This window comes from Pseudomonas syringae group sp. J254-4 (assembly GCF_032586855.1).
Taxonomy (GTDB): Bacteria; Pseudomonadota; Gammaproteobacteria; order Pseudomonadales; family Pseudomonadaceae; genus Aquipseudomonas; species Aquipseudomonas amygdali.
The window spans coordinates 148,689-204,111 of the sequence record NZ_JAWHOO010000006.1 but is presented as its reverse complement, the minus strand read 5'-3'; the positions used below and the strand labels follow the sequence as shown (position 1 = coordinate 204,111).

Annotated in this window: 61 protein-coding genes (1 of these 61 running past the window's edge); 23 read left to right on the top strand and 38 right to left on the bottom strand. The window is 58.9% G+C overall.

Features of this window, described 5'->3' with window-relative positions; all coding sequences use genetic code 11:
- On the top strand, positions 1-256 hold the end of the coding sequence (locus RYB09_RS10330; RefSeq protein WP_058408626.1) for a hypothetical protein. Its footprint begins 380 nt before the window's first position; 256 of the gene's 636 nt are visible here — the last part of the coding sequence; the start codon falls outside the window, past its left edge; its stop codon occupies positions 254-256.
- A gap of 42 nt (positions 257-298) precedes the next feature.
- Here the strand turns inward: RYB09_RS10330 and RYB09_RS10325 are convergent, their stop codons facing one another.
- The 3 genes from RYB09_RS10325 to RYB09_RS10315 form a co-directional block, all read right to left on the bottom strand.
- Positions 299-850, bottom strand: a complete 552-nt coding sequence (locus RYB09_RS10325) for a hypothetical protein (protein WP_058408627.1) — start codon at positions 848-850, stop codon at positions 299-301.
- 82 nt (positions 851-932) lie between these two features.
- Positions 933-1,172 carry a hypothetical protein gene (locus RYB09_RS10320; RefSeq protein WP_003317071.1) on the bottom strand — a complete coding sequence of 80 codons (240 nt, stop codon included), beginning with the start codon at positions 1,170-1,172 and terminating at the stop codon, positions 933-935.
- Between the two features lie 231 nt (positions 1,173-1,403).
- Complete coding sequence (locus tag RYB09_RS10315; RefSeq protein WP_058408628.1) at positions 1,404-3,710, bottom strand: TonB-dependent receptor; 2,307 nt, start codon at positions 3,708-3,710, stop codon at positions 1,404-1,406.
- A gap of 412 nt (positions 3,711-4,122) precedes the next feature.
- On the opposite strand from RYB09_RS10315, the gene RYB09_RS10310 reads away from it, so the two are divergent.
- Positions 4,123-4,971, top strand: a complete 849-nt coding sequence (locus RYB09_RS10310; RefSeq protein ID WP_058408629.1) for an ureidoglycolate lyase — start codon at positions 4,123-4,125, stop codon at positions 4,969-4,971.
- A 49-nt stretch (positions 4,972-5,020) separates the two neighbouring features.
- Here the strand turns inward: RYB09_RS10310 and RYB09_RS10305 are convergent, their stop codons facing one another.
- The gene (locus RYB09_RS10305) at positions 5,021-5,839 is read right to left on the bottom strand and encodes an alpha/beta fold hydrolase (protein ID WP_058408713.1); all 819 of its coding nucleotides are present in this window, start codon (positions 5,837-5,839) and stop codon (positions 5,021-5,023) included.
- 277 nt (positions 5,840-6,116) lie between these two features.
- On the opposite strand from RYB09_RS10305, the gene RYB09_RS10300 reads away from it, so the two are divergent.
- The 3 genes from RYB09_RS10300 (at position 6,117) to RYB09_RS10290 (ending at position 10,398) form a co-directional block, all read left to right on the top strand.
- Positions 6,117-8,438: a mechanosensitive ion channel family protein gene (locus RYB09_RS10300; protein WP_316888220.1), complete on the top strand. Its 2,322-nt coding sequence runs from the start codon at positions 6,117-6,119 to the stop codon at positions 8,436-8,438.
- Positions 8,439-8,591: 153 nt separating this feature from the next.
- Positions 8,592-9,476 (top strand): sugar nucleotide-binding protein, encoded by an 885-nt coding sequence (locus RYB09_RS10295; RefSeq protein WP_058402671.1) that lies wholly within the window; start codon positions 8,592-8,594, stop codon positions 9,474-9,476.
- Positions 9,469-10,398, top strand: a complete 930-nt coding sequence (locus RYB09_RS10290; RefSeq protein WP_058402670.1) for an NAD-dependent epimerase/dehydratase family protein — start codon at positions 9,469-9,471, stop codon at positions 10,396-10,398. Before RYB09_RS10295 ends, RYB09_RS10290 begins: the two co-directional genes overlap by 8 nt.
- Positions 10,399-10,683: 285 nt before the next feature.
- Here the strand turns inward: RYB09_RS10290 and RYB09_RS10285 are convergent, their stop codons facing one another.
- The 5 genes from RYB09_RS10285 to RYB09_RS10265 all read right to left on the bottom strand — a co-directional run bounded on the left by RYB09_RS10285 (position 10,684) and on the right by RYB09_RS10265 (position 14,641).
- Complete coding sequence (locus RYB09_RS10285; protein ID WP_058402669.1) at positions 10,684-11,370, bottom strand: OmpW/AlkL family protein; 687 nt, start codon at positions 11,368-11,370, stop codon at positions 10,684-10,686.
- Between the two features lie 103 nt (positions 11,371-11,473).
- On the bottom strand, positions 11,474-11,998 hold the full coding sequence (locus RYB09_RS10280; protein ID WP_058402703.1) for a DUF3299 domain-containing protein: 525 nt from the start codon (positions 11,996-11,998) through the stop codon (positions 11,474-11,476).
- An 8-nt stretch (positions 11,999-12,006) separates the two neighbouring features.
- Complete coding sequence (locus RYB09_RS10275) at positions 12,007-13,272, bottom strand: ABC transporter permease (protein WP_004666332.1); 1,266 nt, start codon at positions 13,270-13,272, stop codon at positions 12,007-12,009.
- Between the two features lies 1 nt (position 13,273).
- A complete protein-coding gene (locus tag RYB09_RS10270; protein ID WP_058402668.1) occupies positions 13,274-13,984 on the bottom strand; it encodes an ABC transporter ATP-binding protein in 711 nt (236 codons plus the stop codon).
- A 69-nt stretch (positions 13,985-14,053) separates the two neighbouring features.
- Complete coding sequence (locus RYB09_RS10265) at positions 14,054-14,641, bottom strand: DUF2796 domain-containing protein (RefSeq protein WP_058402667.1); 588 nt, start codon at positions 14,639-14,641, stop codon at positions 14,054-14,056.
- A gap of 281 nt (positions 14,642-14,922) precedes the next feature.
- Between RYB09_RS10265 and RYB09_RS10260 the strand changes: the two genes are divergently transcribed.
- Together RYB09_RS10260 and RYB09_RS10255 are read left to right on the top strand one after the other, a co-directional pair.
- Positions 14,923-15,345: a nuclear transport factor 2 family protein gene (locus tag RYB09_RS10260; RefSeq protein ID WP_122281245.1), complete on the top strand. Its 423-nt coding sequence runs from the start codon at positions 14,923-14,925 to the stop codon at positions 15,343-15,345.
- A gap of 61 nt (positions 15,346-15,406) precedes the next feature.
- Positions 15,407-15,760 carry a hypothetical protein gene (locus RYB09_RS10255; protein WP_058402665.1) on the top strand — a complete coding sequence of 118 codons (354 nt, stop codon included), beginning with the start codon at positions 15,407-15,409 and terminating at the stop codon, positions 15,758-15,760.
- A 54-nt stretch (positions 15,761-15,814) separates the two neighbouring features.
- Here RYB09_RS10255 and trxA read toward each other — a convergent pair whose 3' ends face one another.
- The 3 genes from trxA to RYB09_RS10240 all read right to left on the bottom strand — a co-directional run bounded on the left by trxA (position 15,815) and on the right by RYB09_RS10240 (position 18,060).
- Positions 15,815-16,687: a thioredoxin gene (gene trxA / locus RYB09_RS10250; RefSeq protein ID WP_316888215.1), complete on the bottom strand. Its 873-nt coding sequence runs from the start codon at positions 16,685-16,687 to the stop codon at positions 15,815-15,817.
- A gap of 273 nt (positions 16,688-16,960) precedes the next feature.
- Positions 16,961-17,614: a class I SAM-dependent methyltransferase gene (locus tag RYB09_RS10245; protein WP_316888212.1), complete on the bottom strand. Its 654-nt coding sequence runs from the start codon at positions 17,612-17,614 to the stop codon at positions 16,961-16,963.
- Positions 17,611-18,060, bottom strand: coding sequence for a hypothetical protein (locus RYB09_RS10240; protein ID WP_002555432.1), 450 nt, complete (start codon positions 18,058-18,060; stop codon positions 17,611-17,613). The genes RYB09_RS10245 and RYB09_RS10240 overlap by 4 nt, the downstream gene beginning before the upstream one ends.
- 176 nt (positions 18,061-18,236) lie before the next feature.
- Here RYB09_RS10240 and nrdR point away from each other — a divergent pair, with 176 nt between their 5' ends.
- From nrdR to RYB09_RS10195, 9 genes are all read left to right on the top strand, one after another.
- Complete coding sequence (nrdR, locus tag RYB09_RS10235) at positions 18,237-18,701, top strand: transcriptional regulator NrdR (protein ID WP_316888254.1); 465 nt, start codon at positions 18,237-18,239, stop codon at positions 18,699-18,701.
- Positions 18,702-18,742: 41 nt separating this feature from the next.
- The gene (gene ribD / locus RYB09_RS10230) at positions 18,743-19,843 is read left to right on the top strand and encodes a bifunctional diaminohydroxyphosphoribosylaminopyrimidine deaminase/5-amino-6-(5-phosphoribosylamino)uracil reductase RibD (RefSeq protein ID WP_316888253.1); all 1,101 of its coding nucleotides are present in this window, start codon (positions 18,743-18,745) and stop codon (positions 19,841-19,843) included.
- A gap of 47 nt (positions 19,844-19,890) precedes the next feature.
- A complete protein-coding gene (locus RYB09_RS10225) occupies positions 19,891-20,553 on the top strand; it encodes a riboflavin synthase (protein ID WP_058402661.1) in 663 nt (220 codons plus the stop codon).
- A 16-nt stretch (positions 20,554-20,569) separates the two neighbouring features.
- Entirely contained in the window at positions 20,570-21,661 is a 1,092-nt protein-coding gene (gene ribBA / locus RYB09_RS10220; RefSeq protein WP_316888209.1) for a bifunctional 3,4-dihydroxy-2-butanone-4-phosphate synthase/GTP cyclohydrolase II, read from the top strand.
- 130 nt (positions 21,662-21,791) lie between these two features.
- Entirely contained in the window at positions 21,792-22,268 is a 477-nt protein-coding gene (ribE, locus tag RYB09_RS10215) for a 6,7-dimethyl-8-ribityllumazine synthase (protein ID WP_002555427.1), read from the top strand.
- Positions 22,265-22,762, top strand: coding sequence for a transcription antitermination factor NusB (nusB, locus tag RYB09_RS10210; RefSeq protein WP_002555426.1), 498 nt, complete (start codon positions 22,265-22,267; stop codon positions 22,760-22,762). The genes ribE and nusB overlap by 4 nt, the downstream gene beginning before the upstream one ends.
- A 16-nt stretch (positions 22,763-22,778) precedes the next feature.
- Positions 22,779-23,744 carry a thiamine-phosphate kinase gene (thiL, locus tag RYB09_RS10205; protein WP_316888208.1) on the top strand — a complete coding sequence of 322 codons (966 nt, stop codon included), beginning with the start codon at positions 22,779-22,781 and terminating at the stop codon, positions 23,742-23,744.
- 134 nt (positions 23,745-23,878) lie between these two features.
- Positions 23,879-24,496 carry a GTP cyclohydrolase II gene (gene ribA / locus RYB09_RS10200; RefSeq protein WP_024675310.1) on the top strand — a complete coding sequence of 206 codons (618 nt, stop codon included), beginning with the start codon at positions 23,879-23,881 and terminating at the stop codon, positions 24,494-24,496.
- Positions 24,493-24,912: an MFS transporter gene (locus tag RYB09_RS10195; protein ID WP_122259627.1), complete on the top strand. Its 420-nt coding sequence runs from the start codon at positions 24,493-24,495 to the stop codon at positions 24,910-24,912. The genes ribA and RYB09_RS10195 overlap by 4 nt, the downstream gene beginning before the upstream one ends.
- Before the next feature lie 54 nt (positions 24,913-24,966).
- On the opposite strand, the gene RYB09_RS10190 is transcribed toward RYB09_RS10195, so the two are convergent.
- From RYB09_RS10190 to RYB09_RS10170, 5 genes are all read right to left on the bottom strand, one after another.
- Complete coding sequence (locus RYB09_RS10190) at positions 24,967-25,539, bottom strand: HupE/UreJ family protein (RefSeq protein ID WP_058402657.1); 573 nt, start codon at positions 25,537-25,539, stop codon at positions 24,967-24,969.
- A gap of 25 nt (positions 25,540-25,564) precedes the next feature.
- On the bottom strand, positions 25,565-26,182 hold the full coding sequence (gene ureG / locus RYB09_RS10185; protein ID WP_003368915.1) for an urease accessory protein UreG: 618 nt from the start codon (positions 26,180-26,182) through the stop codon (positions 25,565-25,567).
- 21 nt (positions 26,183-26,203) lie between these two features.
- Positions 26,204-26,878, bottom strand: coding sequence for an urease accessory protein UreF (locus RYB09_RS10180; RefSeq protein WP_316888203.1), 675 nt, complete (start codon positions 26,876-26,878; stop codon positions 26,204-26,206).
- Positions 26,875-27,375 (bottom strand): urease accessory protein UreE, encoded by a 501-nt coding sequence (gene ureE / locus RYB09_RS10175; protein ID WP_002555419.1) that lies wholly within the window; start codon positions 27,373-27,375, stop codon positions 26,875-26,877. Before ureE ends, RYB09_RS10180 begins: the two co-directional genes overlap by 4 nt.
- Positions 27,376-27,561: 186 nt before the next feature.
- Complete coding sequence (locus RYB09_RS10170; protein WP_002555418.1) at positions 27,562-28,194, bottom strand: TetR family transcriptional regulator; 633 nt, start codon at positions 28,192-28,194, stop codon at positions 27,562-27,564.
- A gap of 223 nt (positions 28,195-28,417) precedes the next feature.
- On the opposite strand from RYB09_RS10170, the gene RYB09_RS10165 reads away from it, so the two are divergent.
- Positions 28,418-30,484: an AsmA family protein gene (locus RYB09_RS10165; protein WP_219170316.1), complete on the top strand. Its 2,067-nt coding sequence runs from the start codon at positions 28,418-28,420 to the stop codon at positions 30,482-30,484.
- A 317-nt stretch (positions 30,485-30,801) separates the two neighbouring features.
- On the opposite strand, the gene RYB09_RS10160 is transcribed toward RYB09_RS10165, so the two are convergent.
- From RYB09_RS10160 to osmE, 6 genes are all read right to left on the bottom strand, one after another.
- Positions 30,802-31,341 (bottom strand): bacterioferritin, encoded by a 540-nt coding sequence (locus tag RYB09_RS10160; RefSeq protein WP_004655820.1) that lies wholly within the window; start codon positions 31,339-31,341, stop codon positions 30,802-30,804.
- 397 nt (positions 31,342-31,738) lie between these two features.
- Entirely contained in the window at positions 31,739-32,110 is a 372-nt protein-coding gene (locus RYB09_RS10155) for a hypothetical protein (RefSeq protein WP_005730426.1), read from the bottom strand.
- Positions 32,111-32,516: 406 nt separating this feature from the next.
- Positions 32,517-32,894, bottom strand: coding sequence for a hypothetical protein (locus RYB09_RS10150; protein WP_004666324.1), 378 nt, complete (start codon positions 32,892-32,894; stop codon positions 32,517-32,519).
- Positions 32,891-33,865, bottom strand: a complete 975-nt coding sequence (locus RYB09_RS10145; protein ID WP_316888198.1) for a hypothetical protein — start codon at positions 33,863-33,865, stop codon at positions 32,891-32,893. The genes RYB09_RS10150 and RYB09_RS10145 overlap by 4 nt, the downstream gene beginning before the upstream one ends.
- A 9-nt stretch (positions 33,866-33,874) precedes the next feature.
- Positions 33,875-34,363, bottom strand: coding sequence for a type VI secretion system tube protein Hcp (locus RYB09_RS10140; RefSeq protein WP_316888197.1), 489 nt, complete (start codon positions 34,361-34,363; stop codon positions 33,875-33,877).
- A gap of 193 nt (positions 34,364-34,556) precedes the next feature.
- A complete protein-coding gene (gene osmE / locus RYB09_RS10135) occupies positions 34,557-34,895 on the bottom strand; it encodes an osmotically-inducible lipoprotein OsmE (protein ID WP_002555413.1) in 339 nt (112 codons plus the stop codon).
- Between the two features lie 282 nt (positions 34,896-35,177).
- Between osmE and RYB09_RS10130 the strand changes: the two genes are divergently transcribed.
- Positions 35,178-35,411 carry a hypothetical protein gene (locus RYB09_RS10130; protein ID WP_002555412.1) on the top strand — a complete coding sequence of 78 codons (234 nt, stop codon included), beginning with the start codon at positions 35,178-35,180 and terminating at the stop codon, positions 35,409-35,411.
- Here the strand turns inward: RYB09_RS10130 and RYB09_RS10125 are convergent.
- On the bottom strand, positions 35,408-36,289 hold the full coding sequence (locus RYB09_RS10125; protein WP_058402651.1) for a DMT family transporter: 882 nt from the start codon (positions 36,287-36,289) through the stop codon (positions 35,408-35,410). The two genes, RYB09_RS10130 and RYB09_RS10125, sit on opposite strands and share 4 nt — an antisense overlap.
- Positions 36,290-36,441: 152 nt before the next feature.
- Between RYB09_RS10125 and RYB09_RS10120 the strand changes: the two genes are divergently transcribed.
- Together RYB09_RS10120 and RYB09_RS10115 are read left to right on the top strand one after the other, a co-directional pair.
- Positions 36,442-36,732: a PsiF family protein gene (locus tag RYB09_RS10120; protein ID WP_316888194.1), complete on the top strand. Its 291-nt coding sequence runs from the start codon at positions 36,442-36,444 to the stop codon at positions 36,730-36,732.
- A gap of 188 nt (positions 36,733-36,920) precedes the next feature.
- The gene (locus RYB09_RS10115) at positions 36,921-37,931 is read left to right on the top strand and encodes an AI-2E family transporter (RefSeq protein WP_002555409.1); all 1,011 of its coding nucleotides are present in this window, start codon (positions 36,921-36,923) and stop codon (positions 37,929-37,931) included.
- Between the two features lie 139 nt (positions 37,932-38,070).
- Here the strand turns inward: RYB09_RS10115 and RYB09_RS10110 are convergent, their stop codons facing one another.
- Entirely contained in the window at positions 38,071-39,336 is a 1,266-nt protein-coding gene (locus tag RYB09_RS10110; protein WP_316888192.1) for an Hsp70 family protein, read from the bottom strand.
- Between the two features lie 326 nt (positions 39,337-39,662).
- On the opposite strand from RYB09_RS10110, the gene cbpA reads away from it, so the two are divergent.
- The gene (gene cbpA / locus RYB09_RS10105) at positions 39,663-40,607 is read left to right on the top strand and encodes a curved DNA-binding protein (protein WP_002555407.1); all 945 of its coding nucleotides are present in this window, start codon (positions 39,663-39,665) and stop codon (positions 40,605-40,607) included.
- A gap of 34 nt (positions 40,608-40,641) precedes the next feature.
- On the opposite strand, the gene RYB09_RS10100 is transcribed toward cbpA, so the two are convergent.
- Positions 40,642-41,772 (bottom strand): HAMP domain-containing sensor histidine kinase, encoded by a 1,131-nt coding sequence (locus RYB09_RS10100; protein WP_316888191.1) that lies wholly within the window; start codon positions 41,770-41,772, stop codon positions 40,642-40,644.
- 160 nt (positions 41,773-41,932) lie between these two features.
- Between RYB09_RS10100 and RYB09_RS10095 the strand changes: the two genes are divergently transcribed.
- Both RYB09_RS10095 and RYB09_RS10090 read left to right on the top strand, forming a co-directional pair.
- Entirely contained in the window at positions 41,933-42,316 is a 384-nt protein-coding gene (locus tag RYB09_RS10095) for a thioredoxin family protein (RefSeq protein ID WP_316888189.1), read from the top strand.
- Positions 42,317-42,329: 13 nt separating this feature from the next.
- Complete coding sequence (locus RYB09_RS10090) at positions 42,330-42,584, top strand: hypothetical protein (RefSeq protein ID WP_058402648.1); 255 nt, start codon at positions 42,330-42,332, stop codon at positions 42,582-42,584.
- Between the two features lie 68 nt (positions 42,585-42,652).
- Here the strand turns inward: RYB09_RS10090 and ureC are convergent, their stop codons facing one another.
- The 12 genes from ureC to RYB09_RS10030 form a co-directional block, all read right to left on the bottom strand.
- The gene (ureC, locus tag RYB09_RS10085; protein ID WP_058408647.1) at positions 42,653-44,353 is read right to left on the bottom strand and encodes an urease subunit alpha; all 1,701 of its coding nucleotides are present in this window, start codon (positions 44,351-44,353) and stop codon (positions 42,653-42,655) included.
- Positions 44,354-44,488: 135 nt separating this feature from the next.
- A complete protein-coding gene (locus RYB09_RS10080; protein WP_122259635.1) occupies positions 44,489-44,797 on the bottom strand; it encodes an urease subunit beta in 309 nt (102 codons plus the stop codon).
- Positions 44,794-45,327, bottom strand: coding sequence for a tabtoxinine-beta-lactam acetyltransferase Ttr (ttr, locus tag RYB09_RS10075; protein ID WP_058408648.1), 534 nt, complete (start codon positions 45,325-45,327; stop codon positions 44,794-44,796). The genes RYB09_RS10080 and ttr overlap by 4 nt, the downstream gene beginning before the upstream one ends.
- A gap of 10 nt (positions 45,328-45,337) precedes the next feature.
- Positions 45,338-45,880, bottom strand: coding sequence for an N-acetyltransferase family protein (locus tag RYB09_RS10070; protein ID WP_316888184.1), 543 nt, complete (start codon positions 45,878-45,880; stop codon positions 45,338-45,340).
- A gap of 10 nt (positions 45,881-45,890) precedes the next feature.
- Positions 45,891-46,193: an urease subunit gamma gene (gene ureA / locus RYB09_RS10065; RefSeq protein WP_002555400.1), complete on the bottom strand. Its 303-nt coding sequence runs from the start codon at positions 46,191-46,193 to the stop codon at positions 45,891-45,893.
- 302 nt (positions 46,194-46,495) lie between these two features.
- Positions 46,496-47,341: an urease accessory protein UreD gene (locus RYB09_RS10060; protein WP_122259638.1), complete on the bottom strand. Its 846-nt coding sequence runs from the start codon at positions 47,339-47,341 to the stop codon at positions 46,496-46,498.
- 52 nt (positions 47,342-47,393) lie between these two features.
- Positions 47,394-48,092, bottom strand: coding sequence for an urea ABC transporter ATP-binding subunit UrtE (gene urtE, locus RYB09_RS10055; RefSeq protein WP_003368879.1), 699 nt, complete (start codon positions 48,090-48,092; stop codon positions 47,394-47,396).
- 96 nt (positions 48,093-48,188) lie between these two features.
- On the bottom strand, positions 48,189-49,049 hold the full coding sequence (urtD, locus tag RYB09_RS10050) for an urea ABC transporter ATP-binding protein UrtD (RefSeq protein ID WP_058402643.1): 861 nt from the start codon (positions 49,047-49,049) through the stop codon (positions 48,189-48,191).
- A complete protein-coding gene (urtC, locus tag RYB09_RS10045; protein WP_058402642.1) occupies positions 49,046-50,125 on the bottom strand; it encodes an urea ABC transporter permease subunit UrtC in 1,080 nt (359 codons plus the stop codon). Before urtC ends, urtD begins: the two co-directional genes overlap by 4 nt.
- Complete coding sequence (gene urtB / locus RYB09_RS10040; protein ID WP_058402641.1) at positions 50,125-51,714, bottom strand: urea ABC transporter permease subunit UrtB; 1,590 nt, start codon at positions 51,712-51,714, stop codon at positions 50,125-50,127. Before urtB ends, urtC begins: the two co-directional genes overlap by 1 nt.
- A gap of 209 nt (positions 51,715-51,923) precedes the next feature.
- On the bottom strand, positions 51,924-53,189 hold the full coding sequence (urtA, locus tag RYB09_RS10035; RefSeq protein WP_002555394.1) for an urea ABC transporter substrate-binding protein: 1,266 nt from the start codon (positions 53,187-53,189) through the stop codon (positions 51,924-51,926).
- A gap of 741 nt (positions 53,190-53,930) precedes the next feature.
- On the bottom strand, positions 53,931-55,304 hold the full coding sequence (locus RYB09_RS10030) for a PepSY-associated TM helix domain-containing protein (protein ID WP_058402701.1): 1,374 nt from the start codon (positions 55,302-55,304) through the stop codon (positions 53,931-53,933).
- Positions 55,305-55,423 lie beyond the last annotated feature (119 nt).

The window sequence follows — 55,423 nt, the reverse complement described above, 5'->3', positions numbered from 1 at the left end:
TCCGACGATGGCTACCGATCAGTACAGCATGAGCCTGGACGCGCAGGATTCCCAGGGTAAGGTGCTGAGAACACTCAGTAACCATGATGCAATCAATACCTGGATGGGTATCTGGTTTGTGCCGATGATGGCCAATACACCGCAGAAGGCTGTGACCGATACATTTACGCGCCAGGTCAATTCACTGCTCAAGCAGTTGGTGGATAGCCAGAATCTGAAGTATTCAATGCTGAAGGGTACTGGTCCACAGGCGTAATGAACTCACGCCCAAAAAAAAGAGCCCATATGGGCTCTTTTTTTATTTGTGATTCAGCGCTTGAGTAAACAGTGGGTCGCTGTATAAAGCCTTGAGCAAATCACGTACTAACGGGTTGTAGGCGTTTGCAGCATTGGGGATAGCGATCGCACCTAAAAAGCTGCTGTTCCATTGACTGCTGACCTGCTTGGTGGCGTCATATTCAACTTTCTCGCCGTCAAGCAGGGTGAAGCGCGCGGCGATTATGCCGGAGCCTGTACCCATGCCGGCGGTCAGTTCATTCTGCGTAACCAGCACATTTAGCTGGCGCGGCGATTGCGGGTCGATGAGACCTGCGCGGTCCAGTTCACCAGTCAGGGCATCCTGGATGTGTTGCGTGATGCTGCCGCTAGGGGATGTGACAGGATTACCCCGCACTTGCAGTGAATTCTGACCTGCCGCGGCGCTGACTTGAGTCTGACGGATCGGTAAAAGGGGAGGTGTTTGCTTGAGCTTCTGGACGTTATTGAAGCTGGGCTCGTAACGCGTCATGGTCACGCCACAGCCTTGCATCAACAGTGCAAGCAACGCCACCAATACTAGATTTCCCTTCACTGCATTTCCTTGCCTGAGTTATGTGAGGGCGTGATTATCAGGAACCTCAGATTCAAGGGCAATGCTTGATGGCCTGCGGGCCCTACATCCTCAGCGCTATAGCCTCTGCCACAAGGCACTCCAGTGCGAACTGCTCGGTATAGGTCATCTGAATCGGCGTGGTCTCGCCTTTGACGGTCCTTTCCCCATCGAGGATGTAGCGAATGCGTTTGTCGGTCACACCGATGCGCTTGGCGATCCATGAAGGGGTTTGGCCGATGCGCGAGATCAGCTTGTCGGCGTATTCGGTGGACGGGTTATAGAGTTCTGCGTTGGGTGTCATGGGGTGTCCGGATGAAGGTCAGGCGCTATAGGTGCGTGGGAGTATGCAGCACGGTGCGCTATTCGTCGCCATTGGGGTTGGCAACCCACGCTGCTGTGCAGAGACATGTAGATTGCCTTCGCGAACAAACTCGCTCCCACTGGGATACATCTCCCTGGCGTAAGTTACGCGGCGTCATTCAATATGATTGGCGATCGGGGCGATCCTTCGCCCGCTTTCAGTCAGCATCAATCAAAGCTTCACGCCCAGTGTCACAAACGCACTGCGTGGCGTGCCCACCTGCAGAATCTGCAAATTGCCCGCAGGGTCGGTCGCTGCGCTGGCGTCGGTGTTGAGGGTGGAGATGTAACGCTTGTCGAACAGGTTGACCATGTTCAGCGAGACGGTGGTGTCTTTGACGGCACCGAGTTTGCCGAAGTCGTAGCCGAGGTTGGCGTTCGCTACCCAGTAGCCGCTGACACTGGAGTCGTTGGTGTAAGTGTAATAGCGCTTGCTGATGTAGTTGCCCTGCATGCCGGCATTCCAGTGCTCCCAATTCCAGTCCAGGTTGCTGGAATACATCAGCTTGGGCGTATCGACGACGGTTTTGCCTTTCACATGAACGGTGCTGCCGCCGCTGGCGTAGTCGTCGTCATAAGTGCTGTGGTTGTAGGACATGGAGTTGGACCAGCGCCAGTGCTCGTCGGGCGTCAGGCCGAATGACAGTTCCAGGCCCCGACTGGTGACGGAGCCGACGTTGGCGACGCCGTTCTGGCAGATGACGATGCCGGTGCAGTTGGTGATGGCCACCAGGCGATTGTCGAATTTGGTGTTGTAGACCGCCGCGGATGCCGAGTACAGCTTTGTGCTGCGGCGCACGCCCAGTTCAACGGTTTTCGATGTTTCGGGTTTGAGGTCCTTGAAGCCGTTCTGCGCATCCACTGCAGTCTGCGTGGTGAAGAACGGGCTGTAACCGCCACTCGGAAAGGCCGCCATGTTTTCCGAATAAGACGTAAACACTTCATCGCTGTCATTGAGTTTGTAGGTCGCGCCCACTTGCGGCAAAAACCTGTCCCGTGCTTCCAGCGAGCCGCTGGCATAACCGCCGCCTTTCCCTTCGGCAGTGGAGGTGGTGACGGTATTCTTTGCGCCGAACTCAAGCTTGAGGCGGTCATCGAGCAGGGTGTAGGTGTCGCGCAGGTAGAACTGCCGGGTCAGGTCGTTGTAGCTCTGGTCCAGTACCGTAGCCGCTTGCCTCAGGCCATTGGTTTTGACGATGTGGTTTTGCGGCGTCGCATTGGTGGTATCGAACAGGTAACGGGCGATGTCGTTCTTGTTCGATTGAATCCAGAACCCGCCCTGAATTTCATGCTGGCCCAGGAAGTACGTCAGCGAACTCTGGAAGCCGGTTCGATCAATGCCATACACCGTGCTGCGAATCGAGTTGCTGGGGACAGTGGTCGAGCCGCTGGTAAAGATGAACGGATAATACGAATTGCCCCGGCCCGAGTCATGGTGGTGATAGGCCGTGGCGTCCAGCACCAGATCATCGGTCAGCGAGAAATTGCCGCTGAGGATGTCCAGTTCGTCGTCGCGCAGGCTGCTGGCGTTGTAGGTCGCATCGCTTGCGCTGGTTACGCCGCCGGTGTAGATGCCGTTGGCTGCATTGACCGCGCGGGTCCAGTCTGGCGTGTAGTAACTCCAGTTGTAGCCCAGACGCTGGATGATGCTCTTCGACAGACTGGGCAGATTGGCCTCGTCGTGAGACGAGGTGCTGTGGAAAAAGCTCACGCGGTTTTCGCCGAAGTTGTAATTGACCTTGGCGTTCACAGCGTCGGATTTTTGCGGGTTGTCGTGGCCTTTCCAGGCATCGGCGTCGTACTTTTCTCCCGACACATAAGCGGACAGACCGTTGTATTCGCCCGTGTCGACGCGCATGAAAGTACGCGAGGTGTCGTAACTGCCCAGGGTCTGTGACAGTCGCGCGCCGAACTCCTTGTCCGGATTGGAACTGGTGAACTGGATGGTGCCGCCCAGATCGCTGTTCGATGCCGTGCCCAGCGACCCGATGCCTGGAGCCACTTCGCTGGCAGCGATGTTTTCCGCGATGATCGCCCGGGTGATGCTCAGGCCGTTGAAGTTGCCGAAGCTCATGTTGCCAAGCGTGACGCCGTCCAGCGTGTAGCCCAGGTGGTGCATGTCAAAACCGCGCAGGCTGATGCGCTGGCTGCCTTCTTCACGACCCAGCGGGTCGCCGGACTGGAAGTTGACCCCCGGTAGCCGTTGCAGAACTTTCAACGGGCTGGTACCTGCGGAATAAGCGCTTACGTCCTTTTGCGTGACGCGTTGCACCTGCCGGGTTTCGCCCTGGCCAATCACCGACACCGTGCCCAGTGTCACGGCAGCGGTGTCGTCGCTGGCGGGCGCCGTCACTGAGGTGGGCACATCGTCGTCGGCCTGAATGAACGGGCTGATCAGGCACAGTGAATTCAATGAAACCAGCAGCGCAAGGCGCGTTATCGGGAATCGAGAAGCACGCGGTATCGATCGATTGTTCATGAAAAGGTTTTCCTGGGGCGTCAGGGCGCCGCGCTTGCGACGGGGAATCTGCAGGACGTATTAGCGTTGACATGAGTTCAGCCGGCCCTTGAAGGCGTACGAGTCCGTCGTGTTTTCGAGGGGCGCTCGTTTCAACGAAAGGGCTCGTTTGAACTGGGGGTGATATTAATACTCACTGTGTGTATTAATTATGACCAGTGGCGTGTTATCCCGATTTTTCTGCCACTCAATGCCAACCGGCGTGCTGGGCAGTTGGTCGTAAATTTCATTAGGCAAGGCGTCCGTTGCGATGCTATCTGTCCAGATTCAGTGGGTTCAGCCCGATCGTGAATACGTATTTCCGAAGGCCGGGCAACAGGGCGTTACCCTCTGAATCCGCGGTTTGCACCTTGGACAGAAACGGGAGAACTCGATGAAATTGCTTCGTTACGGTGAAAAGGGCCAGGAAAAGCCAGGCCTGCTTGATGCTGCCTACCAGATCCGCGATCTGTCCGCACATGTCACGGACATCGCTGGCGAGGTGTTGAGCCCGGCAGGCCTTGCCAGCCTGGCTGCGCTTGATCCCGAAAGTCTGCCTCTGGTTGCGGGCCGACCGCGCATCGGGGCGTGCGTCGGGCAGGTCGGCAAGTTTATCTGCATAGGCCTGAACTACGCCGACCACGCAGCCGAATCGCGGATGGAAGTGCCCAAGGAACCCATCATATTCAACAAGTGGACCAGCGCAATTTGCGGCCCGGATGATAACGTCGAAATTCCTCGCGGTTCGCTCAAGACTGACTGGGAAGTCGAGCTGGGCGTGATCATCGGCAAGGGCGGGCGTTATATCGACGAAGCCGTTGCCATGGAGCACGTTGCCGGTTATTGCGTGGTCAACGATGTGTCCGAGCGCGAGTGGCAGCTTGAGCGCGGCGGAACCTGGGACAAGGGTAAAGGCTTCGATACCTTCGGCCCCATAGGCCCTTGGCTGGTGACCCGCGACGAGGTTGCCGACCCTCACTCGCTCGACCTGTGGCTGGAGGTCGACGGTCATCGTTATCAGAATGGCAATACGCGCACGCTGATTTTCAGCGTGCCGCAACTGATCGCCTACCTGAGCCGTTGCATGAGCCTGCAACCGGGTGATGTCATCTCCACGGGTACGCCGCCGGGTGTGGGCCTGGGCGTCAAGCCAGAGCCGGTCTTCCTGCGCGCAGGGCAACGCATGCGCCTGGGGATTGCGGGGCTGGGCGAGCAGAATCAGCTGACCGTTCAGGCCGACTGATTCGCTGCCTGCCGGGAGTCGGTAATCGGCTCCCTGTTACACAAAAATATCAGCCCTGCACAAACGTCAGCAGGTCTTTGTTGAGTGTCTCGGCATGGGTCACGGCAAAACCGTGCGGCGCGCCGGAATAGACCTTCAACTCGGCACCCTTGATCAGCTCGGCGGCGCGCTTGCCTGATGCTTCGAACGGCACAACCTGATCACCATCGCCATGAATCACCAGGGTCGGCACATCGATTTTCGCCATGTCCGGGCGGAAGTCGGTTGCGGAGAATGCAGTCACGCAATCCAGCGTGCCTTTGAGCGAGGCGAGCAGGGCGATGTTCAAGGTCTGGGCCTGTACGCCCTCGGAAACCTTCTGGCCTTTGTTCAGGCCGTAGAACGGCGTGGCAAAATCACTGATGAATTGCGCGCGGTCCTTGAGCAGACCCTCCTTGATGCCATCGAACACTGATTTGTCGACGCCTTCCGGATTGTCGTCAGTCTTGAGGAAAAACGGTGTGACCGAGCCCAGCAAGGCCAGTTTGGCAACTCGCTCGCTACCATATTTTGCGATATAGCGCGTCACATCGCCGCCGCCCATCGAGAAGCCCACCAGCGTCACTTCGCGCAGATCGAGGTGTTCGATCAGTTCGGCGATATCGTCAGCGAAGGTGTCGTAGTCATAACCGGTCCACGGCTGGCTGGAGCGACCGAAGCCGCGGCGGTCAAAGGCAATGGTGCGATAGCCTCGGCTGCTGAGGTATTCCATCTGGTATTCCCACATGTCCGCATCCAGCGGCCAGCCGTGGCTGAACAGTACCGGCTTACCCTCGCCCCAGTCCTTGTAATAGATCTCGGTGCCATCTTTTGCGTTGAACGTGCTCATGCAGATTCCTCTCAATGTCGGGTTGATCGGGCAAGCGCTTTGGCGCACAGGCTCATGCACGCCTTCGGCAGCCGCCGATAATTCCGGCAGTTGGCGCTTTGCATAGTTCAGTCGGGAAGAATGAGCGTACTGTTCTGGCGCAATTTTTTGAAACATCGGCTCATCGTATTTCCCTGCCGGAACCGAACTTGCCGGGCATAAGGGAATCAGTTCCTTGGGATCAAAGCGCGCTTTGGCCTGTGCATGGTTGTATTTGCCCATCGAAGGAGAAAACTGCGTGGCGTCTCAGCTGAAAATCTTGATCCTGTCGGGTCTGCTGCTATTCGAAGGCAGTTTCAATCTCCACGCAGCCGATGTACCTGCGCTGCCAATGGGCGCTGCGGTGCCGACCGACGACAAAGCGGCCGAGAAGGCCGATGGCAAAGAAAAGGCCGATGCCAAGGCAGCTGACAAACCCGCGGCGAAAGCGGATGACAAGGCCGCTGAAAAGGCGGATGCAAAACCGGCAGACGGCGGGGAGCCAGCAGCGGCCGAAGCCCCTGAGCTTCTGGTGCAGGGCGGATTGCTCGGTGCTATCAGTTCCAGCATTGATGACGTCCAGGAAAAGCTCAATCTTGACGACAACCTCTTCGACGCCTGGCAATTGCGCGCCGACCGTGCAGCCGACGAACTGGAGAAACTGGTCAACAAGCGCACTACACGTTCTCCGTGGAGTGTTGCCGGGGACTTCCTCGCCTTGTCGTTTGTCTGGATCGGCTCGTTTGCCGTTCTGACCACTTTGGGTCGTTTTCTGGCGGTGCGCTTGTGCCGAACGCCATTCATGCGGGTGCGCGAGCGCAGTCAGGCGCTGCTCAAATACGTGTTGCCGTTCACCTTGCCAGCCATCGTCTGTCTGCCATTGACTCTCTACGTCAGCCACTTCATGCCGTCTTCGGTCGGCCGTGCGCTGGCGCTGTGCTTTGCCTATGCGACCAGCAGCGGCATCGTGTCGACCTCGGTGCTGCTCTGTGTGATTGTGATGTTCAACTCCGGGCACAAGCGCGCTGCGGTACGCATGATTCGCCGCTACGCGCCGAGGCCACTGTTTGTGGTCGGTTTTCTGGCGGCGCTGAGCGATGCACTGACCAGTCCGCAGATCGCCCGCCAGTTGGGCAGCAACGTCACCACCAGCGTTGCAGTGTTCACCGGGCTGTTTGCCTCGGTGGTGTTCTGCATGCTGATCATCAAGGTGCGCCGCCCGGTGGCGCACCTGATTCGTAACCGTTCCTTGAGCAGCCGCCTGCAACGGCCAGCGCTGCAGCAGTCGCTGAAAATCTTCTCCAACCTGTGGCACCTGCCGATCCTGCTGATGATTCTGGTCTCGGCGATCAACCTGATCGGAGCCGGTGAAGACAGTCAGGAAGCGCTGCGTTGTGCGTTGTTCACCACCATTCTGCTGATCACCACGGTATTTTTGAGCACAGTGTTCCAGCACCTGTTCAAACCGACCGAATCCCTGGGGCGCGGCGGGCATGTGTACAAGGCGCGTCTGCTGAGCTTGGTGTACGCGGTGTTGCGCATTGCGCTGGCCATCGGGTTCATCGAGATACTGGGGCGTATCTGGGGCTTCTCGATGTTCGAGTTTGCCCAGCGCAATACGCTGGGGCGCGTGATCAGCGATTCGCTGAGCAGCATCGGCCTGATATTTGTGGTCACCTGGCTGCTGTGGGTGGTGCTCGACACGGCCATTCAGGAAGCCCTCAAACCACCAGCGAACCATCGCAGTGGCCGCCAACCGAGCACACGAATCAAGACCATTCTGCCGCTGCTGCGCAACGCGGTGAAAATCATTCTGGTGGTGATCTGCGCGATCACCACCATGGCCAACCTGGGCATCAACGTTGCACCGCTGCTGGCGGGTGCCGGGGTTGTCGGTCTGGCCATCGGTTTCGGTTCGCAACAGCTGGTGCAGGACGTGATCACCGGTCTGTTCATCATCATCGAAGACACCTTCTCGGTGGGCGACTGGGTGGTGCTCAGTACCGGCCATTCCGGCTCGGTGGAGAGCCTGACCATCCGTACCGTGCGCCTGCGCGACGGCAAGGGGTTTGTCCATTCCGTGCCGTTCGGGCAGATCAAGGCGGTCACCAACCAGTCGCGGCAGTTCGCGTATGCCTTCTTCTCGGTGCAGTTCACTTACGACTCGGATATTGATGATGCGCTGGCGCTGATCCGCGAAACCGGGCAGTCGATCAGCGATGACATTCTGCTCAAGCACAACCTGCAAGGACCGCTGGAGGTGTTCGGCGTCGACAGCATGAACCTCAACGGCATGGTGTTGACCGCGCAATTCCGTACCTCTTCCGGCGGGCAGTACGCAGTGGGGCGCGCCTTCAACGAGCGCCTCAAGCGCCTTGTGGATAAAAACCCGAACGTGCGTTTTGCGCAGACTTATCCACAGATGGTCATGGGACCGGGCTTCAACAACCCGCAGGCTGGCGTTGAAGCCGAGGGGCCTCCTGCGCCTTCGGACCCAGCTGCTGCGACACCTTCCGCGCCGGCACCTGCACCGCTTGGTCTGCCCAAGGGCAACAGCCCGCCAGGGCCGGCAGCTCAGTAATCAATGGGGCGCGATGAGACGCTGCAACGCGTTGTGGCGGCGTCATTGACCCGCCAGGCTGCGCAACTGTTGGGGGTTGGCAGGCAACGTGTTATGTTTGCAGGCGTTTTTCAATTGTTCGTTTGATTATCTGATACCGAGCCTGCTGACTCTATGCGAATGCGCCTTATGCTGTTGGGCGGCGGGAATGCCCTCGGGCAGGCGCTGATTCGTCTGGGTGCCGAGGAAGACATTGGTTTCCTCGCACCACGTCCACCGCAAGACGGCTGGGACGTGGCGAGCCTCACGCAACTGCTTGATGACACCCGCCCCGATGCCCTGATAAACCTCGCTTACTACTTCGACTGGTTTCAGGCGGAGACCGTGAGCGCAGCGCGCCTGACCCATCAGGAGCGCTCTGTCGAGCGCCTGGCCGAACTGTGTCAGCACCACAACATCACACTGGTCCAACCTTCCAGTTATCGTGTGTTCGATGGCTCGCGCGCGACCGCCTACAGCGAAAAAGACGAGCCAGTGCCCTTGGGGCTGCGCGGTCAGGCGCTGTGGCGTATTGAGCAAAGCGTGCGCGCCACCTGCCCGCAACATGTGCTTGTGCGTTTTGGCTGGTTGCTGGATGACAGCGCCGATGGCGTGCTTGGCCGCTTTCTTTCGCGCGCCAAAGAACCCGGAGAGCTGCTGCTGGCCGATGATCGACGCGGCAACCCGACGCCGATCGATGATGCGGCGCGGGTGATTATTTCAATCGTCAAGCAACTCGATTGCGAAGCGCCGCTGTGGGGCACGTACCACTACGCCGGACACGAAGCGACCACGCCACTGGCGCTGGGTCAGGCGGTGCTCACCGAAGCGCGTCTGCTGCACCCGCTGGCCATTGAATCGCCCACCGCACAGGCTCACGCCGCGCGTCCCGATGCAGCCGAGGAACCGCAGCACGCGGTGCTGGCCTGCAAGAAAATTCTCCACACTTTCGGCATCAAGCCCCGCGCCTGGCGGGCCGGCTTGCCAAGCCTGCTGGACCGGTATTATCGACATGTCTGACGCCCCTGTTCTGATTACGGGAGGTGCCGGCTTCATCGGCTCGCACCTGACCGATGCATTGCTTGCCGACGGGCATTGCGTGCGCATCCTCGACAACCTCTCGGCGGGCAAGCGCAGCAATTTGCCGCTCGACAACCCGCGGGTTGAACTGATCGAAGGCGACGTAGCCGATGCCGAACTGGTCAAGCGCGCTGCGCAAGGCTGTAAGGCCGTCGTGCATCTGGCGGCGGTGGCCTCGGTTCAGGCGTCAGTCGACGACCCGGTGCGCACCCATCAAAGCAACTTCATCGGCACGCTGAATGTCTGTGAGGCCATGCGCGAAGCGGGCATCAAACGCGTGATCTTCGCGTCCAGCGCGGCGGTATACGGCAACAACGGCGAAGGCGAAGCAATCACTGAAGACACCACCAAAGCACCACTGACTCCTTACGCATCGGACAAGCTGGCCAGCGAGTTCTACTTGGACTTCTACCGCCGTCAGCATGGTCTGGAGCCGGTGATCTTTCGCTTCTTCAACATCTTCGGCCCGCGCCAGGATCCGTCGTCGCCGTATTCGGGCGTGATCAGCATCTTTGCCGAACGCATCCAGAAAGGCCTGCCGATCAACGTGTTTGGCGATGGCGAGCAAACGCGCGATTTCTTCTACGTGGGCGACCTGCTCAAGCTGTTGCTACAGGCCCTGTCACGGGAAAGCGCCATTGAGGGCGCGATCAACGTCGGTCTGAACAAGACCACTTCGCTCAATGAGCTGCTGTCGGCACTCTCGCAAGTGGTCGGCAAACAGCCGGAAGTCAGCTATCAGGCACCGCGCTCGGGCGACATCAAGCATTCACGGGCCAGTAACCAACGCCTTCTCGAGCACTTCAGCATTGATGAGCCGACACCACTGGTTCGTGGGCTTGAGTTGCTGATGGGGCAGTGAGCCCCGCATCGACTGTAAGTGCTGATCGTCCCCACGCTCTGCGTGGTGATGCATTTCTGGACGCTCTGCGTCCGCTCTTGAGCGTGCGGTGCAGCGCCTATTTGTGACGCAGAGCGTCACGAACTGCATACCGACGCGGAGCATCGGCACGATAGTCAGGAATCCGGGGCGCGGGTTAAATCACGGCACGATAATCAGGAATCCGGCACGCAGAGTTCAAACCACAAAACACAAAGGCACCCGCTGAGGGTGCCTTTGTGTCTGTGGCGTTTGAAGGTGTGCAGGTCAGAACTTGTAACCCACGCCCACCATGTACACCCACGGGTCGATATCCACGTCGACCTTGGTCTTGCCGACGGCCAGGGCAGAAGGGCCGTCCACGGTCGCTTTGGTATCGATGTCGACGTACCAGACCGAGGCGTTGACCAGTACGTTGTCAGTGATCATGTAGTCCATGCCCAGTTGAGCGGCCAGACCAACCGAGTCCTTGAGCTTGAGGTTGCTGAAACCCTGATCCTTGCGGTTGCCGGTCAGGTCGGTATCGAAGAAGGTGGTGTAGTTGATACCCACGCCCGCATACGGCTGGAACTTCGACGAAGGCTCCATCGGGTAGTACTGCAACGACAGTGTCGGCGGCAGTTGCTTGATATCAGCCAGCTTGCCGTCCAGGCCTGGCCCCAGGCCTTTTACTGAAACGGTGTGGCTGAACGGTGTAGCAGCCAGCAACTCGATGCCTACATGCTGGGTCAGCATGTAGGCGAAGGTCAGGCCGAGCTGGTTTTCGCCGTCGACAGTCGCTTTAGTGCCGGAAACCTTGGCACCGTCGAGGCGCACTTCGCCGCTGTCTTCATTGGGCTGGACGTGCGCAACACCGGCGCGAACGATGAAGTCGCCGGACTGGTACGCGTGTGCCGCGACCGGGGCGGTGAGGGCAAGCGCGACAATAGACGCGCGTAGCAAGTGCTTGTTCATGGAGGCTCCAGAGATCAGTCAAAATTTATGGGCATAATGTTAAAGCGCTGTCGAGCGGCGACTTTGACTCAGCTCAATGAAATCGCTGGGAACCTCTTCATCCTTATGAATCCGGCAACTCGTAGACAAATATCTTGTCTGCCTGCATCTGATAACCCGCTTCTGCCAGTTCGCTGGTAGACGATTTGGCCTGCATCGGTCCTTCGATCCAGTACGGCTGATACAGCTCATCGACCTTCACACCCAGCTCACTCGTGACATGCACGATCTGGTTCGCTGGCGGCGGCGGCACATGGATGCAGGCACCGAAATACGGCACCAGCAAAAACTCCGTCACTCTGCCTTCCTCACTGACCTCGAGTGGCACGATGTAGCCCGGTAAACGCACCAGCTTGCCATCCAGTGCCTTGACCACTGGCGCATGCGGAGCCAGTTGATGGGCCGCAGGCGCTGCCTCCATGGCCAGTGCATCGGACAGCTTGGACATATCGTGTATCGGAGCCGTTACCGGCTTCACCACGGGTGCATCGGGCGGAATCATGTCATTCCAGGTCAGTTCACGCGGCTCGGCGGCCCACAGTTGAGTGGAAACCGAGAGCAGCAGAGTGAGTAGCATGCGCCGCATCATGAAGGTCCTCATAAACGAATCGACAGTCCATCGGCCAGTGACTGCCTGTAGGCTCGCCAGGCTGGCACGGTTCCCATCAACAGCGCGCAACCGAGAATGGCACCGAGCAGGGTCCATTCATATTGGCCAGGTGGCATAGACGACAGGTACAGGCCGTAGTTGTCGAGCACGTAGTCGCGGGCCACGAAGATGCCGATATAGAGCAGTGCAAGGCCGCTGATGACACCCGCAAGAGCCAGGGCGAAGGCTTCGAGTATAAGCAGACTTGCGATATGCCAGGGCCGCGCGCCGACCGAGCGCAGGATGGCCATTTCCCGGCGTCGTTCATTGAGGCTGGTGAGAATCGCGGTCAGCATGCCGATCAGACCGGTCAGCACCACGAACAGCGAAATTACGAACAGTGCCTTTTCCGCGGTGCCCATCAGGCTCCACAGCTCTTGCAGCGCCACGCCGGGCAGAATCGCCAGCATGGGCTCGCCACGGTATTCGTTGATTTCGCGTTGCAGGCTGAAGGTTGAGATCTTGCTGTTCAGACCCAGCATGAAGGCGGTGATCGCAGTCGGCGTCAGGTCCATATTGCGTGCCTGATCGGCAGAGATACGCTCGTTGCCTCGCGCCGGTGCGCCGTTGTGCCAATCGATATGAATGGCTTCCATGCCGCCCAGGCTGATATGCAGCGTGCGGTCCACCGGTGTACCGGTCGGCTTGAGTATGCCGACCACGGTGAACGGCTTGTCGTCATGCTTGACCAGACTGATCGCCGCCACACCGTGCGCCAGTACCAGCTTGTCGCCCAATTTATAATGCAGCGCCTTGGCGACCTCCGAGCCCAGCACTACCTCAAAGGGATCGGTCTTGAATTCACGTCCTTCGGCCATTTCCAGATGCTGTTGGCGACCGAACTGATAATGCTCGAAATACGCTTCGTTGGTGCCCATTACCCGATAGCCACGATGGGAGTCGCCCAGCGAAACCGGGATCGCCCATTTGACCTGTTTGCTCTGGGCAAAATGCTCAAAGCTGTCCCAGCGAATGTTGTTGGTGGCGTTGCCGATGCGAAATACCGAGTACAGCAACAGGTTGATCGAACCGGAACGTGCGCCGACGATCAGGTCGGTGCCGCTGATGGTGCTGGCGAAGCTGGAGCGGGCTTCGGTGCGCACCCGCTCTACGGCCAGTAACAGGCACACCGACAGCGCAATGGCGAAGGCAGTGAGAAACGCGGTGAAACGGCGGTTGGCCAGGCTGGCCATGGCCAGACGAAACAGATACATCTCAAATCTCCACGGCGACGGCGGCGCGATTCAGGTCGCTGAGCGACAGATTGCGATCAAACAGCGGTGCCAGGCTCTGGTCATGACTGACAAACAGCAGGCTGGCCCCGGCCTCGCGGCATTCGGCGAACAGCAGGCGAATGAACGCTTCTCGAGAGTCGGCGTCCAGCGCCGAAGTGGGTTCGTCGGCGATCACCAGCTCAGGCTGACCAATCAGCGCACGGGCCGCGGCCACGCGTTGTTGCTGGCCGATGGACAATGAGTCGGCGCGGCGTGCCAGCATCGCCGGGTCTTTCAGTCCCAGGTGGGCGAGCAGGGTGGTGGTCGCTTTTTCGACGCTGCCGTGGCGTTGCTTCGCACGCTCGGCGCGGACGCTGGAAAAGTGGCAGGGCAGCTCGATGTTTTCCCGCACCGACAGAAACGGCAACAAATTGAACTGCTGAAAGATATAGCCGGTGTGATCGACTCGGAAGCGATCACGTGCTGCCGCCGACAGTGTCGACAGGTCCTGATTCAACAGTCGAATACTGCCGCTGACAGGCTTTTGCACACCGCCCAGCAGGCCCAGCAAGGTGGTTTTACCGCTGCCGCTGGGGCCTTTGAGAAACAGGGTTTCGCCGGTTTGCAGGCGAAATTCGGGGATGTCCAGTAACTGTGGGTGGCCTGGCCAGTTGAAGCTCAGGTTCGATAGCTCGATCAGTGCTTGGGTCATGGGCTGACTCACGCTCGGTTGGAAATTAAAAGACCGGGCCAGGCCCGGTCGTTGTACCGCAGAGTGCGATCAGAATTTCAGCGTTGGGTTGGCTGCGATCACTTCTGCGCCCGACTGGCCGCCTGGCGAGATCAGTTGTACCTGAAGCTTCTTGGTGTCGGGAAAGGTTTTGAAGATTTGCGACAGGTCGAGCTTCTTCAGAACGGCCGGTGCGTCACAGACGAACTTGTAGTGGCCGTGAATTTCGCTGTGCTCATGATGATCGGCATCGCCGCCCTTGGCGTGCTCATCGTGATCGTCATCCTTGTCGCCGAACAGCGGGCTTTCCAGTTTCACCGAAGTGGCCGAGCAGTTGGCGGCATCGGCGATGCTGAACAACGCGTTTGGCTTGAGTAGCAACTCTCGCGCCTTGGCGACTTTGGCTTTGTCTTCATCCGAGGTCGCAACGTGCTCGAAACCGACGATGTTCATGGCCGGGCTGTCGAATTCAAACTCCAGCGTCTTGCCTTCCAGCACTACATCCAGACGTCCGACGCCATGCTCGTGGGCACCCAGACTGCCGTGTTCATCGCCGTGATCATGGTCATGTACTTCGGCTGCGTGGGCAGATACGAGTGGCAACAGGGCGAAAGGCAGGGCGAGTAGCAAACGGCGCATAGCGGACTCCGGGGGTAATATTCGAAAAAATCTGTTATGTGATCTTATAACAAGTGTCGGTGTGCGTGGACGGGTTTTTGTTCGAGCGCTGGACGATCTGGTCTCCATGGGACGTTACCTGAGGGTGTTATCTGGAATACCCCAGCCCGTGCTTATGCTGAAGTAGTCTCAGCCTTCGCGTCAGCAGCTCCTACTCTGGAGAGTGAAAATCGCCGTACCTGCGCCGGATGCGCCGGGAGGGTTTTCATCGCCAGCCGAGTGCGACATCAGGGAAGATACTCATGAACAAGCTCCATCCGAATAGAGAAATCCTGCGTGCGGTGTACAAGGATCCAACACGAATTACCGAGTTCGCCGACGCTGACATTGTGCTGCACAAAGCCGATCAGGGCGCTGGTGGTGGCTTGTCCATAGCCATTGGCAAGGACGCAGTGCTTTCCCACGAGATCAATCTGCTCAGGCGCACACGTCAGACCCTGTACATGGATGTCCACGACATCATTGCCAACGAGCACTATGGCTCGGTGCTGGGGGAGATGCGCGCCAGTTGCGAGGGCCGGAAGATCATCATGCCGTTTTGCGGCCTGTGGCGGTTTCGTGATGGCAGAATTGTCGAGCATTGGGAAAATGTCTATGACGTGCGGGCGCTTGGCAACTTCATGAACGGCAAAGAGCCGGTCATCAGCCAGTGGCTTTACGGTTGATCATGGGCATGCGCGCCAGCCTGTGGGAGCATGTACGCCTGACTGTCAGCAGGTACACATCATGTTGCGTATTCGTGGAACCGTAGGCCAGTGGCCGGTGGATTTGACCCTTGAACTGGACGAAGGCGACTGGGCGCAACTGGGCGCGCAGCTCAAGGCCGCAGCTCCCGACGTATCGGCCGCCGTGGTCGAGAGCAAGCCGCTTAATCAGGACGACAGGCTGTGGCAGGTCGCACAGGAATTGTTGCAAAAGGCCGGGCAGATGAGTGGGCCGGATCTGCTGGGGCAACTGGAAGGGCTGGCCGGCAGTACTGCGGCAGGCAAGCATTTACTGGTGCGCTTGCGTCACTCTGCGAACGTGAAGGTCGAGAGTGGCGGGGATGCGCCGCTGTACAGCTGGGTCGCCGCGACGTGATCTGACCTGGCGGTTCAGCCACCGGCACCGGTGCGGTGCCGGTGGCAAGTTGCCTTAATACAGCGCGGCGAACAGCTTGCGACGGTATGCGGTTACTAGTGGGTGCTCATTGCCCAGCAGGTCGAACACTTGCAGCAGCGTCTTGTGCGGCAGGCCCTCGGCGTAATTGCGATTGCGAATGAACAGTTTGAGCAGGCCATCCAGCGCGGCTTCGTACTGTTGACGCGACAATTGCTGAATCGCCAGTTGATGCACCGCTTCGTCATCCTGAGAATTTTGCGCCAGGCGGCTTTTCAGTTCGGCCACATCCGGCAGAGTGGCCGCTTGTGCCAGGAACGTCAGTTGCGCCTTGGCACCCGCCAGCTCGGCTTTGTGTGCATCACCAGTGACGGCATCCAGCACCGCCTTGGCTTCGCTCAGCTCGCCACGTTCTGCCAGGCAGCGCGCATACAGAATCAGCGCTGCGGCATTGGTGTTGTCTTCGCCCAGCAGCACCTTGAGCTGTGCTTCGGCTTCGGCAAAACGGCTTTCTGCAAACAGCTCTTGCGCCTGCTTGAATGGATCGGCGGCCGGAGGAGGCGGCATGACGACATGTTGTTCGAGAATCTTGCGGATTTCCGATTCAGGCTGGGCTCCTGCAAAACCATCCACCGGCTGGCCGTCCTTGAACAGCACCACGGTCGGCAGGCTGCGAATGCCTAAGCGCGCAACAATGTCCTGCTCGATGTCGCAATTGACCTTGGCCAGCAGCAATTCGCCCTGATAACTCTCGGTGATTTGCTGCAGCAGGGGCATCAAGACCTTGCAGGGCGCACACCACTCGGCCCAGAAATCGACCAGTACAGGCTGGTCGAACGATTTGTCGATCACCAGTTGATCAAAGTTCGCGGCGGTTGCGTCGAAGATGTAAGCAGTTTCCTGGCTCATTGCACGTCTCGAAGAATCTGAATGCCGCCAACTATAAAGCCCGCAGGGCAATGCTGAAAGCGGCGTCGGCGGTGGGGCATCATCCTTGCCCCGCACGCTCAGCGCTATCCACACATTTGCTTTTGATTCTGGCCGAAGGCCGTGGGAGCGAACTTGTTCGCGAAAGGGACGGAAAATTCTCTGGAAATTTATCGTTCGAACAACCGTATTCGCGAACAAGTTCGCTCCTACAGAAACCGTTTAGCTGAGCGATTCTGGGCTGTTATTTAGCGCTCACCGCGCCGCGTGATAGAGGCTCACATCCCGAAACTCATGGGGTTCTGCCAGGTCCGGCAGGGTGTGTGCATGCAGCATTGTCAGGCGCCGGTAGGCAGCGTGCTTGAAGTCGCGCACGCGGGAGTCTGCCACCAGTGCTTCGCGGCCCCGGGACAGAAATTGATCCAGCAGCGGCAGGTTGGCGCGGTCGTACAGCACGTCGGCAACCAGAATCAGATCAAAGCGATCCGCTTCGGCGAAAAAATCCGTCGAGTAGCTTAACTGCACCTGGTTGAGTTCGGCATTGGCCCGGCAGGCAGCGATCGCCAACGGGTCGAGATCACAGGCCACCACTTCAAGTGCTCCGGCCCTGAGCGCAGCAATACCTGCCACACCCGAACCTGCACCGAAATCCAGTACCCGCTTGCCTTCCACCCAGTGCGGGTTTTCGGCCAGAAAACGCGCCAGAGCCAGGCCACTGGCCCAGCAGAAGCTCCAGTACGGTGGCTCTTCCAGAATACGGCGCGTTTCATCCGGGCTGAAGGCACGGTCCATGTTGGCATCGTCGATCAGCCACAGTTTCAGCTCAGTGCCCGGCAGCGTTGTGACAACCAGCCGGGCGTCGCCGAGCAGTTCGCTCAGCGCGTCTTGAAGGTGTCGCGGAGCAATCATGGCGCCTTGACGAATTGCAATTGCCCCAGCGCCTGAGTGGTGGGCTGGTCGATGCGCATCGACGGCAGGTGCAGTATCAATTGCCCCGACTGACTCGCTCGGCCGCGCAGTTCGACACGCCCGCCTACCGGAAAGGCTTCCGGGTTGAAGCGCAACTGGAACGGCAATGACTGGCCGTTGCCCTTCAGCAAGGTGTTGGTCAGCAGCTTCTGTGGACGGCCGCGCTCGTCGATCACCAGCATCGCCAGCTCGACCTCGGCCCCGGCCGGTACGCCGAGCAGTTGCCCGCTGAGTTCACGTTGGTACGGTTGCAGCGGGCCGGGCCCGGCAGGCACTTTGATTGCCGGGGCGACGGGCGGTGCAGCAGCCGGTTTTGGCGCGTCATTGCTGCTGCACGCGGCCAGCAAGCCAATGAGGCCGAGTAGAATAACGGGGCGTAACGTCATCAAGAGCTCCACAAGACAAAAATCGAAAGGCTGAGTGACGCCATGCATGCAGTATTACCGAGCGCAGGCAATTTCACATCGCTTTAATGCGCGTCTATATACCGTAAACCCTCAGCCTTGTCTTGCCAGCAGGATGCGCTAACATGGCGCTCCTCATTCTTTCGTTGCCAGCCACCATGCACTGTCCCTTCTGCGGTGCCAATGACACCAAAGTCATCGACTCCCGCCTCGTCGCCGAAGGCGAGCAAGTACGCCGCCGACGCGAGTGTCTGGCCTGCGGCGAGCGCTTCACGACGTTCGAAACTGCCGAGCTGGTTTTGCCGCGTCTGATCAAACAGGATGGCAGTCGTCAGCCTTTCGATGAAGAAAAACTGCGCGCCGGTATGCAACGTGCGCTTGAAAAGCGTCCGGTGAGTGTCGAGCGACTTGAGGCGGCACTGGTGCACATCAAGCACAAGCTGCGGGCGACCGGCGAGCGCGAAGTCAAATCGCTGGTGGTTGGCGAACTGGTCATGGCCGAGCTGCAAAAGCTCGATGAAGTGGCCTACATCCGCTTCGCCTCGGTGTACCGCCGCTTTCAGGATCTCAACGAATTTCGTGAAGAAATCGACCGTCTGGCCCGCGACCCGGGTAAGGAATAAGTGCATTGCTGACTGAACAGGCGGCTCTCGACGTTCATTACATGGCGCGTGCGCTGGAACTGGCGCGTAACGGGCTCTACTCCACGCATCCCAACCCGCGAGTCGGCTGCGTGATCGTGCGTGAAGGCCGGATCGTTGGCGAAGGCTGGCATGTACGGGCCGGTGAGCCGCATGCCGAAGTGCATGCCTTGCGCCAGGCTGGCGAGCTGGCCAGAGGCGCGACCGCTTACGTCACCCTCGAACCGTGCAGTCACCAGGGGCGCACACCGCCCTGTGCCGATGCACTGATCGAAGCCGGAGTGGCGCGGGTTGTCGCTGCGATGCAGGACCCCAATCCCGAAGTCTCCGGCCGTGGCCTGTTGCGCCTCATGAATGCCGGTATCGGCGTTCAATGCGGCGTGCTGGAAAGCGAAGCGCGAGCGCTGAACAAAGGCTTTCTCAAGCGCATGGAAACCGGCCTGCCGTACGTGCGGGTCAAGATAGCCATGAGCCTGGATGGCCGAACCGCTATGGCCAGCGGCGAAAGCCAGTGGATCACCGGTCCCGAGGCGCGTTCTGCCGTTCAGCGTCTGCGCGCGCAGTCGAGCGTAGTGTTGACCGGTGCCGATACGGTGCTGGCCGACAAGGCTCGTCTCACCGTGCGCCCCGATGAGTTGGGGCTCAATGCAGAATTGACCGCGCTGGCCGCTGCGCGTCCGCCCCTGCGGGTATTGATTGACGGTCGTCTGCGCGTGCCGCTGGACGCGCCGTTCTTTCAGGCGGGCAGCGCGCTGGTCGTGACCTGTGCTGCGGCGTCGGCGCGAGGCCGCTATCAGGAAGAGGGCCACGAGATGCTGGCACTGGCTGACAGTGCCGGTCACGTCGACCTGCGCAAGTTGATGGGCGAACTGGCCACGCGTGGCGTCAATGAAGTGCTGGTCGAAGCCGGTCCGCGGCTGGCGGGTGCCTTTGCGCGTCTCGGGCTGGTCGACGAATTTCAGCTCTTCATCGCCGGCAAGTTTCTCGGCTCATCGGCCCGGCCGCTGCTCGACCTGCCGCTGGCGCAGATGAGCGAAGCGCTGGAGCTGAACATCGTGGAAATGCGTGCCGTCGGTAATGACTGGCGAGTCATCGCTCTCCCTGTGCGCGCACCCGGCGTATAATTCCCGGCTTTCGCCTTGCGCGCAGCCCTTGTTCTCCCGGAGGACCCATGTTTACCGGCATTATCGAATCCATTGGCAGCATCCGCGCCCTGACTCCGAAAGGCGGCGACGTCCGCGTTTATGTGGAAACCGGCAAGCTTGACCTGACCGACGTCAAACTCGGCGACAGCATTGCCGTGAATGGCGTATGCCTTACCGCTGTCGAATTGCCCGGTGATGGCTTCTGGGCTGATGTCAGCCGGGAAACCCTGACCGTCACCGCCTTTGTCGACCTCAAGAGCGGCAGCCGGGTCAACCTGGAAAAGGCCCTGACCCCGACTACGCGTCTGGGCGGCCATCTGGTCAGCGGTCATGTCGACGGCGTGGGCGAAATCGTCGCCCGTGCGGACAACGCCCGCGCCATTCAGTTTACGGTGCGTGCGCCACGTGAACTGGCCAAATACATCGCCCATAAAGGCTCTATCACGGTCGACGGCACCAGCCTGACGGTCAACTCGGTCAATGGTGCCGAGTTCGAACTGACCATCGTGCCGCACACCCTCAGCGAAACCATCATGGCCGACTACCAGCCTGGCCGTAAGGTCAACCTGGAAGTAGACCTGCTGGCACGTTACCTGGAGCGCCTGCTGCTGGGTGACAAGGCCGCCGAGCCGGGCCACGGCACGATCACCGAAAGCTTTCTGGCCGAGAACGGCTACCTCAAATCCTGAATCAAGGGGGTGCCGCGTGGCGCTCAACACTATCGAAGAACTGGTTGAAGACATTCGCCAGGGCAAGATGGTCATCCTCATGGATGACGAAGACCGTGAGAACGAAGGCGACCTGATCATGGCCGCCGAATGCGTGCAGCCCGAGCACATCAACTTCATGGCGCGCTTCGCCCGTGGCCTGATCTGCATGCCGATGACCCGCGAGCGCTGCGAAACCCTCAAGCTGCCGCTGATGGCAGCGCGCAACGGTTCGGGCTTCGGCACCAAGTTCACCGTTTCCATCGAAGCTGCCGAAGGCGTGACCACCGGCATCTCGGCAGCCGACCGCGCACGTACTGTGCAGGCTGCCGCTGCCAAGGACGCGAAGGCTGAAGACATCGTCAGCCCTGGGCATATTTTCCCGCTCATGGCCCAGGCTGGCGGCACCCTGGCGCGTGCCGGTCATACCGAGGCGGCCTGCGACCTGGCGCGCATGGCCGGTTTCGAGCCGACGGGCCTGATCTGCGAAGTCATGAACGATGACGGCACCATGTCGCGACGTGCCGAACTCGAAGAATTTGCCCGGCAACACGACATCAAGATCGGCACCATCGCCGACCTTATTCACTACCGGATGATCCACGAACGTACCGTTCAGCGGATTGCCGAGCAGCCGATGGACAGCGAACTGGGCAGTTTCAACCTGGTGACCTACCGCGATTCGGTCGAGGGAGATGTGCATCTGGCGCTGACCCTGGGCAAGATCTGCGCAGAAGAACCAACCCTCGTGCGTGTTCATAACATGGACCCGCTTCGCGACCTGCTGATGGTCAAACAGCCCGGCCGCTGGAGCCTGCGCGCCGCCATGCGAGCGGTTTCCGAGGCTGGCAGTGGCGTTGTGCTGTTGCTCGGTCATCCGCTGGATGGCGATGTGCTGCTGGCTCACATTCGCGAAACGGCAGGGCAGCAACCGATCAAGACGCCGACCACTTACAGCACGGTGGGTGCCGGTTCGCAGATCCTTCGTGACCTCGGCGTGCGCAAAATGCGCCTGATGAGTTCACCGATGAAGTTCAATGCGATATCCGGTTTCGATCTGGAAGTTGTAGAATACGTTCCCTCCGAATAAATACCGGCAGGTCGGGGCGTGCGAAAGACGGTTTTTTCGCAGCTTTTGGCCTGACAGTTGCGATTCGTGGCCTAATATCCCTCAAAGTCCGCCCCAAGGCGGGCTTGCTCTTTAATACGAGACTCACCGAATGACCTTGAAGACCATCGAAGGTACCTTCATCGCCCCACAAGGCCGCTACGCCTTGGTAGTGGGCCGTTTCAACAGCTTCGTCGTGGAAAGCCTGGTTAGCGGTGCCGTTGATGCGCTGGTACGCCACGGTGTCAGCGAAAGCGACATCACCATCATCCGTGCGCCGGGTGCGTTCGAAATCCCGCTGGTCGTGCAGAAAGTTGCCCAGCGCAGCGAATTCGCGGCCATCGTCGCGCTGGGTGCGGTGATCCGTGGCGGTACTCCGCACTTCGAATACGTTGCAGGCGAGTGCGTCAAAGGCTTGTCTCAGGTGTCCATGGAGTTCGGCGTTCCGGTCGCTTTCGGCGTACTGACCGTCGACTCCATCGAGCAGGCCATCGAACGTTCCGGTACCAAGGCCGGTAACAAGGGCGCTGAAGCTGCTCTGTCCGCCATTGAAATGGTAAGCCTGCTGTCGCAGCTGGAGGCCAAGTGATTTCCGACGATACCGACCAGTTCAACCCGCGCGACGCCAAATCGCCGGAAGCTGCCAAGGGCAAAAGTGCCAAACGTCGCGAAGCGCGGCAGATGGCTACTCAGGCCCTTTATCAGTGGCACATGGCTGGCCATGCGTTGAACGAGATCGAAGCACAGTTTCGTGTAGACAACGATTTCAGCAATGTCGACGGCGCCTACTTCCGTGAGCTGCTGCACGGTGTGGCCACCAACAAGACCGAGATCGACACCGCGCTCTCGCCTTGCCTCGACCTGACCATCGAAGAACTCGACCCGGTTGAACTGGCCGTCCTGCGCCTGTCCACCTTCGAGCTGCTCAAGCGCATCGACGTGCCTTACCGCGTTGTAATCAACGAAGGCATCGAGCTGGCCAAAGTCTACGGTTCTACTGACGGCCACAAGTTCGTCAATGGTGTGCTGGACAAGCTGGCACCGCGCCTGCGTGAAGTCGAAGTGAAGGCCCACAAGCGCTGATTCGCGCCTGACCTTTATGGGAGAGTTCGAGCTGATCCGCAATTACTTCGCCGCTGCGCCTTGTGCGCAGGCAGGCGGGGAAGTTGCTCTGGGGGTCGGCGACGACTGCGCGCTGCTGGCGTTAGCGCCCGGCGAGCAGTTGGCGATCTCGACCGATACCCTGGTTGCCGGGGTGCATTTTCCTGAAGCCTGTGACCCTTTCCTGCTCGGCCAGCGTGCGCTGGCGGTGTCTGCCAGTGATCTGGCGGCAATGGGTGCTCGTCCTGTCGCGTTTACCCTTGCCTTGACCCTGCCGCAGGTCGATGCCGACTGGCTGCAGGCATTTGCTCGCGGCCTCAATCACATGGCGCAGGGCTGTTCGCTGCGTTTGATCGGCGGCGATACCACACGCGGGCCCTTGAGCCTGACGCTGACGGTGTTCGGCGCTGTTCCAGCCGGCTCGGCCCTGACGCGCAGCGGCGCTTGCGCGGGTGACTTGCTCTGCGTTGGCGGCGCGCTGGGTGATGGCGCAGGTGCGTTGCCCCTGGTCTTGAAGCAACGCAGCACCGAGGCTTCGATTGCCGAGGCGTTGCTGGCCCGCTACTGGTCGCCGCAACCGCAACTGGCGCTGGGGCAGGCATTGCGGGGCAGGGCGACGTCGGCGCTGGACATCTCCGATGGGCTGCTGGCTGATTGCGGACACATTGCCCGTGCATCAGGCGTCCGGCTGGTCGTCGAGCGTGACAGGCTGCCGATGTCTGATCAGTTGCTGACGTTGTTCGATCTGCCGTCTGCCCGGCAGGCTGCGCTCAGCGGTGGCGACGATTACATTCTGGCTTTCACGCTGCCGTCCGGGCACCTTGCCAGCTTGCTGGATGAAGGCTGGCCGGTGCATGTGATTGGCCGGGTAGAGAAGGGCCAGGGTGTCATTGTTGTCGACGGCGCAGGGCTGGATGTCACGCCCGATACGCGTGGCTACCAGCATTTCGGCAGTGCGCAGTGAAGCGATGCACTGCATCTATCTATCGAACTTTATGATCTAAACGCCCGAGAATTCAGCCTGAGCGTCCGCAGGAACCTGCTGTTACAATGCGAATCTTGCGAATTTCCAGTCTTCATACTGATCAGGAGCACACGGTGCCCGTCGTATTTGTCGCCGCTTCCAAACTGCCCACCCCCTTTGCAGAGTTTGCCATGCACGGCTTTATCGAGTCGGCAACCGGCCGAGAACATGTCGTCCTGAGTCTGGGCGATGTGGCGGACGGTGCGCCGGTTCTTGGCCGCGTGCATTCCGAATGCCTGACAGGCGACGCCCTGTTCAGCCAGCGTTGCGATTGCGGCTCACAACTTGAGGCCGCCCTGCGCGCCATTGCTACCGAAGGGCGCGGCGTATTGCTGTATCTGCGTCAGGAAGGGCGCGGTATCGGCCTGATGAACAAGATCCGCGCCTACGAGCTGCAGGATGGCGGTGCCGACACGGTAGAGGCCAATGAGCGTCTGGGCTTTGCCGCCGACCAGCGCGATTACGCGATCTGCCTGCCGATGCTTCAACATCTGGGCGTTCAGTCGCTGCGTCTGATGACCAATAACCCGCGCAAGGTCAAAGCCTTGACCGACATGGGCATCAAGGTCGCCGAGCGTGTGCCGTTGCACACCGGACAAAACCCGCACAACCGCCTTTATCTGGCGACCAAGGCGGGCAAGCTGGGGCACATGATGGGTAACGAGCATCAAAGTGAGGTCGGCCCCGCGTGACACGCAGCGAGGTGCGCCAAAAGCTGGAAATGGCTTGGTGGCGTCAATTGGGTCTGACATTGGCGCCATTGCTTGTGGTCTGTGTGTTTTTCGGTGCCAGCGAGCCGCTCATCCCTGTTTTGGCGATACCGCTGTTCATTGCCGGGATAGGCTCGATGTTCGTCAGCCTGAAGCCCTTCGGGGCTTACAAGCGCGCGTTAACGGCTACCCAGGCTGCACTCGACACGCCGGAAGAACCGGCAGCATGGCTCAAACTGGCTGCTGTCCGCCGTGTGGCCTTTCTCGCTGCCGGGCTGCCCGCCTGGATCGCCGCCATCGCGGTGCTGTTCGGCTTGCACCCTTTGCCGGTCTGCCTGCTGGCGTTTGCCAGCGCAGTGCTGCTCTACCTGTACCGCATTCCTGCGCTTTCCCGCTGATCGTCCCCGGCTGATTGTTCCAGGCCAAGTGGGCACGATCAGCCGGAAATCCGATCAGCCCGCCAGCAACCACACACCCGTTGCCGCAGAAGCTGCACCTGCGATGCGCACCAGCGGTGCTGCCGCCTGAGGCAATACGCGAACCACGGCATAACCTGCCGCATGCAAGGCTGCAGTTGCTGCCACGAAGCCTGCTGCGTAAGCCCATGGGCTGGACATGTCAGGAAGCTCAAGGCCATGCGCCACACCGTGGAACAACGCAAACAGTGCTGTCGCTGCAACGGCCAGTGCCAAGGGCGGACGCACTGCCAGTGCCACAGCCAGACCCAGCGCCAGTACCGACGCGGCAATGCCGCTTTCCAGTGCTGGCAGGTTCAGACCTTCAAAGCCCAGCACGCCACCGATCAGCATGGTGCCGACGAAGGTGCAGGGCAGCGCCCAGCGTGCGGAACCTTGCTGTTGTGCGGCCCACAAGCCGACGGCAAGCATTGCCAGCAAATGATCCAGACCGCCAATCGGGTGGCTGATACCCGCTATCAGGCCGTTATCGCCATGACCGGGGTGGGCCATCGCCAGAGTCGGGATCAGCAGCAGCGCGAGGGCGCCAAGGGCTTTTTTGTAGTTCATCGACGGGTTCCTTTTGGTTGTGAATTCAGGCGGCTGCAGTCAGCAGACCCTGGCGTTCAATGAAGGCAATGATCTGCTCCAGACCCTGACCGGTTTTCTGGTTGCTGAACACGAAAGGCTTTTCGCCACGCATCCTGCGCGTGTCGCTGTCCATCATTTCCAGTGACGCGCCCACCAGCGGTGCGAGGTCTATCTTGTTGATCACCAGCAGATCTGACTTGCAGATACCCGGGCCACCTTTGCGCGGCAGCTTGTCGCCGGCCGACACGTCGATCACGTAAATGGTCAGGTCGGAAAGCTCCGGGCTGAAGGTCGCGGAAAGGTTATCGCCACCGGATTCGACAATGATCAGGTCCAGGCCCTCAAAGCGACGATTGAGCTGGTCAACCGCCTCCAGGTTGATCGACGCGTCTTCACGAATGGCGGTATGCGGGCAACCACCGGTTTCAACGCCGATGATGCGCTCAGGGGCCAGTGCCTCGTTGCGCACCAGAAAGTCAGCGTCTTCGCGGGTATAGATATCGTTGGTCACGACCGCCAGGTTATAGCGGTCGCGCAATGCCAGGCACAGCGCCAGGGTCAGGGCTGTCTTGCCGGACCCTACCGGGCCACCGATGCCGACGCGCAGAGGTTGGCTGTTCATTGAGTTCTCCATAAATACTGATCAGGACCGGAATAACCGGCTGTATTGACGTTCATGCGCCATGCTCGCCAGGGACAGGCCGAAGGCCGCGCTGCCTGCATGGTGGGTATCTTGTCGGGAGGCATTGACCTGCGCTTGCTGCAGTAACGGCAACAGCTCGCTGGTCAGGCGTTGCGCAGCTTGCTGGCCGAGTGGCAGGGTTTTCATCAGCACGGCCAGCTGGTTTTCCAGCCAGCTCCACAGCCATGCGGCCAGCGCGTCTTGCGGGCTGATCTGCCAGGCACGTGAGGCCAGCGCCCAGCCCAGGGCCAGGTGTGGCTCTGCAGTCTGTTCAAGAAAGTGGCGTGCATCGCGATCCAGCTCAGGCAGGCCATTGAGCAGTTGTTGCAAGGAATAACCCATCTGCCGGCTTTCCTGATGCAGCTCGCGCGTTTCGCGGCTGGCGCGGTGTTGCTCGCTGACTTGCAGCAGTTGGCCCCAGTCACCGGCTGACGCTGCTTCACAATGGGCCAGCAGCAAGGGTGCCTCAAAGCGAGCGAGATTGAGCAACAGCTGATCGCTTATCCAGCGCCCTGCAGTCTGCGGGTCCACCACGATGGACTGCTCCACGGCCATTTCCAGCCCTTGTGAATAGCTGTAGCCGCCAATCGGCAGCTGCGGGCTGGCCAGACGCAAAAGCGCCCAGGCGCTGTTCACTTGCGCACGCCGAACTGGTGCATGCGGGGCGGATAGTTGAAATCCTCTTCGCCTGCACGCGAGTGGTGATGCCCACCGCCATAGGCACCATGTTCCGGCTGGAACGGCGCTTCGATGGTTTCGACGGTGGCACCGAGTTGATCGAGCATAGCCTTGAGCACGTAGTCATCGAGCAGGCGCAACCAGCCGTCGCCGACCTGCAGGGCTACGTGACGATTGCCGAGATGATAGGCCGCGCGGGTCAGTTCGAAGGTGCTGCTGCAAGTAACGTGCATCAGCTTTTCCGGGCGTGCGCAAACGCGCACCACGCGGCCATCTTCGGCCTGCAGAAACTCGCCATCGCGCAGGGGCGATTGACCGCGTTGCAGAAACAGGCCGACGTCTTCGTTTTCCGCACTGAAGCAGCGCAGGCGACTCTTGCTGCGTGCCTCGAAATTCAAATGCAGCTCGGCGGCCCATTCGGCCTGAGGTTCGATTCGGTTGTGAATCACCAGCATTAGATAGCTTCCAGCCAATTACGATGCTTCAAATCAGAGCAAGGGGCTTGCCAACAGGGCAGGCTGTAGGAAATCGCTGGCGGAAATGCCTGACTTTTTAATTGTGCACGGCCTTGACGTGATCACTAATGGTGCGCAACGAAAAAAGTGATCTATTTTGGTGCTCTGGCTGGCTTCAACTGACGCTCAATCGTGACTACCTAGCCCACGCCAGTGCCGTGCGCCGATAAAGATGAAGCGCAGTTGCTGGGTAATCTTGGCCTGAGGTGTCAGGTGCGGTGCAAGCGAAGCGGGTGGAGGGTCGATCAGTTCCGGCAGCATGGCGAACACGCTTTTGACCACAAGGTCGGCGATGATCGACAGCGCGTCAGCGTTCAGGTGCTGCCATTTGGGCATTTTTGCCAGGTCGGCCGTCAGGTCGGCGCTGATGCCCTCGCGCAGAGCCCCCAGAGCCTGACGCACTTTAAGAGAGCCGCCATACTGTTCACGGGCCAGAAACAGAAACTGCGAGCGATTGGCCGCTACACGCTCTAGAAATATCTTCACCGACGCGCGAATCAGCCCGCCCATGGCGAATTCATTGTGGCGTACCAGCCGGATGGTTTCGCGGAAGGTCTGGCCGACCTCACTCACCAGCGCCAGGCCCAACTGGTCCATGTCTTCGAAGTGGCGATAAAACCCGGTCGGCACGATGCCCGCCGTGCGCGCCACTTCCCGCAGGCTCAGGCTGCCGAAGCCGCGCCCGCTTTCCATCAACTGATGGGCAGCATCAAGCAAGGCTCTTCGGGTCTGTTGTTTCTGTTCGGCGCGGGGCAGCATGGCTCAAACGATTCTTGGATTAGGCTGGGTTGCACTTTAGCAAATGCGCTTAACCTGCGTCGAAAGGGTTTTCAGTGAGTCGCTTCGGCGTGCGTTGCAATACAGGTGCTGGCCTTTGGTGCGATTTCGTATTCAAATCAAACCCTCGGCGCGTTTTTCAGTCGAACATTCATGTCGTATTCAGCGCGCCAGGGTCGGGGCGCTGTTTTCTGGAGAGTCACGCATGACGCGCAGCCGCAAGATTTTCGCCTGGACAGGTGCCACGTTATTGGTGGTGCTGGCCATACTGGTCATTGTGCTTGTCACGTTCGACTGGAATCGCATCAAACCTACCCTCAATGAGAAAGTCAGCGAAGCGCTGCATCGCCCGTTCGCCATCAATGGTGACCTGGATGTGCGCTGGACGCGCGAGCCCGAGCTCGGTGGCTGGCGTGCCTGGGTGCCGTCTCCGCACTTCGTGGCCGATGACCTGACACTGGGTAATCCCGAGTGGTCGAAAACCCCGCAGATGGTCACTCTCAAGCACGTTGAGTTTCGTCTGTCGCTGTTGCCACTGCTGGCTCAGCAAGTGGTCATTCCGCGTATCGATTTGACCGGCCCCGAGGCAAAGCTTGAGCGGCTGGCCGATGGTCGCGCCAACTGGGTGTTCGACCTGCCCAAATCCGACCCGAACGCTGAACCTTCCAAGTGGGTGGTGGATATCGGAGCCATCAAGTTCGACAAGGGACTGGTGAGTTTCAATGACCAGACACTGAATGCCAATCTGGATGTGGTGATCGACTTGCTCGGCAAGCCGATCCCGTTTGGCGAAATCGTTGGCAGCAAGGAAGCGCAAAAGGCTCAGGAAAAGGGCGCAGTACCTCAGGACTATGCGTTTGGTCTGGCTGTAACAGGCCAGTACCACGGTCAGAAACTGAGCGGCACCGGCAAGGTGGGTGGCCTTCTGGCGCTCAAGGATGCCAGTCAGCCTTTCCCGGTGCAGGCCGATGTGAAGGTCGGTGATACTCATGCGGTCATCGCCGGGACCCTGACCGACCCACAGAACCTGGGTGCGCTGGATCTGCGCCTTAAACTTTCCGGCGCGAGCCTGAGCAATCTGTACCCGCTGACCGGCGTTACCCTGCCGGACTCTCCGGCTTACTCCACTGATGGCCGCCTGATCGCTAAACTGCATGACCCGGCAGGGGCCAACTTTCGTTACGAAGGCTTCAACGGCAAGATCGGCAACAGCGATATCCACGGCGATCTGGGTTACGTCGCCAGCCAGCCACGGCCGAAGCTGAGCGGCGTGCTGGTGTCCAATCAGTTGTTGTTCAGCGACCTCGCGCCGCTGATTGGTGCGGACTCGAATGCCGCTCAGAAAAAACGCGGTGGCGAGAGCAAGCAGCCGTCGGGCAAGGTCCTGCCCGTAGAAGAGTTTCAGACTGACCGCTGGCGAGCGATGGATGCCGACGTGGAGTTCACCGGCAAGCGCATTGTGCAAAGCCCGGACTTACCGTTCACCGACCTGTATACCCATCTGATTCTCAACGATGGTCAATTGAGCCTGGAGCCGCTGCGCTTTGGAGTGGCAGGCGGCAAGCTGGATGCGGATATCCGCCTCGACGGTCGCAACAAACCGTTGCAGGGCAGGGCGAAGCTGTCGGCGCGCAACTTCAAGCTCAAGCAGCTGTTCCCGACCTTTGAACCGATGAAAACCAGCTTCGGTGAGCTGAACGGCGATGCCGACATCAGTGGCCGAGGCAACTCGGTTGCCGCTTTGCTCGGCACCGCCAACGGTGAAATGAAAATGCTGGTCAACGACGGCGCGATCAGCCGTGGCCTGATGGAGATCGCCGGGCTCAACGTAGGCAACTACGTGGTGGGCAAGTTGTTTGGCGACAAGGACGTGAAGATCAATTGCGCGGCTTCTGACTTTGGCATCAAGGACGGCTTGGCGACCAGTCGGCTGTTCGTCTTCGATACCGAGAACGCCATCATCTACATCAATGGCACCGCAAATATGAAGACAGAGCAGCTGGACCTGCAGGTCAACCCGGAGTCCAAGGGCTTCCGCGTGTTCTCGCTGCGCTCGCCACTGTATGTCAACGGCCCGTTCGCCAAGCCCAATGCAGGCGTGCAGTCCGGCCCGTTACTGCTGCGCGGCGCCGGCATGGTCCTGCTCGGTGCGACCGTAGGCCCGGTGGCCGGTTTGCTGGCGCTGGTCGCGACCGGCGATAGCGCACCGAACCAATGCGGCCCGCTGCTGGAGCAGATGCGCACCGGCAAGGCGCCGAAGACGGTGAAGTGATTTCCAGAAATGTACTGTCGCGCTGGAGTTGTCAGCGTTATACACAAGTCCTGAAGATCCCGGAAACGGGGCTGGCACCGTGGCATCAGGCTGAGTGGCGATTCCCGTGGGAGTGAGCTTGCTCACGAAAGCGATGGTCCACGCGCCCTGTTTTCAGGGGGCTGTAATGGCTTCTTCGCGAGCAAGCTAGCTCCCACAAAAAATACGTGCGACGAACGCTGGAGCGTGCGGAACGATAGTTGTGCAGCAGTCACGCATTCCAGTTGTCCACAAAAAAGCCAGGACACAGGTCCTGGCTTTTCACTTGTCGCCGCTTGTTACAGGCCTTCGAGGATGTCCGACATGTCGTCGGCGTGCTCTTCTTCCTGAGCAAGAATCTCTTCAAAGATACGGCGGGTGGTCGGATCGCTGTCACCGATGTACTGAATGATCTCGCGATAGCTGTCGACCGCGATGCGCTCGGCAACCAGGTCTTCGTAGACCATTTCCTTCAGCGTATTGCCCGCAACGTATTGTGCGTGGGAGTTCTTCGACAGCAGGTCCGGGTTGAATTCCGGCTCGCCGCCCAGTTGCACGATACGCTCGGCCAGTTTGTCGGCGTGCTGTGCTTCCTGTTCGGCGTGCTCCAGAAACTCGGCTGCCGCCACGCTCGCCTTGAGGCCCGACGCCATGTAGTAGTGGCGTTTGTAGCGCAGCACACAGACCAGCTCGGTGGCCAGCGACTCATTGAGCAGGCGCAGTACGGTTTCGCGGTCAGCGCTGTAACCTTCAGTCACAGCACCATTCTCAACGTTCTGGCGCGCACGCTGGCGCAGAGTATTTACATCGGAAAGCTGTGATTGCGGTGCAGAAATCATCATTTATCTCCAGGGTTCATCAGGTTTTGCTGTCCCGCTCTGTGTGTTGCCCGGCAGGATCAGCAAAGGTTGTGAGTGCTGGAGGAGGGGAAAAGTTTTATCGGATTTTCGCCGGTGCGGACGGTTGTGACTGAATGTAAAAATATAAGAAACGAGTGCAGAACGCTGCGGTCCCAACCATGAGACCCAAATAAATCGTGGAGATACACAATGCTTAAGTTTCTGGGAAGCACCGTCGGCATCATCTTTCTGATCGGCCTGGTCGTGGTCATCGCCCTGTTCAAGCTGGTTTTCTAAGCGTCAACCTGCTTGTTTGCGTGGACACTGCGCTCTGAAGGATTCTTTGGGGCGCGGTAATGATTTTTTCAGAAATGGACTGGGCGTCAGACGCTGCTCGTTAGAGGTATTTGGTCCAGAAATAAAATATCACGGATGCCGTCATGGCTAGCATGCCGATCATCCACGCCGCCAGAATGCGCACTTTGAGCTCCGCAGGAAAGTTTTTAAGATCCTGAGGATCGACGAGTTTCCTTCTGATAAGCAGGCCCGGCGTCGATAAAACCAATGCAGCCATCCAAAGGCGCTGCACTTTGCTGCGTAAATCATCACCTGCATACAGTCGCTTATAATCATTTACAAACTGACAGTTCGATAGGTGTGACTCGACAGTGTCGATGTACCGATGTGCTGTATATGCCATTGTAATCAAATTTAGAAATACTGAAGCCATGATGATGCCGGCTATGATGCCAGGCTCTACAGTGTTCAATACGTTGGCTCCCTGTTTGAGCTGATTTTTTGCGTCTCTGAACTTTAGAAGATGTGAGAATTACAATGCCCTGAAGCTTAATCAGTGCGCTAGAAGATGACTCGGCGCTGCGGCGCACGCCAATGGAATTGTCCGGGTATTAGTAATCTCCTCTTGAGATGGCCAGTGAATTTGTTCAACTCATCTGCATCAGTCAGCCTTTAAGTTTGCCGGGTAAGCCACCTGCGTACAGTACTTTTCGGTTTGATGAGACGAATGAGGATTTTGGTAGCTGTGATTCGATTCCACCTGTGTAAATGTGCGCTACATAAATAATAGAGGGCAAGCTGAGCGCCATAATTGTAAAGATAATAATGTCTGCTAATCCTGACTCGATACTGGTCAATTTTTGATCTCGTCTAGTACCTTAAAGTCCTAGGTAGTGTCCGGCGATTCTGAGCGCCATCATCGCTGTGAATAAAATAAAGGTTATGGTTGTCGGAATGATCAAGAGGTTTTTGTAACGTGCTGGAAGGCGTTCAACCTCCGAGGCATCAATGACTCCTCTTCTGGCGCTTAGTTTTGGTAACATTAGCACTACTGAAATAACGCCGCCGCGCATAACCTTTCCGAGCAGGCCTCCACCTGACCATGCCTCTCTAATGGTCTGTACGGAAGAGCAGTTTGGTAGCTGCTCCTCAATGATCTCAACGTACTTATGCGCAATGATAGCGGTGGCGAAAAGGTTGAGTATCATAGGTACCATTATGAGTATACCGATCAAGCCTACTGGGATATTTGTCATTTTGAAACTGCCTCATAAATGTACTCTCCAATTCGCTCGCCGACCCATTGGCCTCCTTCTCCGCCTACCCATCCTCCAGCTGCACCCCCGATTACAGTGCAAGCCAGTGCCCCAGGCCCTGTTGTGATACCTAGCGCCACAAGACATATACCGCCAGCTATGTACCCACCCCCAGCCCCGCTAACAGTGGAGCCTCCGATACTAAACAGTAATGAGCTCCCCTCCACATATTTCGCCCTTTGACATTGCTCCTCGCGGCCTACCGTACAGGCCTTATGAATCGAAAGCCCTGTGGCGCCCGCCTCAAGCGCAGTCCCTATATACGTTCCTCTCTTGATCCATTTGGAGGCTTTGGCCACGCCAGATACCTTGTCAGCGTATCCCGCGATTTCTCCTGTGTGCATGTAGCTATTAGTCGAAAGTCCAAGCAGTCGTTTGATCGAGCCTTCGTTGCGCAGTCCGGATCCATACGCCAGAAAATTGTTCAGCAGCTTATCAAGCTTCATGAACAACTCAGTTCGTTTGGCGTAGAAAGCGTCTCGTTGGGTCATCGTGCCGGAGCCCATGTGTTCCCGGTAGAGCTTTTCGATCTGTTGAAGGGCTTTCTTGATCTCGTCCATATGCTTGGCCCAGCCATCACTCGTGGCGCCTATCCCCATGGATGTATAAGAAATCGTCTGCTTGAGCAACTCAAAATTCTCAAGAAAAAAGTCATCTCCCTCCACGCCATTCACCAGCAACGCTGTATGCACTTCCGCAGCCTTGGCCATCAGGAAAGCTTCCTGGGCGGTAGACGAGGGCGTGGACGCGTCGCCGACGATGACCAACTCACCGGCCAGTACAACGCCGCCCGAGATGTGGGAATTGAGGGCGACGAATTTGGCTTTGGCATTCTTTGGCAGCGCAAGGTTGGCTTTCAAAGAATCGAAGGTCTGTGTTCTGGAGTTAATGAAGGATCGTGCTTCGGCCATGGTCGTGCCTCACGAGTACTTTTTATTATTGATCCGGTCCCAGCCGCCAGCCACGTTACCGCCTGCTGTGCCATCGACACGTTTCTGCAGGGTGTAGGTGGTTTTGATGCGGCCGTAATTGAGCTGTACGATTTCGATGGGGATGCCGGCGCTTGCGCTCTGGGTGTAGTCGGCGATGATGACTTCCTCGAGAACCACTTCGTAGTATTTGAGTTTGTCGGTGCCTGCGCGGCACAGCACCAGCTTCACTTCTTTGAGGTGCTGGCCTGCACAGCTGGCTTCCATCAGCTTGCAACTGGCGCTGTCGAGGTATTTGGTGAAGGTGAAGTTGGTCATGGTGGTACGACCGGATGAAGCGCCGCCCGAGGAGCTGGCGATGGCAGAAGTGCTCTGGCTGACGCCGAAGTTATAGCCGGTTATTTCGGTCCACTTGCTGTACTTCTCGTCCAGCGCCTCGCCGGGAATGTCTGCGATCTGAATAAAAGCGTCGAAAGCCATATGAACCTCTCCTTGGTCATCAGTGATGCGGTGTAGTGATTTTAAGATGAGTGCTATGGCAGCAAATTTTTACCTTGGTTTCAAGGCGCAGGCGGTGGTTTGAAACGCAATGTCTAATGACGGGTTTAATACTTAAACATCAAAATAGAAACGCCCGTCGCATTGCGCGTCGGGCGTCTGTAAGTTATTTCCGTTACATCGCTTTTTCGTTCTTCTCGCGTTGTTCGCAGGTCATGAAACCTTTGTTGGTGACACGGCCGTCGCTGTTGAAGCTGACGTGGTAAACCTGTTTGTGGCCATCTTTGGCTAGAACGTAATTGTTGCAGGTGCCTGGGTTGACCTTACGCTCGATAGTGCTCGACGGCTCGCCGCCGATGGTCAGGACCTGCTGGCGTGTCATGCCGTTTTCAACCTGCTTGACCAGCGGTTCGTTGCGATAAGTGACGTAATCCACCGGGTTCTGCACGGTTGTGTTGCTGCAGCCGGCCATCGTCGCCAATACAAAAGTCGCCGCGAAGATTTTCTTGTACATCGTTATTGCTCCACATGTCAGAGCCGGTCTTGGCCCGGTAGCACTTTGAGCAGGAAACCGGGGTAAGAGTTCGAAAAAAAAGATGGCGATACGGCAGTATCTCTTGCGACAAGATCCATGACCGCGAGGTGGCCCTTTGAATATTCGCCAGCACGTTCCCGAAACCGCGAGGTCAATCTGATGGCACGGTCGGACATTAGGGTCCGGCCCTGGGCTCGGTCATCGGTTGTCGGACCGTAGTTCGTTAATCAGCCGCTCCTCTGTGACGGCCAGGAAGATGCGATGAGCGATAAAGAACTGTATGAAATCGAGTACACCTTGCTGGGCGAGCACCACGTAGACGTCATCGAGAATCTGGATGTGCCCATCATCGAAGTGGTACACGAGCTGGCGCTCAAGCACCATGTAGAGCTGGACGATCTTTCAGTCGGTGAAGCCGGCATGGCTCACGCCGCCGGAATCACCGATGTGTCGATTCATAGTGTGGAGGGCAGCGAAGGCAGCGCGACGGCCTAACTCGCCTTTGACCGCAGCGGAGTCGTCCAGCGTTCTGCAAGGATGACGCCGCACAGGGTCAGCGCTCCGCCGAACAGGTGATAGATCGCAAGTTGTTCGCCCAGCGTCGCCGCGGCAATCAATGCCGTGGCGATCGGCATCAGGTTGAAGAACAGCGTTGTGCGGCTGGGCCCCAGGCGCATTATCGAGGTCATCCACAACCATGGCGCAAGCATGGAAGTCGGAATGGCTGCGTACAGCACCATCGGAATGTTGCTGGCATTCAAGCCGGTTTTTGCCGACAGGATAAATGGCGGCAGCAACACGATAAGCGCCAGTAGAATCTGCACGTAAAGCAATTGCAGGGGCGGCAGGCACAACTGCCACTTCTTCAATAGCGTGCTGTAGACCGCATACGACGCAGCGGCCACCAGCACCATCACATCGCCCCGATTGACGCCATGCTCGATCAGCTCCGCGGGATTGCCCGCCGACACTACGACTACCACTCCCACAAACGACAGCACAGCGCCCAGCAGCGCGCCACAGGTCAGGCGATTGCCCAGGCAGGCTATCGACAGCCCCAGCGCCATCATGGGCACCAGCGACTGAATGATCCCCATGTTGGTGGCGGTCGTCAGGCTTGCTGCGAAATACGCCAGGCTTTGGTACATCGCTGTACCGAGCACGGCAAGAATGAAAATTTTGCCCAGCACCGGTTTGATTGCAGCGCGATTTGCCCAGACAGGCCTGAGCATGAAGGGCGTGAACAGCAAGCCGGCCAGCGCCCAGCGATAAAAGCCTATTTCAGCCGGAAAGATCACTCCGGCAGACGCCTTGGTGACGGCCGTATTGATCGCCCAGATAAGGACGGTAATCAGTGGAAAAGCATATTGCATGAGGGAATCATCGTTAAAGCGAGGCGTAATTATCCGCCTGTTGTTCGAGAATGCCAGCAGCGATGCTGTTTGCCCCGTCATGTGTCGCAACATCTGACTACACTTAATCTCAGCCTGCGCCGTCCGGTGCAGTGGTTCTGGAGAGTGGATCGATGAAGAAGCTCGGTATTCCTTTGTTGCTCGTTGGCTTGATGCTGTCTGCCCAGGGTTTCGCGGCGACTGCGCAGCAGAACAAAATGACCACCTGTAATGCCGACGCCAGCGCCAAATCGCTGAAGGGCGACGAGCGCAAGGCATTCATGAGCACTTGCCTGAAAGCGGCACCAGCGCCGGCAGCTACCCAGCACGACAAGATGAAGACCTGCAATGCGACTGCCAGCACTCAGGCACTCAAGGGCGATGCTCGCAAGAGTTTCATGAGTGATTGTCTCAAGAAGAAATAATTTTCCGGCCATACCCATCGTTACGGAGCAGGCGCGCGGGTGCAGTAAACACTGCACTTTGGCGCCGTTATCGAGCCGATCATCGGGCAGATGATTGCGCCGCACTTTTTCCGGCTTTCGGATCACTGGTTCTCGACTAAGAAGGCTGGCAGACTGCCCACCTTCCTTGTGTTGCCCGTTGAGGGTCTATGCCAACGTTTTCTGCGCGTCAGGTGTTAATAGCCAGCTGGATTCTTGTATTTGGCGGTCTGTTATTGGTGTTGCCATTCAAGTTGCTGCCCAGCCTGCTGGCCGGACTGTTGGTGTTCGAACTGGTCAACATGCTGACCCCCAAGTTGCAGCGCCTCATCTCCGGCGAACGCGCCCGCTGGCTGGCGGTAGCGCTACTGGGTACTGTGGTGGTCAGCCTGCTGACACTGATTTTTGCCGGTGTGATCAGCTTTGTGCTGCACGAAGCCGAAAACCCCGGGGCCTCGCTGGACAAGTTCATGACCCTGGTGGATCGCGCGCGGGGTCAGCTACCGCCGTTCATTGATGCCTATCTGCCTGCCAGTGCGGCGGAGTTTCAGGTCTCCCTTGGGCAGTGGCTGCAGAAGCACGTCGGCGAGTTGCAGCTGATCGGCAAGGGCGCGGCACACATGTTCGTCACCATGCTGATCGGCATGGTGCTGGGCGCGATCATCGCCTTGCAGCGTATTTCCGACGTGCATGCGCGCAAGCCGCTGGCTGCCGCACTGTTCGATCGTCTGTATCTGGTCAGCCGGGCTTTTCGCAACATCGTTTTCGCCCAGATCAAGATTTCCCTGCTCAACACTGCGTTTACTTCGGTATTCCTGGCCATTGTCCTGCCGTTGTGCGGTATTCACCTGCCGCTGACCAAGACCCTGATCATCATGACGTTCCTGCTCGGCCTGTTGCCGGTGGTGGGCAACCTGATGTCGAACACGCTGATTTTCATTGTCGGCATGTCGATCTCGATCTGGGTAGCGCTGGCTGCGCTGGGTTACCTGATCGTGATTCACAAGGTCGAGTATTTCCTCAATGCACGCATCGTCGGCGGGCAAATCAATGCCAAGTCGTGGGAGTTGCTGCTGGCGATGCTGCTGTTCGAAGCCGCATTCGGCCTGCCGGGTGTGGTGGCAGGGCCGATTTACTATGCGTACCTGAAGAGCGAGTTGCAGAAGGAAGGGTTGGTCTAGGGCGCGTGGATATCTGACTGGCTAGAGTCTGCGGTGCGGCTGGAATCTGTGACGCAGAGCGTCACGAACGGCATTCCCACGCTGGAGCGTGAGGAACGATAGTTCTTTAACTACCGTGCCTGCGCTCCGAGTCATACCACTAGCCGTAGCGCTTCTTCGCTTCAATCGCCAGGCCGCTGCCGATGCTGCCGAAGATGTTGCCTTCGACGTGGCGCGCGTTGCGCAGCATGGCCGAGACGCTGTTGCGCAGGGCAGGGATGCCGCTCGAGCCACCCGTGAAGAACACCGTGTTGACCTGTTCGACACTCACGCCCGCGTCGCTCAGCAATTTCGTCACGCTGTTGCGCACACGCTCAAGCTGAGCGTCGATTGCCGCCTCGAACATCACCCGGCTCAGGTCCACACTCAATCCTGCTTCCACCCGGTCCATTGGCAGATGGCGGTTTTCAGCGTGGGTCAGCTGGATCTTGGTTTCTTCCACTTCCATGGCCAGCCAGTGCCCGGCGCGCTGTTCGATCAGCTTGAACAGGCGGTCGATGCCCCCGGTGTCTTCGATGTCGTAACGCATGCTGCCCAGCGCCAGCTGCGACTTTTGCGAGTACACCGCATTGATGGTGTGCCAGGTCGCCAGGTTCATGTGGTGGCTGGTCGGCATGTAGGCGCCGCTTTTCATGCGGCTGCCGTAACCGAACAGCGGCATTACGCCTTGCAGGCTCAACTGCTTGTCGAAGTCGGTGCCGCCAATGTGCACGCCGCCCGTGGCAAGAATGTCTTGTTGACGGTCATCGTGTTGGCGTCGCTCAGGTGACAGGCGCACTAGCGAGAAGTCCGATGTACCGCCGCCGATGTCGACAATCAGTACCAGCTCTTCGTCTTTGATGGTGGACTCGTAGTCGAATGCCGCAGCAATAGGTTCGAACTGGAACGACACGTCCTTGAAGCCGATCTTGCGGGCCACTTCGGCCAGAGTGTCTTCGGCTTCCTGATCGGCCTGTGCATCGTCATCGACGAAATGCACCGGGCGGCCCAGTACCACTTGCTCGAACTCGCGTCCGGCCGTGTGCTCGGCGCGTTTTTTCAGCTCGCCGATAAACAGCGCCAGCAAATCCTTGAACGGCATCGCCGTGCCCAGCACGCTGGTGTCATGCTTGATCAGCTTTGAGCCCAGCAGGCTCTTGAGCGAGCGCATCAGGCGGCCTTCATAACCTTCCAGATACTCGTGCAGCGCCAAACGGCCATACACCGGGCGGCGTTCCTCCATATTGAAGAACACCACCGACGGTAGAGTAATCTTGTCGTCCTCCAGCGCGATCAACGATTCCACGCCGGGTCGTTGCCAGCCGACGGTGGAGTTGGACGTGCCGAAATCGATGCCGCAGGCACGGGCCGGGGATTGGTCATTCATGTCTTTTACGTTCCAGTCAAAAAACGGCCGCGCAGTTTATGTCAGCGCGCGCCAATTGCGTAGCGCGACACGTCGCTTATATTTACCTGACTGTATTTACCGTCAAGGCTTGAACTGAAGCCCGTTACCCCCAATCTTGAAGGGATTCTCGGTAGACCTGGCTGTCGAACACGATGTTGTCGAGCTATCGACCCGTCTGCAAAGACGGCCGGCTATCTATAAATTTTCGACGTTAGGTAATCCAGATACCTCGTGAACAGAGGGAGCTGGGCGCGTGACGCCAGCGTATCTGGCTTTGCCGGATAATTCGGATGGGTGATCGTTACATGGATTTCAAAGACTACTACAAGATACTTGACGTTGAGCCGACTGCGGACGACAAGGCGATCAAAACCGCCTATCGCAAACTGGCGCGCAAGTATCACCCTGACGTCAGCAAGGAAGCAGGCGCCGAAGACAAGTTCAAGGAAGCGTCCGAAGCCTACGAAGTGCTCAGCAGCCCTGACAAGCGCGCCGAGTACGATGAACTGCGCAAGTACGGTCGGCAGGGGCGTCCGTTCCAGACCCCGCCAGGCTGGCAAAGCCGGGCTGGCGCAGGCGCTGGCGGATTCGAGGAAACGGCAGACTTTTCAGAGTTTTTCAGCTCCATTTTCGGTGGTCGGCCACAGCAGGGCGGCCGTACCCGCAACCCGGGGCGTACTGGGCAGGACGTAGAGATGGAGCTGGCAGTCTTCCTTGAGGAGACCTTGTCGGGTGAATCCAAGCAGGTCAGTTTCAAGGTGCCTCAGCACAGCCCCAACGGGCAGCGCATGAGCGATATTACCAAGACCCTGAATGTGAAGATTCCAGCGGGCGTCGTTGACGGCGAGCGCATTCGTCTCAAGGGCCAGGGCGCGCCTGGAGTGGGCGGGGGTGCCAATGGCGATCTGTACCTGATCATTCGCCTTGCACCGCACCCTCTGTTCGAGGTCGAGGGCCATGATCTGGTCATCACCGTTCCACTAGCACCCTGGGAAGCAGTGCTGGGCACCAAGGTGGCGGTACCGACGCTGAACAGCAGGATCAACCTGACCATCCGCCCGGACAGTCAGAACGGTCAGCGCCTGCGGATCAAGGGTAACGGCCTGATGAACAAGAGCGGCGAGCGGGGCGACCTTTACGCCCAGCTGAAAATCGTTGTGCCCAAGCACACCGACGAGGCAACCCGGGCACTGTGGCAGAAACTGGCAGACAGCTCCTCGTTTGATCCCCGGGCGCAGTGGAAGGGTTGAGCTGACTGCGTGGCTGCGCGATCAACCGCCTGAGTCAGGTTCTGGGCAGTACCACAGTAAACGTGGTGCCTTCGTTTATGGTCGAGGTGACGGTGATGCTGCCGCTGTGGGCGTTGACCACTTCCTTGACGATAAACAGGCCCAGCCCGAGGCTGGTAGTGGTGTTGCGCGTGTCGCTGTCCTCATGGGTGCTGCGCACCAGCGGGTCGAAGATGGTACCTATTGCGTCTTCGGCAATCGGCTTGCCTTCGTTATGCACAATCAGCTCGACAGTGTTCTGATTGCCGCTGATCCTGAGCCTGATCTCGTGGGCGGCCGCGCCATGCTGCATGGCGTTGCCGATCAGGTTCTGCAGCAGTTGGCCCATCCGCGCGGCGTCCCAGTTGCCCTTTGTGTCGCCCTCGACTTCCAGAACCGGAACAGCGCCGGGATGTCCGGCGCAGGCTTCCTCGATGGCTTCGCGACAGGCATGCGCCAGGTCCATGTACTTACGCTCCACCGGCAGGCCCGCGCCCAGACGGCTGCGCACAAACTCAAGCAGATCGCTGACCATCGCGCCCATGTGACGAGTGCTCATCTGAATGCGCGAGATATATGAATGGGTTTTCTCATCCTGCGCTATTTTGCGCGCCAGCAACTCGGCGGACATGCTGACGGCCTGAAGCGGCGCGCGCAGGTCATGACCCAGAATGGCGAGGAAGATGTCCCGCGAGCGGCCTACCCGTTCGGCATAGGCGGCAGTGGACTCGGCAAGTGCTTCGTCAATGGCCTCGTTGAAACGAATCACGTCCTGAAAATCTGCCAGCTGTGGTGCTGCAAGGCTTTCTACCCATAAACGGATAACGCTGGCGCGCAGGTGGCGGAATTCCGAAGTCATCTGCACCAGATCAAAGCCGACCTCATGGCGCAACTCGCCGTGGCTGCTGGCGGCCTCGTCCAGGCTTGGCGTCTTGTTAAGCTCCTCGCCTCTGGCCTTGGCAATCTCCTCGATTTTGCTCTGCGCGGTTTTCATGTCCCGTGCAGCTGCGAGCAGAATCGATTTGGCGTGATCGCGCAGCTCCAGCTTGCTCATCGAGTCGGCGGCAGGTTTCAGAGTCCTGGCGAAGTCTTCCCATTCATCGACAATGCGATCCACATGAACAACGATGAACTCGGAAAGGCGCATGGCCGACTACCTTGTTGGAGGAGCGTGACGGAAGATGGGCGCATATTACCTCCTTTGCATGACGCGACAAACAGGGCGTTCACTGTCATTTCTGTCAGTAGACGCCCTTTTTTTGCAGGCCTATGTTCAATCAGCGATTAATTGAATGAGGGGCCTGAACATGAGTGTCATCACTGCTACCGATTCAACCTTCCAGAAAGAGGTTGTCGATGCCAGCTGCCACAGGCTTGTGGCGGTGGAGTTCTCGACGAAAGGGAAAGTCAGTAAACGAGGTGATCAAAACGCCAGCGCCAGAATGGATGCCATTTTTGATGCGCTGGAAGAGAAATACGCCGAAAAGGTAAGCCTGATCAGAGTAGAGATCGAGCTGGATTCGGATCTCAAAGACTCTTTGAACCCCGTGACTTCGAACGAGTACGAGATAAATCACGGTCCGACGATGTTTTTTTTCAAGGATGGCAAAAGAGTACGGGAAGACCTTGTAGGGCAGCAAACCAGGGAGCGGATGGTGCAAGTGCTGGATGAGTTGCTACTCACCTCATAACCGGAGATTCAACATGTTGAAGACAGAGTTTGCAGCGTTCGTCGAAGAGCAGATCGCGCTGGCGGGGGAGATACTGGCAGATGCAAAAGTAAGCAAACGGGACTATATGGCTGGAGGCAAACTCAGCGTATTTCTTGCTCTGCATCGGGTGTTGCAGGGTAAATCGACTGAACAGGATCTGGGCATGCTCGACGCCATCAACGACTCGCTGCAGTCGTTGCAGATACTGAACTCTAAAGAGACATTCCTGGGGCGTCTTGAGCCTTAGGGCTTTAATCCAGTTTGTACGTCGAGCAGCAGGGGCTCAACAAGAGCCCCCCACTTTCGAGCGCTTTGCTAGAACAGAAAATACCGCTGTGCCATCGGCAGCACATCGGCCGGTTCGCACCACAGCAGCACGCCGTCGGCCTTGACCTGATAGGTCTGTGGGTCGACTTCGATGTCCGGCAGGTAGTCGTTGTGGATCAGGTCTTTCTTCTGCACGGTGCGACAACCTTTGACCACACCGATCTGCTTCTTCAGGCCCAGTGACGCCGGTACGCCTGCGTCGAATGCTGCCTGGCTGATAAAGGTCATGCTGGTGGCATGCAGCGAGCTGCCGTAGCTGGCGAACATCGGGCGGTAGTGAACCGGTTGCGGGGTCGGGATCGAAGCGTTGGCGTCGCCCATCAGGCTGGCGGCAATGGCGCCGCCCTTGAGAATCAGGGTCGGTTTGACACCGAAGAACGCCGGACGCCACAGCACCAGGTCCGCCCACTTGCCGACTTCGACGGAGCCCACTTCATGGCTGATGCCATGGGTGATCGCCGGGTTGATGGTGTATTTGGCGATGTAGCGCTTGGCGCGGAAGTTGTCGTTGCCGGGACCGTCCTGCGGCAGGGGGCCGCGTTGTTTCTTCATCTTGTCGGCGGTTTGCCAGGTGCGCATGATCACTTCGCCAACCCTGCCCATGGCCTGGCTGTCGGAACTGAGCATCGAAAAGGCGCCCAGGTCGTGAAGAATGTCCTCGGCGGCGATGGTTTCGCGGCGGATGCGGCTTTCCGCGAAGGCCACGTCTTCGGCGATGCTCGGGTCCAGGTGGTGGCAGACCATGAGCATGTCCAGGTGTTCGTCGATGGTGTTACGGGTGAAGGGCCGGGTCGGGTTGGTCGAGCTGGGCAGCACATTCGGTGAACCACAGGCCTTGATGATATCCGGCGCGTGGCCGCCACCTGCGCCTTCAGTGTGGTAGGTGTGGATGGTGCGGTTCTTGAATGCGGCGAGGGTGGTTTCGACGAAACCTGACTCATTCAGCGTGTCGCTGTGAATCGCGACCTGCACGTCGTATTCATCGGCAACGCTCAGGCAGTTGTCGATGGCCGCAGGCGTGGTGCCCCAGTCCTCGTGCAGCTTCAGACCGATAGCGCCCGCCTTGACCTGCTCGATCAGCGGACCGGGCAGGCTGACGTTGCCCTTGCCGGTGAAGCCGATGTTCATCGGAAACGAATCCGAAGCCTGGAGCATGCGCGCCATGTGCCAAGGACCGGGCGTGACTGTGGTGGCGTTGGTGCCAGTGGCAGGGCCGGTGCCGCCGCCGATCATCGTGGTCACGCCGCTCATCAGCGCTTCTTCGATCTGCTGTGGGCAGATGAAGTGGATGTGCGTGTCGACGCCGCCAGCGGTGAGGATCATGCCTTCACCGGCAATGACTTCGGTGGCCGCGCCGACCGCAATGGTCACGTCTGGCTGGATGTCCGGGTTCCCGGCCTTGCCGATGGCTGCGATGCGCCCATTCTTGATGCCGACATCCGCTTTGACGATGCCCCAATGGTCGATGATCAGGGCGTTGGTGATCAGCGTGTCGACCACGTCAGCGGCCATCAATTGGCCCTGGCCCATGCCGTCACGGATGACCTTGCCACCGCCGAATTTCACTTCTTCGCCATAGGTGGTGAAGTCCTTTTCGACCTCGATCCACAGCTCGGTATCCGCCAGCCGAACCTTGTCGCCAACGGTGGGGCCGAACATGTCGGCGTAGGCTTGTCTGGAAATCTTCATGGTGATTCCTTATGCATCGTTGTACGCAAACCTGACTGATTCTCGTGCCAATGCTCCGCGTTGGCATGCATCCGGCGACGCCCTGCGTCACCAACTGCATTCCCACGGAGCGTCGGAACGATATTCAAAAAGGCTTCAATCCAGATTGCCCATTACCCGTCCGGCAAAGCCGTACACCTTGCGCAATCCGGCCAGGTCCACAAGCTCGACTTCACGGGACTGGCCCGGTTCGAAGCGCACTGCGGTGCCGGCGGGAATATTCAGGCGCATGCCTCGGCTGGCGGCGCGATCGAAGGTCAGTGCGTCATTGGTTTCGAAAAAGTGGAAATGCGAGCCCACCTGAATCGGCCGGTCGCCGCTGTTGGCGACGGTCAGGCTGAGGGTGCGGCGTCCGGCGTTGAGTTCGATATCGCCGGGCTGGATCTGGTATTGACCAGGGATCATGTCGGTTGCCCCAAGGTTTTGAAATAAATGGCGGTCGGGTGAAGTCGACCGTCCGGTGTGGCGCAGTAGCCTGGCAGTTCGCCGACGCGGGTGTAGGCCAGCGCGCTATAGAACGCTTCAGCCACCGAGCCCGCCTCGGTGTCCAGGTGCAGCAACCCGCGCTTGTGTTTCACTGCAACCTGCTCGACTTCGTCCATCAGTTGCCTGCCCAGACCACGACCTCTGGCGCTGGGCAGCACCATCAGTTTCTGCACTTCGGCGCGGTTCAGGCCATTGGGCTTCTGGCACAGTGACAACTGCGCGCTGGCCAGCACGTTATCGTCTTCGGCCACCACCCACAGCAGCAGACTGCTCGCGGCGATATCGGCCTTCAGGCCATCGCACCAGGCGTACGCTTGCGGCATATCCAGATCAGCCATGAACCCCACCGATGCGCCGCCGTGAACCGTTTCGAACAGCAACTGCGCCAGGCCATGGCGATAATGGGCGAAGCTTTCAGCGGTAACACGTCGCAGTTGTGCATGGTTCATGGCGTGCTCTCTAGAGGGGCTTGGGTGCTTGTGACGCGGGTGCCGGAACACCGGGCGACAAATCCAGTTGCATGAAGGTCAGGTCCAGCCAGCGGCCGAACTTGGTGCCGACTTGCGGCATTTGTCCGGTGGTCTGAAAGCCAAGGCGTTCATGCAGGGCGATGGAGGCCGCGTTGCCGCTTTCGATGGCGGCTATCATCATGTGCTTGTCGCAGGCTCTGGCCCGTTCGATCAGCGATGCCATCAGTTGCGGCCCCAGCCCCTTGCCGCGCTGGTCTGCGCGAACATAGACCGAATGCTCCACCGTATGGCGAAACCCTTCGAAGGGACGCCAGTCGCCAAACGATGAATAGCCGAGCACTTCGCCTGCGTAATCGACGGCCACCAGAATTGGATACGCCTGACTCTGGCGAGCTGCGTACCAGGCCTGGCGGTTGGCCAGGTCGACCGGTTGTTCATTCCAGATAGCCGTGGTGTTGAGCACTGCGTCGTTGTAGATGGCCAGAATGCCTGGCAGATCGACCGGCAGGGCATCGCGAATCACGTCTTGCATGATCACTCCTTCAGGCAATCGGCTGATGCACGGTGACCAGTTTGGTGCCGTCCGGGAAGGTGGCTTCCACCTGAATCTCCGGGATCATCTCCGCAATGCCCTCCATGACCTGATCGCGGGTCAGCAGGGTCGTGCCGTAGTGCATGAGGTCAGCGACGGTCTGCCCGTCACGCGCGCCTTCCAGCAGTGCCGCAGAGATGTAAGCCATGGCTTCCGGATAATTGAGCTTCACGCCGCGCGCCAGACGCCGTTCGGCAACCAGTCCGGCGGTGAAGATCAGCAGCTTGTCTTTTTCGCGTGGTGTCAGGTCCATGGGGTTTCCGTGTCTTCAAATTCGGTGGTTGATCGTTCCCAGGCTTGAGCCCTCATTGTTATGTATAAGTCTGTTTTGGGTTCTGGCCGAAGGCCGTGGGAGCGAACTTGTTCGCGAAGGGGCCGGTGTAGTCGCCGAAAATGCAGCGCCTAAAACATTGTCTTCGCGAACAAGTTCGCTCCCACGCCCTGCGGGCAGAAGCGCTAAAAGCCCCGATTTTCGGGCTTTTCAGGACTTATGTACCACGCTGAGTGCATCAGCGCCGAGGGTGTAGCCTGGAATGCAGAGCGTCCAGTCATCAATCAGGTGTTCCAGATTCTTGGCGTTACTGCCTCGCGTCCCAGCAGGGCAGGGCGCAGGTATTTCCAGATTTGTATCAGCCAGGCCCTCGCGTGCAATGCTTCGTCTGCCAGGCAGCGAGCCACTACAAGGCCCGGCAATTGGGTCAGATCACCGCGTACCGGGTTGGGCATCGACAGCGAGCGACAGGCCTCAAGCAGATCGCTGCTCACTTCACCGGTCAGTAGCAGGGTGGCGAATACCGTTTTGCCGTCCAGACCGATGGGCGAGTCCAGCAGCCCGTCGCCACCGATGATGCGTTGCCGTTCGTGCCAGAGCAATGTGCCGTCGCGACGGATATCCAGATGCGACTGAAAATGCCCCTGCTCGAAACACTCGCCGCTGGCCGGACGGCCCAGTGCTACTACATCCCAGTAGCATAGCTTCGCGTCACCGTGCAGTTCTATGCGGGTGGTGAGTTCTGCCTGGGCATTGCTGAAGACGATGGTTTCCTGCGGCAGCCATTCCAGTGTCGCGCCGGGGTGGACGTGCAGTTCAAGTTGCTGAAAGGCCGGGCTGGCGGCGCGATACCATTTCGCTGCGCCGGGGCTGGTCAGTTGTGCCCAGGCATCGGCACCGACCGTGGCCGAAATATCCAGCCGGTCTCCCCCGGCGATACCGCCCGGTGGGTGAACGATGATGTGCTGGCACACCTGCGGCCCTTCGGCATACAGATGCTTTTGCACCCGCAGCGGTCCTTTGTGGCGCCGTTGGGTCGGGCGTGTGCAGTCATCGAAACGGCCATAACCCAATTCCAGCTCGGCATGCCAGCTGGGGGTGAAAAGGGCGGTGTTGGCAGGCAGATTCATGGTGTCTTCATTGGCTTGTCGAGTGCGGCACGATAACGGATTGGCGCATTAATTAAATAGTCACCAGACCGCGAACCCCGTCGGTCTCCATGTTCTCGCCACGGCCCTGCTGGACGATTTCTCCCCGCGACATCACCAGGTATTGATCGGCCAGTTCCGCCGCGAAGTCGTAGAACTGCTCGACCAGCAGAATCGCCATGTCGCCGCGCTCGGCCAGTTTTTTGATCACTGCGCCGATCTCCTTGATCACCGAGGGCTGAATACCTTCGGTAGGCTCGTCGAGAATCAGCAAGCGTGGACGACTCGCCAGTGCCCGGCCTATCGCCAATTGCTGCTGCTGACCGCCGGACAGATCGCCGCCACGCCGATGTTTCATCTGCAGCAGCACCGGGAACAGCTCGTAGATAAATGCCGGCACTTCCTTGGCTTCGGAGCCCGGAAAACGTGACAGGCCCATCAACAGGTTTTCCTCGACCGTCAGCCGGCCGAAGATTTCCCGGCCTTGCGGCACGTAAGCAATCCCGGCATGCACCCGCTGATGCGTCTTGAACTGGGTGATGGTCTTGCCTTCCCATTGCACCGAGCCTTCCTTCGACGGCAACAAGCCCATCAGCACACGCAACAGCGTGGTCTTGCCTACGCCATTGCGGCCCAGCAGGCAGGTGACTTCACCGACCTTCACATCAAACGACAGACCACGAAGAATGTGGCTGCCACCGTAATACTGATGAAGCTTTTCGACCTGGAGCATGGTGAATGTTCTCGTCGGTTGCAGCGTAATCGTAATGTTGGGACGCGGGGCGTCTGGACAGGTATTTCCGTGCCGCGCGCCGATCAGTTCGTTGCGTCAGCGCCCTAAATACACTTCGATTACGCGTTCGTCGGCCTGCACGTCGTTCAGCGAGCCTTCGGCCAATACACTGCCCTGATGCAGCACGGTGACGTGGTCGGCAATCGAGCCGACGAAGCCCATGTCATGCTCGACCACCATCAGCGAATGCTTGCCGGCCAGGCCCTTGAACAGCTCGGCGGTAAATTCGGTTTCGGCGTCGGTCATGCCCGCCACCGGCTCGTCGAGCAGCAGCAGTTGCGGGTCCTGAACCAGCAGCATGCCGATCTCCAGAAACTGCTTCTGGCCGTGGGACAGCAAGCCTGCCGGACGGTGCATGGAGGTGGTCAGGCGAATGGTTTCCAGCACTTCGTGTATCCGGTCCTGCTGTTCGCCGCTCAACCGTGCACGCAAACTGGCCCATACCGATTTGTCGGTCTTTTGCGCCAGTTCGAGGTTCTCGAATACGCTCAAGGCTTCGAACACCGTCGGCTTCTGGAATTTTCGGCCAATCCCGGCCTGAGCGATCTGCACTTCGCTCATCTGCGTCAGGTCCAGCGTTTCACCGAACCAGGCCTTGCCGTGGCTGGGGCGGGTCTTGCCGGTGATGACGTCCATCAGCGTGGTCTTGCCAGCGCCGTTGGGACCGATGATGCAACGCAGTTCGCCCACGCCGATGTACAGATTCAGGTCGTTCAGTGCCTTGAAGCCGTCGAAGCTGACGCTGATGTCTTCCAGCGTCAGGATCGTGCCGTGCCGCGTGTTCAGCCCTTTGCCAGCGCTTTTGCCGAGGCCTACCGCATCGCGGCTGGTGCCTGCATCGGAGTTGGGTGCCAGAACCGGTTCAAGCATGAACGACGGGGTAGGAGTGGTTTTCATTGCTCGCTCCTTTTCTTCAGCAAGCCGATCACGCCCTTGGGCAGGTACAGCGTGACGATGATGAACAGCGCGCCGAGAAAGAACAGCCAGTATTCCGGGAAAGCCACGGTGAACCAGCTTTTCATGCCATTCACCAGACCCGCGCCCAACAACGGGCCGATCAACGTGCCACGGCCGCCCAATGCTACCCAAACCGCAGCTTCGATGGAGTTGGTCGGGGACATTTCGCTGGGGTTGATGATGCCGACCTGCGGCACATACAGGGCCCCGGCCAGGCCGCACAGCACGGCGCTCAAGACCCAGACAAACAGCTTGAAGCCGCGCGGATCGTAACCGCAGAACATCAGGCGGTTTTCCGCATCACGCAACGCCGTCAGAACCCGGCCGAACTTGCTCTGCGCCAGACGCCAGCCGATGTACAGGCTGGCAACCAGCAACACGACCGTCGCCAGAAACAGCGTCGCTCTGGTTCCTTGGGAACTGATGCTGAAACCCAGAATGCTGCGAAAGTTGGTAAACCCGTTGTTACCGCCAAAGCCGGTCTCGTTGCGAAAGAACAGCAGCATGCCGGCAAACGTCAGGGCCTGGGTCATGATCGAGAAATACACGCCCTTGATCCGCGAGCGGAAGGCGAAGAAACCAAACACCAGCGCCAGCAACCCCGGCGCCAGGACCACCAGGCACAGCGCCCAGAGGAAATTGTCGGTGCCTGCCCAGTACCACGGCAGTTCGGTCCACGACAGGAAAGTCATGAACGCAGGCAAACCGTCGCCTGCGGCCTCGCGCATCAGGTACATGCCCATGGCATAACCGCCCAGCGCGAAGAACAGGCCGTGGCCCAGCGACAATAGTCCGGCATAGCCCCAGACCAGATCCAGCGCCAGGGCGACAATGGCGTAGCAGAGGATCTTGCCCACCAGGGTCAGGGTGTAGGCCGATACCTGAAAGCTGTTATCGGCAGGCAACAACGACAGCAACGGCAGTGCCAACAGCACAGCCAATATCACAATGCCTGCGGTCAGCGTGCCCTTGGGCCCGACTTTTTGCGCGGCAGTTACCATCAATGGCTGGCTCATCAGTCGATCACCCGTCCTTTCAATGCGAAGAGGCCTTGCGGACGTTTCTGGATAAACAGAATGATCAGCGCCAGGATCAGGATCTTGCCCAATACAGCGCCGATTTGCGGTTCGAGAATCTTGTTGGCGATGCCCAGCCCGAAGGCCGCCATCACGCTACCGGCCAGCTGCCCGACACCACCGAGCACCACCACCAGGAATGAGTCGATGATGTAGCTTTGGCCAAGGTCGGGGCCGACGTTGCCGATCTGGCTCAGGGCGACGCCGCCCAGACCTGCAATACCCGAACCCAGACCGAATGCCATCATGTCGATGCGCCCGGTCGGCACGCCGCAGCAGGCGGCCATGTTGCGGTTCTGGGTCACGGCGCGCACGTTCAACCCCAATCGGGTCTTGTTCAGCAGCAGCCAGGTCAGTACGACCACGAACAGCGCGAAGGCGATGATTACGATGCGGTTGTAGGGCAATACCAGGTTAGGCAACACCTGGATACCGCCAGACAGCCATTGCGGGTTGGCGACTTCAACGTTCTGCGCGCCGAAGGCCAGACGCACGGCCTGAATCAGCATCAGGCTGATGCCCCAGGTGGCGAGCAGGGTTTCCAGTGGGCGGCCATACAAGTGACGAATCACTGTGCGTTCCAGGGCCATGCCGATAGCGGCGGTGACGAAGAACGCCACCGGCAGCGCGATCAGCGGATAGTATTCGATGGCACCTGGCGCGTAGCGCTGCAGCATCAGTTGCACGACATAGGTTGAATAGGCCCCCAGCATCAGCATCTCGCCATGGGCCATGTTGATCACCCCAAGCAGGCCGAAGGTGATCGCCAGGCCCAGTGCCGCCAGCAGCAGGATCGACCCCAGCGACATGCCGCTGAACGCCTGACCGAGGATTTCACCGATCATCAGCTTGCGCTTCACCTGTGCCAGGCTGGTTTCAGCCGCCACGCGTACCGAAGCGTCGGTTTCCACGCCGGGCGCCAGCAATGATTCAAGACGGGTACGCGCCAGCGGGTCACCGGTTTCACCCAGCAGTCGCACGGCAGCCAGACGTACTGTCGGGCTGGAGTCGACCATTTGCAGGTTGGCCAGCGCCAGGGTCAGCGCGCTTTTGACGCTGGAATCGGTTTCGCTGGCGACACGTTCGGTCAGCAGTTCCAGTTGTGCAGGGCGAGCGCTTTTTTGCAATTGCAGGGCTGCTGCCATGCGCAGTTGCGTATCGGCTGCCAGCAACTGGTGGCTGGCCAGCGCTGTTTCAACCAGACCACGCAGCCGGTTGTTCAGGCGCAGTTTGCGCGGTTCGTCAGGGTTTGGGGCGTCGGCTGCTGCGGGGGCTTGTGCATCGACCGGCACGTATTGATCGTTGTTTTCGATCCAGGCGCGCTTGCTGCTGTCGGCGGCAACACGGCCATCGCGCAGAGCTTCAAGCAGTTCGACGCGTTCGGTTGTCGGCTTGGCTGCCCAGCTCTCCAGCAGTTCTGCCTGTTGCGCAGAACTGGCTGCGACAAAATCACTGGCATCGCCGGCCTGAGCTGCGAGGGGCAGCAGCAGGCTGATGGCGAGGATCATACGGTAGAGATAAGAAGGCATATCAATATGGCCTTGATCTGTTGTGGCGTTCCACAAAGCGCTCGTGGCTGTTTGCCCTGACACTGCTCGTTCGTCACGCTCTGCGTGGGATGCCTTTCGTGACGCTCTGCGTCAATCATGCACCGAGCCGCGCGCTCAGGATCGGACGCAGAGCGTCCAGAACTGCGCTCCCACGCTGGAGCGTGGGAGCGATCATCATCAATCGAAGGTCAGTTGCTCTTCACGGGATGATCAGGCTTTTTGTCGTTGCCAGGAATGTAGGGGCTCCATGGCTGGGCGCGGATCGGCTCTTTGGTCTGCCAGACGACGTTGAACTGACCGTTGTCCTCCACTTCGCCAATCATTACCGGCTTGTGCAAGTGGTGGTTGGTTTTGTCCATGGTCAGGGTGAATCCCGACGGTGCTGCGAAGGTTTGTCCGGCCATTGCCTCGCGTACCTTGTCCACGTCAGTGGTTTTGGCTTTCTCGACTGCCTGTGCCCACATGTGAATACCGACGTAAGTAGCTTCCATCGGGTCGTTGGTTACCGCTTTGTCAGCGCCTGGCAGGTTTTTCTTTTTGGCGTAGGCAGTCCAGTCAGCGACGAACTTCTTGTTGACCGGGTTTTCCACCGACTGGAAATAGTTCCAGGCGGCGAGGTGGCCTACCAGTGGTTTGGTGTCGATGCCGCGCAGTTCTTCTTCGCCTACCGAAAACGCTACAACCGGTACGTCGGTGGCTTTCAGGCCCTGGTTGGCCAGTTCCTTGTAGAACGGTACGTTGGAATCGCCGTTCACGGTGGAGATAACCGCTGTCTTGCCACCCGCAGAGAACTTCTTGATGTTGGCCACGATGGTTTGATAGTCGGAGTGACCGAACGGGGTGTAGACCTCTTCGATGTCTTTATCCGCTACACCTTTGGAGTGCAGGAATGCACGCAGAATCTTGTTGGTGGTACGTGGGTAGACATAGTCGGTGCCGAGCAGGAAGAAGCGCTTGGCCGAACCGCCTTCTTCACTCATTACGTACTCGACCGCAGGGATCGCCTGTTGGTTAGGCGCGGCACCGGTGTAGAACACGTTGGGCGACATCTCTTCGCCTTCGTACTGCACAGGGTAGAACAGCAAGCCGTTGAGTTCCTCAAAGACCGGCAGCACCGATTTGCGCGACACCGATGTCCAGCAACCGAAGACCACCGCCACCTTGTCCTGGGTCAGCAACTGGCGGCCTTTTTCGGCGAACAGTGGCCAGTTGGAAGCCGGGTCGACAACCACTGCTTCGAGCATCTTGCCGTTGACGCCGCCTTTGGCGTTGATTTCGTCAATAGTCATCAAGGCCATGTCTTTGAGCGATGTCTCGGAGATCGCCATGGTCCCGGACAACGAATGCAGAATACCGACCTTGATGGTTTCGGCAGCCTGAACGGTCCAGGTCAGCCCCATGGCGGCGATCGATGCGGACAGGGTAAAGGCTTTGATCAGGCTGCGACGCTTCATTGACTAGCTCCCTTGGTTCATTTTTTTGATGGGTCTGCGGCGGTGCATTACGTTGCTCTTTCAGGCTTTAGCAAGGTCTGGGCCAACGTAAGCGCGTCGCAAAACGGAACGAATGTGTCGCGCAGTAAAGGGTATGCGCACCAACCTGGAACAGGGGCAGGAAGAGGGCGTGCGCTATGCGCTGCAATGGTGCGGGCCATGAAATACCAGGATTGTCTCTACTGTCTTTGTGTTCAAACGGCCAAGCGCCTCATACCCAGAACTCCTGTGCTCCGGTGTAAAGATCGTAGGTCTGGTCAACGAGTCGCTCGGGAGCATCGAACCAGACGAACAGCTGGCCGTTGACCCGTGTTGTCGCACCCAGTTGCACGCGACTCGAACTTCAAACGCTCAGCGCTGTTTGCTTCCTGCAAGGATGCAGGCCAGGCAGTTGTCAGGCTGGTCAGTTGTGCTCGGGCATTACGGATGGCTGTTTCAGCACTTTATCCAGTTGCTTGTCGATAAAGCGCGTGAGGTAAGTACGGCTTTCGATATCCGGCTGACTGAAGTGGTCCTTGTAGTCAGGGCTGACGGCGCACCGCTATCGGCCAGCGCAGGTCGGGGAAGGCAGCATTGGCGATCTAATCGGTAGGAAGGTTCGGGTGGCAGGAGCGAATCGAGGCAGGGCGGGACCTGAAACCGGGTATGAGGAGGAATTCATCACAACGCCACTCAATGGTTTCAGGCCCCGCAGCGAGCAATCTAAGCTGTTGCCACTGTTTTGGCAAAGCGTGAAAGCACTATTCGATCAAGCACCCAGACAATCAGCATCGAAATACCCACCAGAGGGAATATGACGCCCAGGGCAATCATGACCACTGTCGCGGTTTTCCAGCGTGGCAGGTCGTGGCGCAATGGCGGTACACCCAGCCCGCTCCGAGGTCGGCGCTTCCACCAGATCACCAGCCCACTGACCGAGCTGAGCAGTACCATCAGGCAGACCAGCAGGATCAGCAACTGATTGATCCAGCCGAAAAATTTGCCTTCATGCAGCATCACGCCCAGCTCGGTGGCCTTGGACACTGCGCTGTAATCGACGTAGCGCACGTCGGCCAGCACCTTGCCGGTGTACTGATCGATATGCAGCGTCGCGTCATCGCGCGGGTCGTCGGCGAACACCGACACGGTGAACACGCCATCAGCTGTTTTAGGCTGGGTGATGCTGTAGCCCGGTACGATCTCTCTGGCGCGTGCAATGTCGACAACTCGCTGCAATGACACGATTGGCGCTGCCGGTGCGCTGGACATATGCATGTGGTCCATGTGCTCGGCGTGCTCGCCGGTTGAAACCGGCATCGGCGTATTTTCCATGGCCCACGGCACGGTCTGCACGCTGGCACTGTTCAACTCGCCAGCCTGCTTGTCGGACTTGGGCACGTTTGTCCACATGGCTGCCGGAAAGGTGTTCCACACCGCCGCGTATTGTTTGCCCCATAGCCCGGTCCAGGTCATGCCGCTCAACAGCATGAACAGCAGCAACAACGCACCCCAGAAACCCGTCACCGCGTGCAGATCACGCCACAGCACGCGCCCCTTGGCGGTCAGGCGTGGCCAGAACACGCCGGCGGCCGAGCGGCCTCGGGGCCACCATAGATAAAGGCCGGAGACCACCAGCACAATCCCCCAGCCAGCCGCCAGCTCGACAAGCCGGTCACCCAGCGTACCGATCATCAGCTCGCCATGCAGTGCGCGAGCAATCGCCTGCAGGTTCTTTTTGGCGTCCTGGGTGCCAAGAATCTCGCCGCGATAGGGGTCAATGAAGACATTCACCTCCCGGCCCTGCTCGCTGATCACAAACTGCGCACTGCCCTCGGCGTTTAACGGCGGGAAATACTTGCCAATGGCTGCCTGTGGGTAAGCACTCTTTACCCGCTGTTGCAGCTCGTCGGCAGTGAGGCGGTGCTCGGCCGGTGCCACGCTGAGCAGGTCGTGGTACATCAGGTTGTCCAGTTGCGGCTTGAACAGGTAAATGATGCCGGTCAGCGATAACAGGATCATGAACGGCGCGACGAACAGCCCTGCATAGAAATGCCATCGCCAGGCAAGGTTGTAAAAAGAGACATCAGGTTTGGACACGTTCAACGCTCCCCAATAGGGATAACACAGCACGAATGGCGCGCCGCCGTGAGGGGGGGGGCGTCGGGGGGTGTTTTTTTTGGGGTATTGCGGGGGGTGGGGGGGGCGTGGGCGGGGTG

Coding starts and splice junctions, on each gene's coding strand:
- ureA (WP_002555400.1), bottom strand. CDS start 46,193: ATGGACCTGACACCACGCGAAAAAGACAAGCTGCTGATCTTCACCGCC.
- RYB09_RS10225 (WP_058402661.1), top strand. CDS start 19,891: ATGTTTACCGGCATTATCGAATCCATTGGCAGCATCCGCGCCCTGACT.
- RYB09_RS10305 (WP_058408713.1), bottom strand. CDS start 5,839: ATGAGCACGTTCAACGCAAAAGATGGCACCGAGATCTATTACAAGGAC.
- RYB09_RS10125 (WP_058402651.1), bottom strand. CDS start 36,289: ATGCAATATGCTTTTCCACTGATTACCGTCCTTATCTGGGCGATCAAT.
- ureC (WP_058408647.1), bottom strand. CDS start 44,353: ATGAAGATTTCCAGACAAGCCTACGCCGACATGTTCGGCCCCACCGTT.
- RYB09_RS10165 (WP_219170316.1), top strand. CDS start 28,418: ATGACGCGCAGCCGCAAGATTTTCGCCTGGACAGGTGCCACGTTATTG.
- urtD (WP_058402643.1), bottom strand. CDS start 49,049: ATGAAAACCACTCCTACCCCGTCGTTCATGCTTGAACCGGTTCTGGCA.
- urtA (WP_002555394.1), bottom strand. CDS start 53,189: ATGAAGCGTCGCAGCCTGATCAAAGCCTTTACCCTGTCCGCATCGATC.
- RYB09_RS10100 (WP_316888191.1), bottom strand. CDS start 41,772: ATGCGCCTTTCCGAGTTCATCGTTGTTCATGTGGATCGCATTGTCGAT.
- RYB09_RS10295 (WP_058402671.1), top strand. CDS start 8,592: ATGCGAATGCGCCTTATGCTGTTGGGCGGCGGGAATGCCCTCGGGCAG.
- RYB09_RS10090 (WP_058402648.1), top strand. CDS start 42,330: ATGTTGAAGACAGAGTTTGCAGCGTTCGTCGAAGAGCAGATCGCGCTG.
- RYB09_RS10160 (WP_004655820.1), bottom strand. CDS start 31,341: ATGATTTCTGCACCGCAATCACAGCTTTCCGATGTAAATACTCTGCGC.
- RYB09_RS10265 (WP_058402667.1), bottom strand. CDS start 14,641: ATGCGCCGTTTGCTACTCGCCCTGCCTTTCGCCCTGTTGCCACTCGTA.
- RYB09_RS10140 (WP_316888197.1), bottom strand. CDS start 34,363: ATGGCTTTCGACGCTTTTATTCAGATCGCAGACATTCCCGGCGAGGCG.
- RYB09_RS10190 (WP_058402657.1), bottom strand. CDS start 25,539: ATGAACTACAAAAAAGCCCTTGGCGCCCTCGCGCTGCTGCTGATCCCG.
- RYB09_RS10245 (WP_316888212.1), bottom strand. CDS start 17,614: ATGATTGCTCCGCGACACCTTCAAGACGCGCTGAGCGAACTGCTCGGC.
- RYB09_RS10275 (WP_004666332.1), bottom strand. CDS start 13,272: ATGTATCTGTTTCGTCTGGCCATGGCCAGCCTGGCCAACCGCCGTTTC.
- RYB09_RS10060 (WP_122259638.1), bottom strand. CDS start 47,341: ATGAATCTGCCTGCCAACACCGCCCTTTTCACCCCCAGCTGGCATGCC.
- RYB09_RS10110 (WP_316888192.1), bottom strand. CDS start 39,336: ATGAATGACCAATCCCCGGCCCGTGCCTGCGGCATCGATTTCGGCACG.
- RYB09_RS10095 (WP_316888189.1), top strand. CDS start 41,933: ATGAGTGTCATCACTGCTACCGATTCAACCTTCCAGAAAGAGGTTGTC.
- RYB09_RS10130 (WP_002555412.1), top strand. CDS start 35,178: ATGAGCGATAAAGAACTGTATGAAATCGAGTACACCTTGCTGGGCGAG.
- RYB09_RS10290 (WP_058402670.1), top strand. CDS start 9,469: ATGTCTGACGCCCCTGTTCTGATTACGGGAGGTGCCGGCTTCATCGGC.
- RYB09_RS10070 (WP_316888184.1), bottom strand. CDS start 45,880: ATGCAAGACGTGATTCGCGATGCCCTGCCGGTCGATCTGCCAGGCATT.
- thiL (WP_316888208.1), top strand. CDS start 22,779: ATGGGAGAGTTCGAGCTGATCCGCAATTACTTCGCCGCTGCGCCTTGT.
- ureG (WP_003368915.1), bottom strand. CDS start 26,182: ATGAACAGCCAACCTCTGCGCGTCGGCATCGGTGGCCCGGTAGGGTCC.
- cbpA (WP_002555407.1), top strand. CDS start 39,663: ATGGATTTCAAAGACTACTACAAGATACTTGACGTTGAGCCGACTGCG.
- RYB09_RS10285 (WP_058402669.1), bottom strand. CDS start 11,370: ATGAACAAGCACTTGCTACGCGCGTCTATTGTCGCGCTTGCCCTCACC.
- RYB09_RS10255 (WP_058402665.1), top strand. CDS start 15,407: ATGTTGCGTATTCGTGGAACCGTAGGCCAGTGGCCGGTGGATTTGACC.
- osmE (WP_002555413.1), bottom strand. CDS start 34,895: ATGTACAAGAAAATCTTCGCGGCGACTTTTGTATTGGCGACGATGGCC.
- nrdR (WP_316888254.1), top strand. CDS start 18,237: ATGCACTGTCCCTTCTGCGGTGCCAATGACACCAAAGTCATCGACTCC.
- urtC (WP_058402642.1), bottom strand. CDS start 50,125: ATGAGCCAGCCATTGATGGTAACTGCCGCGCAAAAAGTCGGGCCCAAG.
- RYB09_RS10270 (WP_058402668.1), bottom strand. CDS start 13,984: ATGACCCAAGCACTGATCGAGCTATCGAACCTGAGCTTCAACTGGCCA.
- RYB09_RS10080 (WP_122259635.1), bottom strand. CDS start 44,797: ATGATCCCTGGTCAATACCAGATCCAGCCCGGCGATATCGAACTCAAC.
- trxA (WP_316888215.1), bottom strand. CDS start 16,687: ATGAGCCAGGAAACTGCTTACATCTTCGACGCAACCGCCGCGAACTTT.
- RYB09_RS10320 (WP_003317071.1), bottom strand. CDS start 1,172: ATGACACCCAACGCAGAACTCTATAACCCGTCCACCGAATACGCCGAC.
- RYB09_RS10170 (WP_002555418.1), bottom strand. CDS start 28,194: ATGCTGCCCCGCGCCGAACAGAAACAACAGACCCGAAGAGCCTTGCTT.
- RYB09_RS10315 (WP_058408628.1), bottom strand. CDS start 3,710: ATGAACAATCGATCGATACCGCGTGCTTCTCGATTCCCGATAACGCGC.
- RYB09_RS10260 (WP_122281245.1), top strand. CDS start 14,923: ATGAACAAGCTCCATCCGAATAGAGAAATCCTGCGTGCGGTGTACAAG.
- urtE (WP_003368879.1), bottom strand. CDS start 48,092: ATGCTCCAGGTCGAAAAGCTTCATCAGTATTACGGTGGCAGCCACATT.
- RYB09_RS10120 (WP_316888194.1), top strand. CDS start 36,442: ATGAAGAAGCTCGGTATTCCTTTGTTGCTCGTTGGCTTGATGCTGTCT.
- ttr (WP_058408648.1), bottom strand. CDS start 45,327: ATGAACCATGCACAACTGCGACGTGTTACCGCTGAAAGCTTCGCCCAT.
- RYB09_RS10150 (WP_004666324.1), bottom strand. CDS start 32,894: ATGACAAATATCCCAGTAGGCTTGATCGGTATACTCATAATGGTACCT.
- RYB09_RS10280 (WP_058402703.1), bottom strand. CDS start 11,998: ATGATGCGGCGCATGCTACTCACTCTGCTGCTCTCGGTTTCCACTCAA.
- urtB (WP_058402641.1), bottom strand. CDS start 51,714: ATGCCTTCTTATCTCTACCGTATGATCCTCGCCATCAGCCTGCTGCTG.
- ureE (WP_002555419.1), bottom strand. CDS start 27,375: ATGCTGGTGATTCACAACCGAATCGAACCTCAGGCCGAATGGGCCGCC.
- RYB09_RS10240 (WP_002555432.1), bottom strand. CDS start 18,060: ATGACGTTACGCCCCGTTATTCTACTCGGCCTCATTGGCTTGCTGGCC.
- RYB09_RS10115 (WP_002555409.1), top strand. CDS start 36,921: ATGCCAACGTTTTCTGCGCGTCAGGTGTTAATAGCCAGCTGGATTCTT.
- RYB09_RS10310 (WP_058408629.1), top strand. CDS start 4,123: ATGAAATTGCTTCGTTACGGTGAAAAGGGCCAGGAAAAGCCAGGCCTG.
- ribD (WP_316888253.1), top strand. CDS start 18,743: ATGGCGCGTGCGCTGGAACTGGCGCGTAACGGGCTCTACTCCACGCAT.
- ribE (WP_002555427.1), top strand. CDS start 21,792: ATGACCTTGAAGACCATCGAAGGTACCTTCATCGCCCCACAAGGCCGC.
- RYB09_RS10145 (WP_316888198.1), bottom strand. CDS start 33,865: ATGGCCGAAGCACGATCCTTCATTAACTCCAGAACACAGACCTTCGAT.